Source organism: Bacillus sp. 220_BSPC (genome assembly GCF_001054655.1).
Classification (GTDB): Bacteria; Bacillota; Bacilli; order Bacillales; family DSM-1321; genus Peribacillus; species Peribacillus frigoritolerans.
Map to the genome: position 1 here is coordinate 1 of NZ_JVPL01000208.1, position 57,671 is coordinate 57,671.

The window sequence follows — 57,671 nt, forward strand, 5'->3', positions numbered from 1 at the left end:
CGCCAAGAGCGCCGAGGAGGCTCCCGGACCGCCCGCGGAAAGCGAGTGCCCTACGTTCCAATCAACGTTCATATTTTACACTCACTCAAAAAAATATAGGCAATCTTAATATCGAGTTTGTCTACAGTCTAAACAAAAGGTGCTTCCTATACGAAGCAGCTTTTGTTTAGCATGCTTTTCTAAGCGGGATCCAAAAAGATTTCCTTTCCAAGCCTATCTGGTATTTACTTCGTCGGCGATTATTACTGACAGATAGTGCTCTAATTCGCAATTTTACTGTGACACTTCACAGCGAGATAGAAATTGTATTGAAGTTCTCACGTATCCATGATACCTTCAGTTTATAGGGAATGGTTGGGAGGAATATGTTTTGAACACAAAGGCATTTTTATTGGCATCTATTACAGTTATTATTTGGGGATCTACATTCGCTGCTATTCGTGCAAGCTTACATGGCGGATATTCAGCCGGCCATTTGGTACTTGTTCGTTATCTTATAGCATCAGGGGTTTTTATCCTATATGCTCTCTGGCCTGGGGTGAAATTTCGACTCCCGAAAAAAGCGGATTTGTTGAGGATTTCGATCCTTGCATTTATTGGTATTAGTATTTACCATATCGGTGTGACATTCGGGGAACAAACAGTTTCGGCGGGAACGGCTGGAATGCTGATCGGTTCGGCACCTGTCTTCATCGCGATCATTGCTGCGTTCGTTTTAAAAGAACGCCTCGGACTATACGGATGGATTGGTTTAGCAATAGGATTCACAGGAATCACCTTAATAACATTAGGTACCGCAGGCCCTTCCCTGAATATTTCTGAAGGAGCTTTTTTAGTACTGATGTCAGCTATTGCTTCTGCGGTGTTTTTTGTATTCCAAAAGCCACTGTTTAGCCGTTATAATCCGATTGAATTGACAGCTTACTTTACATGGATCGGTACAATACCTTTTTTTATATTTTTTCCTGGGCTATTTCAAGAAATTCAACAAGCTACTTTGGAAGGTCATTTATCAGCGATTTTTGTTGGTATTTTCCCTGCGGCCATCGGTTATGTAACTTGGGCAATCGCTTTATCATTAGGAAAAGCCAGTTCCGTTTCCAGTTTGTTGTACATTGAACCTGTGATTGCCATTTTCGTCGCTTGGGTTTGGCTGCAGGAGGTACCTAGTACCCTTTCAGTCATTGGCGGCAGTATTGCGATATTGGGGGTCCTTGTCGTTAATGGTTTCGGAAAGTATAAATCAGTGGTGAAAAAAGCAGCATGAAAACCAGAAAAAATAGCAGCATCCCAGATCATCATGAATGTACGTCTATCCTTCTTGGACAGCTCAACACATAGGAGGGCAGCCCAATAAAGTGAATTCACCCAGGTTGATGAGGTTAATCAAATACACCTGGGGAATTGGATTTTTCCGCCCTGTACATTACCTGAAATTAAATCTATGCTTAAAGTCCCAATCCAATTTAAATGAATTATTTTCACCTGTTAAAAATTTATAATCAATATAGGACTTTTCTTTCCTAGTCATTCCATCGACATATGGGGAATAAGTCCGGAATAATAATACATTTTTCTTTTCATCAAATTCTACAAGTCTTAGCCAGCCATTTCCCCCTCGATAATTCGTTTGGTAATTGACCAGCATTTGAATGACATCATTTCCTGCTGAGTTTTGTTTTACCCGATGCGCTATCCCATAAAAATGTCCATTAACCGTCATGAACACTTGATTATGATCCTTGACAAGTTCATCCCATATCAGACGGCCATTGGACGAATCGACGGCAATGGTTTTATCTCTTTTAACTTTCGGAAAAATAATATCATGTGAGACGAGGATTGTTGGTTTATCTTTATGCCGTTCCAGAACTTTTTTTGACCATTCCAAGTCCTTATGCAGATTTTTCATATCCACGATTAAAACTAAGTATTCATAACTCCCTGCCTTAGCGATTGCATATGAGCTATATCCAGAGGGGGCCGACCCCTTATAGTATTTTTTATTCATAAAACGCTGTGGCCCATAATGTGTTAAAAAAGGATCTCCGGCAGCATAGTCATGATTCCCAGCCGCCATCATATATGGAATTTCCTTTTTTTCCAAAAGGGAAATGGCTCTGAGCGAATTCTGCCATTGTTTTTCTGAATCACTATCGACAATGTCCCCAACAAATGTATTCATGATAATATTGTTCTTCTTGGTGTTATTGGATATCCAGTTCATTTGGCTATTGAAAATCTCAGGATTTTGGCTTGAATATTTCTGGGTATCTGGAACAAAAAGGAAATTGTAATTCTTCTTATTCGTTAGAATGGGAAAGGACTTGTTTGATCCTTCAAAGGGTTCATCGTCACGAGCATCCTGTACTAGCCATTCTTTTTCAGTTAATGCCCTATTGGCAATTCGTATTTCCTGAATATTCCCTGCGAAAAGTGCATCTAACTTATTTCCTAACTCTGTTGCGCCGATATTCCAGCCTTTACCTTTTAATGCTGCAATACCTATGGCCCTTTCTGATTCTCCATAATCACTAACGCCATTTAAAGTTAGAGTCGTCGTGCTACCATCATTAACGACTGCCAAATGGTACCATTCACCAGCATTTAAAGAACGAGACCAATTGCTTACATTATAGTTTAAATTGGATGGATGGCTTGTCCAGTGCAATTTTTGATCACTGGATATAGATAAAGCAGAAAGGATTTTTTTCTCGCCTTCCATTTTATTAAGATATGCCGCCTGTCCTTGTCTTGAAAAAAGCCCCATGTCACTTTTGGGTTTCCTTGGCATCTTAAATACAAATTCAATGGTAAAACCCCTATCGAAATTCTCTGAATTGATAGGTGCATCCCGTTTGGTTTTAAAATATCTTCCGGCAGGGGCGTTTTCGTAATTGGCGAATTTCAAGCTATCAACTTTATCTTGAGCATAATAATCTTCTTCAGACCATTTCAACATATTTTTTAATTCGGGTGATGCAGGGTCACCGATCGTCACTAACTCTAAATCATTTCCTTGTTTGGTTGTATCTTCAATAATTAAATTACCTTTATCGATTGAACCGCTTTTAACATGTTGTTTTGTGAATTTCCAATTTGCAACGATACTGCTCCGATCATTTTCAGCAACGGAATTTAAAGAATCGGCTGACTTGGCAATACCAGGAACAATCATACATAAGAGTGAGAGACCTATAAATGCTTTTTTCATTCTCATAATATATTCACCCCTTTAAATTAGATTAAGCAATTTAAGAATAATGGTTAAACATGTATTCTTTACTTACTACCTGGGTAATTTTTGAGAAATAAGCCTAGGTAGGGGAGATTCCGTATAAGCTGCAATAAGGTATAGTTTGCTTATCTTCTCGATAACTTATTAAGGATGAGTAAAAAAGACTTATTACTAAAAAAGGCATTAGGAGATAAGGCCTAATGCCTACAATTTGAAATTAAGGATAACAACTAATTTGAAGTATTTTGTTCTTTATGTGGGAGGGTAGGAAAACAAGCAATGTGTTAGTGTTAGGACAGTGATCCATCAAGATAATGAGGTGAAAAAAATGGTGAGAAGGAGATAGGTAGCCTCCTGTAATAGATGTGGTATAAATCTTAGGAGGCTATCTTGAATTATGGGAGATGTATGAGTTATGAAACAAAACAAATATGATGATGCAAATTTCTTTTCTGCGTATGAGCAAATGCCACGATCAGTCAAAGGACTCGAAGCTGCCGGAGAATGGTATGTATTAAAAGAGCTAATGCCAAATCTGCGTAATAAAACGGTACTTGATTTGGGCTGCGGTTTCGGCTGGCATTGCCGATTTGCCCGAGAGCAACAGGCAAGTTCCGTCGTGGGTGTGGATATTTCCGGCAATATGCTTCAAAGAGCACGTGAAAAAACGGATGACCCTTGTATTTCATATATTAAAATGCCGATTGAAGATATCGATTTTTCCGGCTCTGAATTTGATGTGGTTATCAGTTCATTGGCTTTTCATTACATTGAGTCATATGAGGCAATCTGCAAAAAGGTCCATGATTGTTTAAAGCCCGGAGGCACTTTTGTTTTCTCGGTTGAACATCCAATCTTTACTTCTCGGAACGAACAAGCTTGGTATGACGATGATTACGGAAATCATCTGCATTGGCCAGTTGACAACTATCAGTACGAAGGTGTGAGAGAAACAACCTTCTTAACCGAAAACGTAGTAAAGTATCATCGAACGATTTCAACATATATGAATGACTTGATTGGTGCTGGTTTCAGCATAAAGGCAGTAAAGGAACCGATGCCTTCTGATGACATGTTAAAAAGTGTTCCTGAAATGAAAGATGAACATCGAAGGCCCATGTTTTTAATGATCTCAGCAGTAAAGGAACCGAAAATAATGAAGTAAACGAAAAAAAGGCGTTTCTACGAAAGTAGGGACGCCTTTTTATTTACTATCATAATTTTCTATGCAATTAAGCGTTGATTATCGACTTTAATTAGGTAATGATTAAATAGTTAAATATGGAAATGGGAGTTTGGAGGAGGGAAATTGAATGGAGAAGGTATATCCGGTTATTGAAACAAAACGATTGATATTAAGGGAAGTAACACTGGAAGATGCGGGTGACATGTTCAAATATCTATCTGATACAGATGTGGTGAAGCCAATGGGGTTAGATCCATTCGAGACAGTAAATGATGTATGGGATGAAATTAAGTGGTATGAATCTATATTCGAAAAAGGTTCGGGAATTAGATGGGGAATTACATTAAAAGATTCCGGTAAGGTTATAGGAAGTTGTGGTTTTCTGAATATGGTAACCAAACACCATCGTGCTGAAATTGGATATGAATTAAGTAAAGACCATTGGGGAAAAGGCATTGCGAGTGAAGCGTTGGAAGCCGTTGTTATGTATGGTTATCGCCACTTTCACCTGGAAAGGATTGAAGCTTTAATTGAACCTGATAATCACCCATCCCAAAAACTAGTGGAAAAACAAGGATTTAGAAGAGAAGGACTTCTTAGGCATTATGAATTTACCCGTGGCAAATTCGATGATTTATACATGTACTCACTCTTAAAAGAAGATCTTAACGGCATTTCCTTTTAATTAATTCATTGTGAAGATCCTTTAAGAAGCGGTCCCTGTTTGTCGACAAGAGTGGATTTCGGAATGCTCTCATCCCAAAGCCCTTTTACGATTTTACTGAGGGGATGATTACCAATTGGGATTTTAGCGGTCTCATTCCGAAGACAAACTCAATGGAAAGCTAGAACTGAAATTTATGAATTTCACCCATAAAAAAACCAATTTTACTTTTTAAGGGTTTGTAAATTTGAACGTTGATTTCCATTCCAGGCACTCGCTTTCCGCGGGCGGTCCGGGAGCCTCCTCGGCGCTCTTTGCGCCTGTGGGGTCTCCCTTGGCCTCGCTTTTCCCGCAGGAGTCTCGTACCTTCCATTCCAATCAACTAGAGTTATTTTACAATTTAGGCTGTTCATCCTAAACCATGTTTAAACTAGTTTCCATTATGGGTTTTTACTGTTTTATGAAACACTTATTAGATTAAAGATATTTACACTTACTCCTGGAGAGTAACTGGCAGATACCAAAGTCACTTGCGGTTAGAACGTTTTTTAAACTGAAGTCATTATTTGCTTGTATAATCTCTTTCAACCTTACAAATTCGGGTAGTGTATGACGAGTACCAATCTTTCATACCTTTTTCTTGTGCCTTTTTGTGAGCTGCATTTTCCTTCCAAAGCTTTATGGCATCCAAGGACTTCCAATAGGATACGGTAATTCCTAACCCGTTTTGATCTCTCGCGCTTTCGACTCCTAAATAGCCATCTTGTTGAGCGGCAAGTTCATCCATGAATTCAGCGGTTGAATTATAGCTTGCGGCATCCTTATCGCTTCTTTGGGAAGTGAAAATGCAAGCGTAATAAGGCGGTTCGGGGGTATTTGCAAAAAACATGAAATAATGCCTCCTTTTAACTTAATATTCAAAATAATGTCATATCGGCAAGTGCATGGATAGATGCCGGTAAAGCGGGTACTCAGCAAAGAAAACAAGGCGGTAAGAAGCAGTATATATCTTTGACACGGCAATACTGTTAAAGGGATTTTATTCTAATTCACGAATATATATTACTTTGACGGTTTTACAAAAAAAGGAGATGGTCATGTGTGCGGGATTCGTTAGCAAACATATAGAAAGAGATGCGTATTTACCGAAACAACGCGATATTCTTTTGGAAAAAGCATTAAAAGATTTAACGGCAGATCCTGATGTTTTGGCTATTTACATAGCTGGTTCATTAGCAAAAGGAAACGATGATCATTACTCCGATATAGATTTGCACACCATTGTAATTCCAAAACGTAAAGCAGAATTTTTAATGGGAAAAAGGGATAGAGCCAATAAATGGGGAGATGTTTCATTTCACGAAGACTGCAATCCTTATTCACCATATCTCGTCACTCATTATGATACATTTGTGAAAGTGGATAGCTGGTATCATGCACCTGAGGAAATTGTTCCCTCCTTTTGGTTAAAAGAGGTAGAAGTCATCTATGATCCTTTTAATATTATGAGTCCTGTTATTAAGGAATCGGCAAAGAAAGTGTATAAACCTACACCGGATGAAGTTGAGCATTGGAGAGGAAAGCTGCTTGCTTTTGTCCATGAAACCTACAGGGCCGTTATGAGAAGGGAAATGTTATATGCACTATCCAATCTTGATAGGATACGGTGGCTGATTGTGTCTGGTTGGTATATGGAAATGGAACAACATATGGATGTCCCCTATGGAGCATGGACAAAAATCGAGGGCAATAGAAGTAAATTAGCTGGAAAGCAATTATCCCTGTTGGAAAGTTGGGATTGTGGGCGCAATTCTAATGAAATTATTAAAACGCTAAGGCGTATGATCCCGGAATTCCTCAGACTAAATGAATACTTATGTACTCGATTGGGTGTCGAAACAAATGAAGACCATATCAAAAGAATAATCGATATGGCTATCTGATACCTTTTACAATCGGTTATGGCACACTCTTTGTTCGCGTAAAATGTGTAATCACTTTTGGAGGGATGCTAAGTGGCAGAATTGGTATATCATGTAGCAGTTTCACTGGATAATTTCATTGCCGACCAAGCAATGTTGGAAGGGGATATCAATCATTCTTTTTTCTTATTTGAAGGAGAGCATGTCCCGGACTTTTTATCCGATATCCAGCATTATGAAGCGGTGTTGATGGGTAGTAAAACATATGAATTTGGATTTCAATTCGGAGCCAAACCGGGTGAACCAGGTTATAAGGGTTTGAAACATTATATATTTTCGAGCTCCCTTCAGTTTGAATCGAATGAGGAGGTTGAACTTATCGAAGGTGACGCCGTTGCGTTTATTGAAAACCTCAAGCGGCAAGGTGACGGAAAGCTATGGCTTTGCGGGGGCGGAGAACTGGCTGGAACGTTATTGGAACATAAACTCATTGATCAATTGGTGCTGAAAGTGAATCCAGTCATAATCGGTGAAGGCATCCCTCTTTTCGGCAGTGTTAAGCCCAGTCTAAAATTGGATTTAGTTGAAATGAAACAATATCCAAACGGGGTGCTTAAACCTACATATAATATTATTTATACGTAGGAATATGGTAAAGGGTTGCTTTCCTTCAATAGTTAGGGCTGCTTTGGCGCAGCCTTTTTCTGATGAAATTCACTGGTCATTAAAAGTTAAACTTTTCTTAGTGAAAATATACAAAGAAAATTTATTAGAAATTTATTTTTAACATATATCCTTTCAGTATAACTTGAAAGGAGTTTTCTATATGAGAAAAATAGTAAAAGTATCAAAGAATATATTTTTTACCTTCTTTGCTATGATCTTATTTGTAGCGATTGCTGTTTTTATCTACCATAATTATCAAAAGGGAAAGGAATCATCATTAATTAGTGAAGGAACGCCCGTTGATTTTAATAACAAAGAAATTAATGTATATACGGAAGGCAGCGGTGAGGATGCATACGTTTTTATGTCCGGCTCCGGAATTGCTGCTCCTGTTTATGAATTGAAAGGATTATATAGCAAGTTTGCAAAAGAAAATAAGATTGCAGTCATTGAAAGAGCTGGATATGGATACAGTGATGTTTTTCATGATGATAGGGATATCGATACAATATTGGAACAAAGCAGGAAATCGTTAATGGAAAGTGGAAATAAACCTCCTTATATTTTGGTTCCACACTCGGTATCAGGTATTGAGGCTATTTACTGGGCACAAAAATACCCGAGTGAAGTAAAGGGAATTATTGCTTTGGATATTGGTTTACCGCACCAATATGTGACTCATAAAATGGGCATGGTTGATTCATTGACAGTAAGAGGAGTGAATCTTTTAACGAAAATGGGTTTGCACCGTCTTGTACCTTCTGATGTTTATAATCCCGAAGTGATCCGGCAATCATTTTTGACTGACCATGAAAAGGAAATGTATAAAACACTATCTTATAAACAGTTTTTTAATGATGATATGGAGCAAGAACTTTTACAGAGTTACAATAATGGTAAAAAATCAGTTAACTTGCCAATACCAAAAGATACCCCCATTTTATTCTTGGATGCGATAGCCGATGAAAATAAAAATTCAAAATATACAAAACAAAAAAACGACGATTATGAGGATTTTGCAGAGAAACTATTAAAAGCGGATGTAATAAAACTGAAAGGGACGCACAGCATTTATTTATACGCGCCTGATGAAATTTATGATCTTTCCATGGAATTTATCAAATAATGAAGAAAGGCTTTGTGATGAAAAGATATAATATTTTAATTGTTGAAGATGATTGGATGATTGGTGATTTACTGAAAAAAATTTTGCAACGCGAAGAGTACAATGTATGTTGGATAAAAGAAGGAAAAGATATTAATGATATCATCAATGAAATCGATTTAGTCATTATGGACGTTATGCTGCCAGGAGATGATGGCTATCAAATTACAAAGAAACTAAAAAGTCTAGGATTGAATATTCCAGTTATTTTTCTATCTGCCCGAAATGATATGGATAGCAAACTGCAAGGTTTGAAAATTGGTGAGGATTATATGACTAAGCCTTTTGATCCCAGGGAGCTATTACTAAGAATGGAGAAGTTGCTGGAAAATCAATATGGTACTTTCGCACAAATTAAACATTTATATATTGATGCCGAACATAAGAGGGTATTCAATAATGACTTGCATAATGAAGTGGTTTTTACTGCGATAGAGCGTAAAATTTTTTTCTATTTATATGAAAATAGGGATCGGATTTTAACGAAAGAACATTTCTTTGAATATTTATGGCAGCTCGAAGATAGGAATCAAAATATCATGAATGTACATATAAAAAAAGTTAGAACCAAAATCAATGATAACACAGGTGAAATCATCCAAAATATATATGGAGAAGGGTATAGATTGAATACCTATATAAAGAAATGTATTTAAAGGAAAAATACCAGCTATTGTTATTCAGTGCCGTTATTAGCGTGCCATGTATATTACTGATGATCAGTATCCTTATGTCACTAATTTATGATTGGGCCTTTAAAACTAAAAATGGTGACATTCCTTTTCATGAATCTTTTGCATATCCTACAATGCTGGGAGTATTCATTTTATCATTATTATTGTTAGCCTTCTTATTTTCCAAATCTATTAACTCACTATTAAATAAAATAAATATATTGAATGAAACTATCAGGAATTTAGCCAGTGATGAGGAGATTCCGAATAAATTAGAGGTTAATAACAATGATGAAATCGGGAAATTAACTAAATCGGTAAACTTACTCATTGAAAGAACGACCTATCGGGAATTGGAGTTAAAGCAACAAGAGGAAATGAAAAAGGAACTCTTAAATAAATTAAGGCATGACATCAATACACCTTTAACAGCAGTAAGGTTACAATTATTTTATTTAGAAGGCCAATATAAGGAACAAGCTCCACTATTACAATCACTATATCAACAAATAAATTATATTTCCGAATTAACAAATGAATATAATATTCAATCCACAGCTGAATTAGATAATTCTTATATCTTGAATGATAAAGTGAATATGCACGCTTTATTAGAAATGATGGTTAAAAAATGGGGCTATTTGTATAACATGCATGGTATTGAATTAATATATCATCCTTTAAATGGAGAGCTGGAATGGATGAGTAATGACTTGTGGCTGCAAAGGTTATTCGATAACGTCTTCCAAAATGTTTTAAACCATTCAAAGGCTGATAAACTCGTGATAACCATTGAAAATAATGTGGTCAGTATCAAGGATAATGGAATTGGTTTTGATATCGAAAGTAAAAGTAAGGGACTTGGCTTAAAAATAATTGAGGATATAGCTAAGACACTATATATAAAATATAATTTGGAATCTAATGAAAGCGGAACTTTATTTTGTTTTACAGTCGAAAATACATATGAATCTCAGTTGAACTAGGTTATTTTGCTGGGATGACATCCGGGGATTTCGTCAGGGATTCATCAATATCATTCTTTTCAGATAGTTTGCCTTATGCAACATAGTTATATATCACTTACTTATATAAAGCGATACAAAAAGGTTGCTATAGACCCACCCATTTTTAAGTTGATATGATATTCAGGTACTTAATTGTGGGGGGAAGTTGAATGGAAGAACAAAAATATAATGACCTCAAATTAGGCGAACGTGGTGCAATCATCAGTATTATTGCTTATATTTGTCTATCAATCATGAAGCTGGCTATCGGATACATAAGCGACTCAGCGGCTTTAAAAGCGGATGGGTTGAACAACACGACTGATATTATCGCGTCACTTGCCGTACTGATCGGTTTAAGGCTAGCTCAAAGACCCCCCGATAAAGATCATGGTTATGGCCATTGGAAGAGTGAAACGATTGCATCAATGGTAGCTTCGTTTATCATGTTTGCTGTTGGTGTACAAGTATTGATAGATGCTGCTGCTTCCATGCTTAAAGGTGGAAAGGAATCACCTGACATTATTGCCGGATATGTAGGTGTTTTATCAGCAATAGCCATGTATTTTGTATACCGATATAATAAAAAGCTTGCTATGAAAATTAACAGTAAAGCAGTTATGGCAGCTTCGAAAGATAATATTTCCGATGCTTGGGTAAGTATAGGAACAGCTATAGGGATTTTCGGCTCCCAATTAAACATGCCTTGGCTTGATCCCCTTACCGCCATCATTGTTGGATTATTAATATGCAAAACAGCCTGGGATATATTCAGTCAAGCCTCGCATGAACTTTCTGACGGTTTTGATGAAAATAAAATTCATCTATATAAGGATGTAATTACAAATGTGGATGGAGTCAAGGGGATAAAAGAAATTAAAGGAAGAAATTACGGGAACAATGAAGTGATTGATGTTGTGATCCTTGTCAATTCCACCTTGGATATTAAAGAGGCACATGATATAGCGACACATGTAGAAAAAGTGATGATGAAAGATCATGGAGTGTATGATGTTCATGTCCATGTAGAGCCCAATTAACTCTCTCTTTCATTATGAATGAACAAAAAAGGGTCTAAATCTGCTTTACAAACATATGAATAATATGCAATCATTAATTCATTACATTGGAAGGAAAAGGTACCTTATACAATGAAGCAGTAATCTTATCTAATAAACAGTAAATCTGAATCAATTTCAATGGGTGTAATCGGTTAGATATGTTCAATGCAAATACGCCTCACTTTGTTTGCTTTATCGGTAAGTAAAGTGAATTCATTTTTTCATTTGAACAAGAATCTTTTTAGATACCCATGTGAGATTTTTAATGATTATGTTTAGAGATGGGATTCGTCTGTTCGTTTATAGGTACTGATTCATATACAATTACTTTTTCTGATATCCAATCAGATGAGGTATATTTGGTTTATGTATATTAATTTAGTAACAGGCGATCTCTCTCTAGAAAAAATGGAGGGGGATTTTTTTATGTTATTTTTAAAAGCGAATGATTTAAAGAAAAGCTACGGAAGCCGTGAAGTTCTTTCCATCGATACACTTCATCTTTACAGTCATGACCGTGTTGGTTTGGTTGGCAGGAATGGAGAAGGTAAAACGACCCTGCTTTCTATACTAGCGGGAGTGAGGGAACCCGATTCCGGTCATATCGAGAGCTATGGAACAGTCAGCTATATCCCGCAGATGGAAGAAACTGAACAAGAAATAAGCGGGGTATTAACGAGCATATGGAAACTGCCCGATGAGGAACAAGAAATCATAAGCGGCGGTGAACGAACTCGAAGAAAAATAGCCGCAGCCCTTTCTTCCAATGCCGATGTATTGATCGCGGATGAACCTACCAGCCATTTAGATATATCTGGAATTGAACAATTGGAAAAGGATTTAAAAACTTTTAATGGCGCTATTTTGCTTACTTCACATGATAAAGCATTCTTGAATCATCTGTGTACAACCATATGGGAAGTTGAGCAAGGCAAGGTAACGGTATATGAAGGGAATTACGAAGCGTATATAGAACAAAAGCAAGCAAAAACAGAAAAGGAAAAAAAGCAATATGAAGAGTATACCCGTGAAAAGAACCGGTTGAAACAGGCAGCACAAAACCTTCAAGCCAAATCCGATTCAATTAGGAAAGCCCCTAAACGAATGGGTAATTCAGAAGCAAGGCTGCATAAACGGAGCTCCGGGAAACAGAAGGCAAAATTGAACCGTTCTGCTGAAGCGATCGAAACCCGAATCGAAAAACTGGCAAAAAAAGAAAAACCGAGGGAAGATCCCCCCATCATTTTTGATATTTCAGAATTTCCATCTTTGCATAGCAAAAGGGTCATTCGATTTAATGGCTGTTCCCTGAAAGTCGGGTCACGGGTGCTGAAACAACATATTTTCGGAGATGTCCCCTTAGCTTGCAGACTCGCCATCAATGGTCAAAATGGTTCAGGAAAAACGACATTATTGAAAAAGATAGTGGAAAGGCACCCAGATGTATATGTCGCGAAGCCGGCAAAGATTGGATTTTTTGCCCAACAACAAGAAAATTTGAATGAAAGTAAAACGGTTCTCGAAAATATATTGGAGGACAGTCCCTACAATCAAGCCTTTATTCGTACACTATTATCACGATTAGCTTTTAAAGGAAATGACGTTCACAAACAAGTATCACTTTTAAGCGGCGGGGAAAAAGTCAGGGCTTCCCTAGCCAAAGTTTTTTTGGGAAACTATAATGTACTGGTTTTGGATGAACCTACAAATTACCTGGATCTTCATACTAAAGAGGCCTTAACCGAAGTGTTAAAAGCATATCCAGGAACGATCGTTTTTGTGACTCATGATCGTTCATTGATCCAATCTCTTGCAACACATTCACTTTCATTTGAAAATGAACCTTCGAGAATAATTGCCATCAATCAGGAAGCAACTAAAACGGCTACAAACAAGGATGATCATCAAGATAAACAGGCTGAGCTTCTTATGATTGAAGTCCAAATCATCGAGACACTTGGGAAACTGTCCAGTGTTGTGAAGGAAGAGGAAAAAGCGGAATTGGATAGGGAATACCTCCAACTCTTGAACCAGAAAAAAGAGCTTGAAGGATGAATGAAATCCATTAATGGCCCTTCTCAATCGAGAGGGGCCTTTTCTTGGATTTAAGAGCGGTTAAAGTGGAGAGATATTTTACACTTTAAAATACCAATAAGTTGATTAATGAAAAAAAAGATGGATAATGTTAAAATTAACCAAGTTTATGTAGAAGGGACTCATTTAGATTGGGTTTCGATTAGAAGCGGTTATTTACACCAATCAAACAGGAATGCCAATTATAATAAGCATTCCTATAGATTCAGGTTTTGCTGCTATTGCTCTCGTTTTCCGGTTTCTTTATGATTGCGTATGCTAGGTATCCTATTAAGCCCATAAATAATCCGGTGCCGCCTACAATATAAATCATTGTAAACACTTTTCCTAATGTTGTCTGCGGTTCAAAGCTGGGATGCCCAACCGTGCTAAGAGTAACAACACAGAAGTAAAGGGAATCAATCACAGTTAGACCTTCCTGCTTAACATAGAAAATCGTGCCGGAAAATAACATAACGAGGACCAAGACGAAAAGAACCTGGAAGTTCTTCAATTTAAAAGCGGACCAGAGTGCTTTTAGAAAACGTTTCAAGGTGAGGATAAATGAAATCATTGGTAATCGCTTTTCCTTTCGGATTATTACATTTTAAGTAAAGTGAATGAGTAAATCCTGATATTCGAGCTTGATCAGTTAATCATTCTACTATACAGGGATTCAGTTTAGATTGACAAAAAAACCTGTTTATTTTGATCTGGTTTGAACTAAAAGCGTTGGTAAACAATAGAAGGAGAAAGTAAGTAAGTAAGTAAGTAAGTAAGTAAGTAAGTAAGTAAGAGGGGGGACAATCATGAAACCGCGTATTACTGTCATTACATTAGGTGTGGATGATTTGGAAAAATCGCTGCAATTCTATCGGGAGGGCCTGGGGTTTCAAACAGAAGGAATAGTGGGCAAAGAATTTGAGCATGGAGCCGTTGCCTTTTTCGACCTGCAAGAAGGCCTGAAGCTTGCCATATGGAGTCGAAGGGATATAGCTCATGAGGCCAAGGTTCCTTTTTCTCCGACAAGTCCTACTGAATTTACCCTTGGTCACAATGTAGGCAGTGAAGAGGAAGTGAATATGGTGCTGGAAAAAGCCAAAAAAGCTGGCGCTATCATAACCGACCCGGCACATGACACTTTCTGGGGAGGATACTCTGCACACTTTCAAGACCCTGATGGACACCTTTGGGAAGTCGTTTGGAATCCGCAGTGGGATGGTGAATAGAATCATGTTTAGGGTTCATTTCGATACTCTAGTTTTATTCATTCCATGAAGATCAGAGTCTAGGGGAGAGCGCGCAGGTTTAAAGGCGCCGAGGGCTGTCCGCCCGCGGAAAGCGAGTGCCTGGAGTGAAAATCAACGTTCAAATTATAAAAAACATAAAAAAATGTAGGCAAAATCGATTTTCATCAAGTTTGCCTACAGTATGAAACAAGTACTTTACCTAGGGGTTCTGTGCTTGTTTTTTATTTATGAACTCTCTGCTTTTTGCTATCAATTCATTATTCTTTTCAATCGCTTCGTTATTACTGTATTTCACCTGATTAACGGTATCATTATTTTCCATGTATTCAAGCAGCAAGTCTACCGCTTTATCCATCAGTCTTTCGATGGGGATACCTCTTTCTTCAGCCAAATTAGAGAGTCTATTATTCAAGTACGGATTGAGGGTAATGTTTATTGGTTTTCTCGTTTCAGAATTGATAGGCCGTTCCACCTTCAGTCTTTTAATCTATCATATACCTTTAATTGAGGGTTAACAAATATAGTGTAGGGAAATGTATGTAGGCTGTGGTTCATCTTCGCACTCAATTCTGGAAGTGAAAAGTGATTTCAAAAAAGAAAGCAGGAAATTGGCAGTGATCAATTTTCCAGTTTTCTTTTTTTGTGCACTTGGGGAGTCACAAGAAGGTTTGCGCCTCTTTTATCAACAGAGGATTTATTACTGCACTATGTATTCTTGGATTTCAAAGTCTATAACACAAACTATATTTTCAATAAAAATATTGACATAATCAATATAACGTTATAATGTTTATTTATTGTAATTTTGTGTTTTTTCAGACTTTTAATAAAAGGGGGAAAAGTTATTGAATAATTTTATGGGGATACTCGAAATGAAAGTGCTTCCAGTCGCAAACAAAATTGGTTCACAAAGACATCTGCTGGCAATCAGGCACGGTGTTCTGGCGACACTTCCACTGACGATCATTGGATCATTCTTTGTTATTTTGTTGAATTTTCCAATCAATGGGTATGACGAATGGATTGCACCTTATCGTGCCGCTTTGGATGTTCCGTTTCGGTTTACGGTCGGAGCAATGGCTTTATATGCAGCTTTTGGGGTGGGGTCAGCGCTTGCAGGACATTATAAATTAGATCAGCTCAGTGCAGGCCTTCTATCAGTCTTAGCTTTTCTGATTACATGTGTTGTGCCTACCCAAGTCATGGAATCCGTTCCAGGAGTAATAGAAGCCGGTCGCTGGTTACCTATCAGCTCTTTAAGCGCAGCCTCTTTATTCGGTGCAATAGTAACATCACTGATTTCCGTTGAGATATTTCATTTTTTGATTAAACGCGATATAAAAATCAAATTACCGGAAAGCGTTCCGCCAATGGTTTCGAATTCCTTTGCAGCCCTGATTCCAACATTGATCGTGGTCCTTCTTTTCTGGGGCATTCGTTATGGTTTGGGCTTTGACATTAACTCGATCATCACTACTCTGGTGTCACCTCTCAAAAATTTATTGGTTGGTAATAGTTTAATAGGAGGTTTGCTTACAGTCTTTCTCATCGTTTTCTTTTGGTCGCTTGGTATTCATGGACCGGCAATATTGGGTCCGATTATACGGCCGATGTGGGATTCGGCGATTCTCGAGAATATGGATGCATTTGCAAGAACGGGTAATGCGGCGAATTTGCCCAATCTATTTACCGAACAATTCATTCAATGGTTCGTCTGGATTGGCGGGGCGGGATCGACATTATCACTTGTTGTACTATTCCTATTTTCAAAATCGAAGTATTTGAAAGAGCTGGGTAAACTGTCCTTTGTTCCAGGGATTTTTAATATTAACGAACCTATCATTTTTGGAGCGCCGATTGTCATGAACCCCATTTTAATGGTTCCATTCATCGTTGCCCCTTTGGTAAATGTGATCGTTTCTTATACATATTTTCAATTAGGGTTAATACCGATGATAATGGCTAAGCTGCCGTTTACGGTCTTTAGTCCAATTGCCGCTGTCATCAGTACAAATTGGACAATCATGGCAGGGGTTCTCGTTTTATTGAATTTTGTCATCTCATTAATGATCTATTTTCCATTTTTCAAGATGTTCGAGAAGCAGCATCTACGTGATGAAAATAAAATAGAAGCTGGACCGGAAGAAAAGAAAGCGGGCATTAAATATGCTTGAAATAATATCCGCAATTCTATCATTTGTAGGGGCGCAAATCATTTTTTCTCGTACTCGGCTTGGTGAAAAATTAACACCCTGGAAATCGGTTGGCCTGTCCATTTTAATCATTAGCTTTTCTATCTTTCTGTTTACCGCAATGGGATCGACTTATTATTTGATTGTCATTGTACCAACGATTATTTGTTCTGTAATGGTATCCTCCCGCTACCATGACTATTTAATGGGATTACAAACTAAGCGGGCTCAATGGAAAGAAAGTAGAAAAGGAGTGAATGATAGCTTATGAGAAGATTAGGTATTTCAATTTATCCGGAACACTCTACACCGGATAAAGACAAGCAATATATTAAACTTGCCCATAGTTATGGTTTTGAACGAATATTCACGTGTTTATTATCGGTTTCAAAACCATATGAAATTGTCATGGAAGAATATAAAAATATTATTTCTTATGCGAAAGAGCTACATATGGAAGTCATACTTGATGTTGCTCCTGCTGTTTTCGATAAGTTTGATATTAGCTATGATGATTTAAGTTTTTTCGCAGAAATGGGAGCTGATGGCGTTCGTCTTGATCTTGGGTTCGATGGCTTGAAAGAAGCTAAAATGACATATAATCCTTTTGGATTGAAAATCGAATTGAATATGAGTAATGATGTCGATTATTTATCGAACATTCTGACGCATCAGGGCAATAAAAATCAAATCATTGGCTGTCATAATTTCTATCCCCAAAAATTCACAGGTCTTCCTTACGACTTCTTCATCTCATGCAGTAAACGGTTTAAAGAACATGGCATTCGTACAGCTGCATTCGTTACTTCACAAACCGGTGATATAGGTCCTTGGAGTATAAATGATGGATTATGCACATTAGAGCAGCACCGTGAACTTTCAATTGATGTACAAGCCAAGCATCTATGGGCAACGGGTTTAATTGATGATGTCATCATTGGGAATGCTTACGCGAGTGAAGAGGAACTAAGAATGCTGGGGGCCCTACAGCGTGACATGATCGAGTTGAAAGTGGAACTCCATTCGGATGCGTCACCAATTGAGCAAAAGGTTGTGCTGGATGAATTACACCTTCGCCGTGGTGATATCAGCGAGTATATGGTCCGTTCAGTGGAGGTCCGAAAAAAATATGCGAATGAAGATTTTGCAGTCCGGGAAAGTATCCCACAACGCAAAGGGGCCGTTTTCATCGGCAATGATTCTTTTGGAAAATACAAAGGCGAACTTCAAGTCATCTTAAGGGATATGCCATTGGATGAACGTAAAAATGCAGTCGCCCATGTTGTAAAAGAGGAACTTTTTTTACTGGATTATATTAAACCATGGGGCACATTTAGATTGATTAAATAACCTGACCCTAATTTTTAAGGAGGAATAATGATGAATATTTTATTATGCTGTTCTGCAGGTATGTCCACTAGTCTTTTGGTTAATAAGATGGAGAAAGCGGCGGTGGAAGAAGGCTTGAGCGTGAAAATCCAGGCTGTTGCCACTATGGAAGTAAGAAACCATATAAATGAGGTGGATGTTATTCTTTTAGGCCCTCAAGTTCGGTATCAACTTAATGATATAAAGAAAATAGGGGATGAAAAAGGAATACCTGTAGATACGATAAATCCAATGCATTATGGAACATGTAATGGCAAGGAAGTATTGCGTACGGCCCTCCAATTAATTTCAAAATAACATACTATCAAAAGGAGTGGTAAAATGACGAAAACAAAAGAGGATCTATCAGAATTATCATTTCAATTAATTCTCCATAGCGGGAATGCCCGCAGTTGTGCAATGGAGGCCATCGACTTGCAAAAACAAGGTAAATCAAGCGATGCCCAGGATAAATTAAAGGAAGCGGAACATGAGTTTGTTGCTGCACATAAAATCCAAACCGCATTGATTCAACAAGAAGTGAATGGTGAGAAATTCGATATTCCAATGCTCTTGATCCATGCTCAAGATCACTTGATGACTTCCATGACAACAAAAGATTTAGCGATAGAAATCGTGGAATTACACAAGAAAACACAAAAGAACTAACAATATTCAGGAGGTTGCTGCGGCAGCCTTTTTCTTATGTTCATAACGAGTGAACTTCAACGAGAAGGCGGAGATATCCTCCTTCATGAACCTAAGTTAAATGAATATCGCAGATAAGGGTCACTCAAGATTAGGATTCTCCGAAAATTTAAATTATACTAGGTTCATGACAGTAGCAATAGATACTGTCACTGATTAACGAAGGGTAGTCATGATAGAAAAACAAACAACTAATTAGCAAGCGCAATCATTTTATAAAAGGGGAGCAAAACATGCAAAGAGTCAATCTAACTGAAGATCTTAGTCTTTCACGCATTGTACACGGTATGTGGAGATTGGCAGATTGGAGATTTTCTGCCCAGGATATCCTATCTCTTATTGAACACGGAATGGATCGGGGCGTCACTACATATGATCACGCCGATATATATGGAAGCTATACGTGTGAGGAGATTTTTGGGAACGCACTTTCATTAAAGCCTTCATTACGCGATAAAATGGAGATTGTTACGAAATGTGGCATCGTTCTTCAATCAGAAAACCGTCCTTCCCATAAAAGTCACCATTACGATACTAGTAAAACCCATATCATAAAGTCTGTTGAACAATCCCTTATGAATCTTAAAACGGATTATATTGATTTATTACTTATCCATCGTCCGGATCCCCTGATGGACCCAGCGGAAACGGCTGGGGCGTTTAATCAATTAAAGGAATCAGGAAAGGTCCGGAACTTTGGAGTATCGAACTTTAAAAAACCGCAATGGGATATGCTCCAATCATATCTAGACTATCCGCTTGTGACGAATCAGCTGGAGCTTTCGGCATACAATCTTGAAAACTTCGAAGACGGAACCTTGAACTTATGTCAGGAAAAGGGCGTTGCGCCTATGGCATGGTCACCGCTTGCAGGAGGCAGCATCTTTGAGGAATCGAACGAAAAGGCTGTCCGCTTAAGAGAAACATTAGAAACCGTAAAAGAAGAAATTGGTGCCAATGGAATCGATGAAGTGATGTATGCCTGGCTGTTAAGGCATCCCGCAAAAATCATTCCGATCGTTGGATCCGGTAAGAAAGAACGGTTGGACAGCGCCATTGATTCACTAAACCTAACCATGGAAAAAGAGCAATGGTTTAACATATTAACTAGCTCGATGGGACATGATATTCCGTAATGAATTGTACCTTTGAACAAGAAACCTTGTTTCATTATTGGGGACCTCCTTAAAGAGGTCCCCATTCCAGTATGTCTACAAACTGAAGTCTTTGCTCATTAGAGCAAAGGCTTCTTTATATTCTAAAAAAAACACCGTTATTTGATAATTCAATAATTTTAGCTTCTTCGATTAAACCTTGGTCAATACTTTACACTCATTCTCTTAAAATAAGGACTATGTATTATCTCTTTATATCTTTTGATAATTTAAAAATAGTATCAAGTTGGTTAATAAGTAATATTATGAGGCTTTTACGCATATAAAGAAAAAACACTATGTTCTCTTAATAGTCCATACAGCAAATCCTTCCTCAGCTTGTGATTTTATTACGAGATTTAAGAAAAATGATAGGTAGAAGGTGACAAATATGGAAGCAATCGTCCTAGCTGCTGGATATTCCAGCCGAGCGAATGCATTTAAAATGACTTTGCCGATGGGGCAAATGAGCGTGTTGGAGCAAACGATCTCTAAATTTGAAGGTTTATGCAGCAGGGTCATCGTCGTAGCTGGATTTCAAGCGGAAATCATCCAAGAGGAAATTGTCAAAATCATCAGTGAAAACGCCTATTCATTTCAGATCAAGTTTGTTTATAATGAAAACTTTAACCAGGGAATGTTTCATTCCATTCAAAAGGGCTGCAACGAAGTGAATGCCCCAACCTTCTTTATAACACCCGGCGATTGTCCGCTTGTAAAAAAAGAGACTGTTCAGCTACTAGCAAAACACAAAGGAAACGTGGTTATTCCCAGCTTTGACTATAAAGGCGGCCATCCCATTAAATTATCAAGCGTAGTGAAACAGAAAATTCTTGAAACCAATCCAGAAGGTAATTTGCGTGTGGTCCTGGGCGGTTACGAAAAGCAATACATGAATGTAGATGATGCGGGAGTATTAATGGATGTTGATACACCGGAGGATTACCAAAAAGCCATTGATTATGATAATGCTTTAAATTTCTCGAAGTAAAAATAAAAATAAAAACTACGAAAATCTTGAATAGAAATGAATCATAAAAGATCATTCTCATTGATAAAATCATTGGAAGAGGTTTCTATTCAGAATATGTCCAATTAAAAAAATGAGTCGAAGGGTGTTGTTGCAATGAATCTCAAAGACATAAGCACCTCAGTGCCCAAAAAGGACCATAAAGGTAAAGTATCGGGCCAGCTGCCCTATATTAGTGACGTAAAAGTGGAAAATATGGTTTATGGTGTTTTGTATCGATCGCCAATTGCTTATGGGAAAATAATATCCATTCAATTACCTAATCTTCCGGAAGGGTATGAAGCTGTTGGAGCAGAGCATATCCCCGGACCGAATTATGTCAAAATTATCAAAGAAGATCAGCCCATTTTTGCCAATGAGTGGGTCAATTATATTGGTGAGCCAATTCTCATGCTCACGGGTAAAGACCTGGATATCCTGTACAGTTTGTTAAATGAAGTGAAGGTTGAATTTGAAGAACATCAGGCTATCTATACATTGGACGAAGCGATCAAGCAAAAATCAGTATCCTCAGTTTTGGCAAGCTATGAATTTGGGGAAAGCTTAGAAAACATTTCAGCTATCGAGCAGGGAGCCCATCAAATCCTCGAAGAAGAATATGATACGGGTTATCAGGAGCATGTCTATCTTGAGCCGCAAGGAATGCTCGCCGTTTATAAGGATGATGAAATTGTCGTCCAGGGATCGATGCAATGTCTTTATTATATAAAAAATGCATTGCTAAGCGCATTAGCCTGTGGTGACGATGAAGTCAGGGTCGTTCAAAGTCCTACCGGCGGAGGTTTTGGCGGCAAAGAAGATTATCCTTCTATGATGGCTTGTCACGTAGCCGTTGCCGCAAGAGCAGTAAAAAAATCGGTAATGCTCGTGTTCGACCGTTCTGAGGATATGCTGGTAACGACGAAAAGGCATCCGGCCAAACTCAAATATCGGACGGCCCTTGATAAGGAAGGAAATATTTTGAGCATGTGTGTTGACATCTTTCTCGATGGAGGGGCAAATGTTGGGTTGAGCTCTGTCGTGCTGCAGCGCGCATTATTAAACAGTGCTGGTGTTTATAAAATTCCGCATTTTCATGCAAAAGGCTATGTCTTAAAAACCAATACCGTTCCGAACGGCGCCTTTAGAGGCTTTGGTGCTCCTCAAAGCTTTGCCGGAATCGAAAGTCATATTGGACATCTTAGTAAACTGGCAAAAATCGACCCGCTTGAATATAAACGAAAATACCTCGTCAAACAAGGAGACCCCACCATCACCAATGGTAAATTCCGCGACCCGATATTAGTGGAAGATATGATTGAGGACGTACTCAACGTGTCAGAATACAACAAGAAAAAAGAAGACTTTCAGCGCTTAAATCAACAAAATCAGCGCTATAAAAAAGGCATAGGAACTTCGCTGTTCCTCCACGGCTGTGGATTTACTGGCAGTGGCGAAAGAGATCATATTAAAGCAACGGTGAAACTGGTTAAATCAAAGGACGATCAGGTATCACTAAAAATCTCAAACTCTGATATGGGACAAGGTATTTTGACGACGTTGTGTAAAATTGTCGCCAAAGAACTTAACCTCCCGTTCGAAGATATTTTGTACCCTTATCCCGACACAAAAGAGGTTCCCGACTCGGGTCCGACCGTAGCTTCCAGGACGACGATGATTGTCGGAAAATTGCTTGAACGGGCCGCAAAAAAACTTAAGAATCAGTGGCAAACAGGGGTGGAACAGGAAGTGGTTGAGCACTATGTTCACCGTGAAATGATTCCTTGGGACGAGAAAACCTTCACTGGAGATGCGTACCCGGCCTATTCATGGGGCGTTAATATCGTTGAAGTAGAAGTTGATACGTTAACAGGTAATTTAAAGTTAGAAAAAGTATACGGCAATTATGAAGTTGGGAAGGTCATCGATGAACGGATTATGAAAGGCCAAATTGACGGTGGTTTGGCTCAAGGGCTAGCATACGGTTATCTAGAAAAGATGACGTCAAAACAAGGTAGAATCCAACAAAAAAGCATATCGGATTATGGACCGCCGACTTCCTTGGATATTGTTTCAATTGAAAGCAAGGTCTTTGATAACCCCTATGCTGATGGTCCATACGGGGCGAAGGGCGCAGGTGAATTGACTTTAATCGGAGGCGCTCCAGCAGTCCAAGCTGCGATTGAGGATGCCCTGCACACTTCTTTTCAGCAAATTCCGATTACACCGGAAGTCATTATTGAAAGTCTTTGGATGAAAGAAGGTGAAGAGGGTTGATTAAATTCACACTAAATGGAAGAACGGTAGAAACTGACGCCCCTGCTACAGCAAGATTACTAGATTTATTAAGAGATGAGTTTGAGTTAATCGGAACAAAGGAAGGCTGTGGCGAAGGGGAGTGCGGAGCCTGCAGTGTTTTTGTGAATAACCTCCTGCAAAACAGCTGCCTTATTCCAATTGGCTCGATTGCTGGTGCCGATATTCAAACGATCGAAGGCATCATTGAAACGGAACAATTTAAAATTTTAGATGAAAGCTATTCCATAGCCGGGGGAGTGCAATGCGGCTATTGCATACCGGGAATGATTATGGCAAGTGCAGCTTTGTTAACTGAAAATCCTCATCCTTCAGAGGCTGAAATTCGTGAGGGCATCTCCGGAAATCTGTGCCGATGTACGGGCTACAATATGATTGTTGAGGCGATTAACCTAGCAGCTAAAAAAGGTGATGGCTTATGATAGAGAAAATAACAGCGTATCGCTTCGAGCGTTTAGACGAAACTTTGAGCCAATTGAATAGAGAAGATTGTGCAATCATAGCCGGAGGCACCGATGTTATGGTCCTTCACAAAAGTAGAAGGGGAGTACCTCCAAAAATCCCTAAACCGATTGTTTTTATTAATCATCTTTCCGAATTAAAGAAGGTGTATCAACATCAAAAGGATATCCACATCGGGGCCTGCTGTACCTATAGTGAATTACTTGAAAATCCGTTGATTCCTTTTGCTTTAAAGAATGCAATTAAAACAATTGCTGCCCCGGCAATTAGAAACCGGGGAACATTAGGCGGTAATATATGCAACGCCTCTCCAGCCGGTGACATGCTTCCTTTATTATATGTATACAATGCAAAGCTTCTGTTGCGCTCCGTAAATGGTGATCGCATGGTTGCGATTAGCGATTTCATTCAAGGGCCACGACAGGTTCAACGCTTTCACAATGAAATGGTAACGGAGATTATCCTTCCGTTCGTATTAGGAGATTCCCATGTCGTTTTCGAGAAAGTCGGCAACCGCAACGCAGATGCCATTGCCAAAGTATCGTTTGCGGGTTTCGCCCGGATAAGCAAAGATCGAATCGATGACATTCGGTTTGCCTTCGGGGCGGTCGGACCTACGATGGTTCGTTCCATTGATATTGAGAAGAAGCTGGTTGGAAAAACGATACCATTAGCCGATGAAGACATCGCTGAAATTGTGGCAGCCTTCGATAAGATCATTAGACCAATCGACGATCAACGCTCCACTGCGGCTTACAGAAAAACCGTTGCGTTACATCTTTTACGTTATTTTCTTAGCATGAAGCAATATCAACCGAATTAATGTTTAAAGATAGGGGGGAGCTTTTCATGCAGCTGATGGAAAAAGTGGCCATGCTGACGCGTCAAAACGAAACCTTTGCTTTAGCCATGATTATTGAATCAAAGGGCTCGACTCCCAGGCATGTTGGAAAAATGATTGTCTACCGGGATGGTACCATTGAAGGGACTGTCGGAGGGGGCTTGGCTGAACACTATGTGATCGAAGATAGTGTAAAGGCGATCCAAGATGGCCAATCGAAAATCGTTGAATATAAATTGAATAAACATGCAAAAGACGGAATTCAGATGAATTGTGGCGGCACGTTAAGGGTCTTTATTGAAGTCTATACAAGCAGGCCTGAACTCATTCTGGCTGGGGCCGGTCATTTAGGCCATGCGTTGGCAAAGCTCGCTGATTTCCTCGAATATCCTTATTGCATTGTCGATGATCGCGTTGGTTATTGTACAAAGGAACGCTTTCCTAATGCGACAAACCTTTTTGTGAACGAGGATATTGGAAAGGCTTTGCTCGCAGCCAACCTAAATGAAAAATCATATGTGGTAATTGTTACAAAAGATTGTGATGATATCGTATTAAAGACGGCACTGCAATTTCCGATTGCGTATGTTGGGATGGTAGCCAGTAAACGCAAGGTCATAAGCATATTTGAAAAGTTAAAAAGTGAAGGGGTCACGCAAGAACAGTTGGAGCAGGTCCATTCTCCAATCGGATTGGAAATTGACTCGGAAACATCAGAAGAAATTGCCATCAGTATTATTGGTCAAATCATCAAATTAAGCAAGGAAAAAAAGCCTGTAAAAGTGAAACAATTAAATTGATAAGTAGAAAGGTCAGATAAAGCTAAATCAAAATGTCTAATAGACAATTAGGTCAGTCCCCACTTTGTTAAAGTATTAACTCAGTGGGACTGTCCCTTTTTCTTTGATAAAAGCTAGAAGCAGGCCCTTGCTCTTCAGAGTGGGCTTTTTGTCGTTTTGATTAATTCATTAATATGGTAGGAATATTTTACTTTATATGCTACTACTATCATACTATACACAAAGGAAAACTCTTGGAGGGATTTTGTATGGGGATATAAGATGGACTTATGGGAAACGGGTTCTGCTGCAAAGATTACATCCATTGGAAAGAGTATATAGATTCCTATAGAATCAGCTATTATGCAGCCATTCCAAATAGTGATGAATGAACTTCACTTGATTTTGGACAGACTTGTTCTGTAAAGTAAGCTGTCCTTTTTAATGATTGTATCGTGCATAACATAGTTTGAAATGATTGCTGATAGGTAGTGCAAGTATCCAAAAGCAAATTTAACTTGAAGAAAAGAAGTGAAAAAAATGGCTGAGCCTTTAAAGGATTTATATAATGAAACGTTCATTCGTGAATTCGGTGAAAAAGTAAAGGGTGTCCATCCGTCCTTCTCTACTGAATCGTTTATAGGGGAAGTAATAGATGAGCATTGGGACGAGAGGAAGTTAAAAGAACGGATAAGGCACATTTCCATTACTCTTGGAAAGCATCTTCCAAGTGATTATCAAGATTCTTTGGATATTTTGTATCGGCTTGATAAGGATTGTGAAGGTTTTAGATATTTATTTTTCCCGGATTTTGTAGAGGTACATGGATTGATTAAGAAAGATTGGCCGTTATCGCTAGACGCGTTGGAGCGTTTTACAGCAAGGTCATCCTCCGAGTTTGCAATCCGTGCTTTTATCTTGCTTGATCCCGTTTTAATGATCGAGAAGATGAAGGAATGGACCAATCATGATGATGAGCATGTCCGCAGGCTGGCTAGTGAGGGATGCAGGCCCAGGTTACCTTGGGGGCAAGCTTTACCGATGTTCAAATCCGATCCGGCACCCGTCTTGGAATTACTTGAGAACCTGAAAAACGATCCATCCCTATATGTTCGCAAAAGTGTGGCCAATAACTTGAATGATATTGCCAAAGACCATCCGAAAACTGTAATAGAAACAGCCAAGCGCTGGCATGAAAGCGGAGAACCCAACACGATTTGGATTATTCGACGGGGATGCAGGACCTTAGTTCGCCAAGCAGATCCAGAAGTCCTTTCTTTATTTGGATACACGGATATATTGAATAATCCGAATATCATTACAAACGCATTTATTAGAAATGAACCAGACTCGATTTGTATTGGGGAAACGAGTGAACTTCATTTCGGTTTTCAAGTTCAAGAAAAGAACTCTGTGAAACTTCGCATCGAGTATGCCATCGATTTTGTGAAAGCAAATCAGAAAACTTCCCGTAAAATTTTCCTATTGGCAGATAGGGATTTCTCAGATGGTGAAGGAGTTGAAAGAGTGAGGATTCACAATTGGAAAGACCTGACGACACGTCGACATTATATGGGGATCCATCGAATATCACTCCTTGTGAACGGAGTGGAAGTTGCAGAAACGCAAGTCAAACTAAATGATGGATGATAAAGGTTATTGAAAAGTTAACAGGAATACCAGCAATTATGGCTGACAAAAACGAGGAGCCTGAGCGTTCCAGTTTATTATTTCATGATAGTGAAACATTGCAAATAACACATTAAAAAGCAATCAAATCCAAAAGGTTGGATAGCTCCGATTGCTGCGCAAATTATTAATTAACAATGCCAGTAAAACGATTATCACAGCACCAGTTAAAACAGGAGTAAATAAATAACTCCAGCCATACTGGCCAAGCATGACTACAAGCGGGTCTGCTCCAGCTGGCGGGTGCGTCGTTTTTGTCAGCATCATCACCGCAATTGCTAATCCGACAGCCAAGCCGATTGCCCAAGGTTCATCGCCAAAAAAATGATAGGAAGCTAAACCTACGAATGTTGAAACAAAATGACCGCCTATAATATTCCGCGGTTGTGATAATGGTGCGTTCCACAGACCGAACGCCAGCACACAGCTGGCACCAAATGGAGCCATTAACCACACTGCTGATGTTATTTTTGTTAAGAGAATTAAGGCGAATATAGTTAAAAATCCCCCAATCAACCCCGTTATTGCGTCCTTTACATTTATTTGTAAAGGGCTTCTTCCTTTTCCCTTCATCTTCGATAAATAATGAATATGAAAATAGCGTTTTTCTTTATGCCTCGCGGCTGAAATACGGTCCAAAGTGAACCCTCCTTTTTTATATAATTAGACTTTACATGAAATAAAACTAACCTGTCAAAGTTATTTTTAGTGGTTAGTTTAAAAATCCATAAAAAAAGCCAACTCAGTGTGTCGACAAGAGGAGGTTCAGATCTCGAATCATTTTACTTTTTTATGAAATCCTAAATGGATGTGAAGAAATTTACGAAACTCCTGCCGAATGACTGGCTAGCCAAGACTCCACAGTCGCTCGCTTTGAGGAGGCTAGGCAGAAGTCGGCGGAAAGGGAGCGGATTTCTTAAATCAACTGGAACCATTTTATAATGAATAAACTGGCAGGCAACCAGCTTACTTCAAATTTGTTTACATTCTGACAAACTTATTTAATAAGGTAGATCTTCATTCATCATCAGATTTCCGGTGTTGAAATCGGGCTACCTTTTTCCTATTCCCGCATATTTTCATTGAACACCATTTGCGTCTTCCGCTTTCATCGATAAATAACAGGACGCAATCGTCATTCGAGCATCGCTTTAATGATGACAGCTTATTTTTTTCAATTAAAGTTAATGAGTCAAAGGCAATATAAGATTGCAGGATATCTTCCGCTTCTCCAACAGGTATGGGAACCAGTTTTTGATCACTTAATTTATATGTGAAAGGCGATTTTTCGATTTTTTTTTCTAAATAGGCGATAAACTCATCAGGAATCGGATTCCCATCTGCTATTAATTCAAATTGTTTTCTTAAAATAGTACGCATTTCTAGAATGCCTGCAAATACTCGTTGAATTCTCTCTTTAATTTTTGATGATAATTGATTATCCAAATATGAGTTATTCCCTTTTATTACAGTAAGCCAGTCCAGCACATCACGTTCTGATAGTAATAAGTCTTGCCGCTGGCCACGACTGACCAGTTCCGTATTCACTAAATCCAGAGAAAGATTACCTGATATAAGTGGAAATTTATTAGTTTCAGACATAAGTTCATCTCCCATTCCCTGCTAAATTCTAACCATTAAAATATTAATTGAGAGGTTATATCTTCATTATACCTTATTTCTGAATTTTTCAGCTACTCGTCTTAAATTACGGGATAATATGAATGCTATCAAAATCCAAATGAGCAAGAACAGAATCGTAAATGAAAGTCCATGATAATCAATTCTTTTAAAGTCAGGGAAAAAGTTCTTGACATAACCTGTACGTACAGGATAATATGAAAGCGTATACAGAACCTATACGTACAGGTTATAAAAACAATTATATTTTGCTTTCTAGGGAAAGGAAGTATTGGAATGGGTAAATACACAGAACCAGCAACGGATTTGCTCCAACATGTCGGAGGGAAAGAAAATATTGCGACGGTTACGCATTGTGCAACAAGGATGCGTTTTGCGTTGAAAGATCCCGCCAAGGCGGATGTAACGAATATCGAATCGATTAAGCTTGTGAAAGGAACATTTACACAAGCTGGTCAGTTCCAGGTCATAATCGGGAACGAAGTATCATCGTTTTATAATGAATTCGTTTCCATAGCTGGACTTCAGGAAGCGTCAAAAGAAGATGTGAAAAATGCAGCAAAACAGAATATGAGCTGGCTGCAGCGTATGATTGCACATCTTGCGGATATTTTCACCCCGCTGATTCCTGCCATAGTCGTTGGCGGACTCATTCTTGGATTCCGCAATATCATTGGCGATATTAAAATGTTCGATGACAGCACAAAGACCCTTGTGGATATTTCACAATTTTGGGGAGGGGTCCACGCTTTCCTTTGGCTGATAGGTGAAGCAATTTTTCATTTTCTTCCTGTTGGGATTACATGGTCGATCTCGAAGAAAATGGGCACGACTCAGATTCTCGGCATCGTCCTTGGTTTGACCTTGGTTTCCCCACAGCTTCTTAATGCATATGCAGTGGCAAATACAAAGGCAAGTGATATTCCTTTTTGGGATTTCGGCTTTGCCCAGGTCGATATGATCGGCTACCAGGCCCAAGTCATCCCAGCGATACTTGCAGGGTTTGTCTTGGCGTATTTAGAACGGTTCTTGAGAGATAAAGTGCATAATTCCATTTCCATGATCGTCGTTCCATTTTTCGCTTTACTTCCAACTGTAATCATTGCCCATACCATACTGGGGCCTATAGGCTGGAAAATCGGTTCTGTCATTTCTACGATTGTATATTCCGGATTGACTTCATCAGTTGGCTGGCTATTTGCTGCCGTTTTCGGCTTTGCCTATGCACCGCTTGTCATTACAGGCCTACATCACATGACAAACGCAATCGATCTTCAGCTTATGAGTGAACTTGGCGGTACGAACCTATGGCCGATGATCGCGTTATCCAATATTGCACAAGGTACAGCAGTGCTTGCGATGATTTACATTAACAGAAAGGACCAGGAGGAAAGGCAAGTTTCCATACCTGCCACGATTTCTTGTTATCTCGGTGTTACCGAGCCAGCCATGTTCGGCATTAACTTGAAATACGGCTTTCCTTTCTTAGCCGGTATGATCGGTTCACTTTTTGCAGGCATCGTTTCAGTCGGGTCTGGAGTAATGGCAAACTCAATCGGTGTTGGAGGGATCCCAGGTATCCTATCCATCCAGCCGCAGCATATGGGGATGTTTGCACTCGCGATGTTGGTTGCTTTCGTTGTGCCGTTCATTTTGACTATAGCATTCTCCAAACGTCCTAAAATGAACTTGAAAACTAGAACGAAAACAACGAAATTAAATGCTTGATAACGTGGAGGGAGAAGCATTCTCCCTCTTTTTTACGATACTTACGAAAGAAACATCGGGGATCGAAGAGGAGGAATTACAATGAAGGATTTTAAAAAAAGTACCATCTATCAAATTTATCCTAAATCATTTAAGGATTCGAACGGTGACGGCATCGGGGACATAAATGGTGTTATTGAAAAACTTGATTATCTGAATAAACTGGGAGTGGATTATATTTGGCTCACCCCTTTTTATCGTTCACCGCAAAATGATAATGGATATGATGTAGCCGATTATACATCCATTGATCCTGTTTTTGGGACGATGGATGATTTCGAAAGACTGGTGAAAGAAGCGAATTCGCGGGATATCCAAATCATGCTTGATATGGTATTCAACCATACATCAACAGAGCATGAATGGTTCCAAAAAGCATTGGCTGGAGATAAAGAATATAAGGACTATTATATTTTCAAGAAATCGAAAGATGGAGAGCCCCCTACCAATTGGATTTCGAAATTCGGGGGCCCTGCATGGGAATATGTAGCGGAACATGATGAATACTTCCTTCACTTGTTCGATCGGACACAAGCTGATCTAAACTGGGAAAATCCCAGAGTAAGGCAGGCGATTTTCAATGTAGTAAACTTCTGGATGGATAAAGGTGTCAAAGGATTCCGTTTGGATGTCATCAATCTTATTTCGAAACCTGACATCTATGAAAATGACAAAGATGGAGATGGACGATGTTTTTATACAGACGGTCCCAAGATTCACCAATTCCTCAAAGAGATGAATGAAGAAACTTTCGGGAAGGATGATGAGGTGCTGACAGTAGGGGAAATGTCATCGACGACCATTGACCATTGCATCAAATATTCATCTCCTGTTGAAAAGGAGCTGTCCATGGTATTCAGTTTCCATCATTTAAAGGTGGATTATAAGGACGGGGAAAAGTGGTCACTTGCAGATTTTGACTTCAGGCAGTTAAAGGAAATCTTAAGCAGCTGGCAACATGGGATGCAAGAAGGAAATGGGTGGAATGCCCTGTTCTGGTGCAATCATGACCAGCCGAGGATTGTATCCAGGTTCGGGAATGATCAAGAGTATCATAACGAATCTGCCAAGATGCTGGCAACAGTCATTCATATGCTTAGGGGAACCCCTTATATTTATCAAGGGGAGGAAATAGGGATGACCAACCCGAAGTTCAATGATATTGGACAATACCGGGATGTGGAATCGATTAATTATTATAATATTTTAAAAGAGGCAGGCAAGGATGAAAAGGAAATTATTGAAATCCTTCAAGCTAAATCCCGTGATAACTCGCGAACTCCCATGCAGTGGGAAAATACGGAGCATGCAGGCTTTACAAAAGGGACGCCATGGATTGCGGTGCCTGATCATGCTAAGAACATCAACGCTGAACACGCACTGATGGATCAGGATTCCATTTTTCATCATTACCAAAAACTTATATTCTTACGCAAGAAACATGATATCATTGCATATGGGGACTATCAGGAAATTCTTGGCGACCATGACGCTTTGTTCGCTTATATACGCAGTTATGAAAACGAGAAACTTTTGGTCATCAATAACTTTTATGCAAAAGAAGCGTCCTTCGAAATTCCAAAGAATATTGACCTATCCGGGTACAACTCAGAGCTCCTGCTCTCAAACTATATCGATTCGAAAGAACTTGCAGGTGATTTTATCCTCCGTCCCTATGAATCGGTTGTCTATTTGTTGAAAAAGGACGAGTAGCAGACTAAGAAAAATATATTGTGGTGATGAAATGAACAGCAAATATCTATCGCTATATGGTGATATCGTTTCAAAAATTGAAGAAGGAACCTTTCCGACAAATTCAAAGCTTCCTTCCGAAAGCAGCTTCATGGAAGAGTATGACATATCCAGGGATACTGTGAGAAAGTCCTTACAGTTGCTTGAACAAAATGGATATATCCATAAAATCAAAGGCAAGGGTTCATTTGTCTTGGACTTCAGCAAATTTAATTTTCCTGTAGCAGGGTTGATTTCCTATAAAGAAATGGTGGAAAAGTTGAATTTGCATTCCAAAACGATCATTCATAAGTTGGAGCTTGAGACCCCCGACTCAAATATGGCCAAGCTTCTAGACTTAACTGATGGGGGTAAAGTATGGAAGGTTTTCCGGATACGGCAAATCAATGGGAAGAAAATCATACTGGACAAAGACTATTTCAAAAGCGAGTTCGTAAACAGCCTGACAAAGGAAATTTGTGAGGATTCGATTTATGGATATATCGAAAAGGAACTTGGGCTCCAGATTGGTTTTTCAAATAAGGAAATTACCGTGGAGCCATGCAGTGAAGAAGATAAACAATTATTGGACATTGAAGACTTCGATATGGTGGCAGTTGTGAAAAGTACAGTCCATTTAATCGATGGAAGCTTGTTTCAGTATAGCGAATCCAGGCATAGACCCGATAAATTCAAGTTCACGGACTTTGCACGGAGAACGTGGTGAAGTCTACTAATATTTTTGAATGAGCGGGGAGAGGAGGAGAGTCAAACTTAGTTTGATTCTCCTTCCGCTTGTTTGGAGGTATGGGAAGCATTTAGTAAAACCACTCCGCCAATTATTAATACTAAGCCGCCTAATGTAGTGATACTAAATGGCTCATTCCATAAAAGCACACCAATCAATGCTGTTAAAGCTGTGCCTATTCCTGACCAAATGGCGTATGCTAAGCTTAACGGAATTGTTTTAAGACATACAGATAAACTATAAAATGCTATACCAAATCCTATCATAACCCCAAATGTAGCGAATAAATGTGTGAAGCCTTCAGACAGCTTAAGCATGGTCGTACCAAATACTTCGCTTATGATTGAAATTCCTAAAGCTATGTATCCTTTCATATTGTTACCTCCGATTACTAATTTATTAAGAAGTGCCTTCACTAGAGAGTTTCAATACAATCACTCCGCCAATGATCAGCACTAAACCTAAAAATTTTGTTAGGTTAAAGCTTTCTTTATAAACGATAACCCCCACTAAAGCAGTTAAAGCTGTGCCTATTCCCGACCAAATGGCATAAGCCGTTCCAAGAGGGATGGTTATTAGAGATAACGATAGGCAATAAAAAGCCAAACCCATCCCAATAACCACACCAATGGAAGGGAATAACCTTTTAAACCCGTTTGATACTTTTAACATCGAACTGCCAAACACTTCACTTAGGATGGCAATTGCCAAAAATGCATAAGGATTCAAGATGAACTCCTCCTAAATATTGATTACTATTTTTCAATCTCTTCCCCCAAGAATCTTAACATCTAAAGGTCTCATATTAAAACCCATACCACCTTTATTCAGTTACATATTTTCTGTAATGGCAGAAAACATCCAGTTACGCTCAATATTAGACTGAAAGTGATAAAATAAGCCGCTTCCTCCAACCTGATAGCAACATAAAAAGAGGGTTGAACAGGGATTTTGTCGAAAGACTCCTTTAACGATTATATAGGAGTGACGTATTTCATGGAATTTATTATAAACAAAGAATGTTTCAATAAGGCGATTTCAGATGTCAGCCATGCCGTTTCCATAAAAACGGCAATACCCATTTTATCAGGAATAAAGATAGTGGCTAATGACGATTGCTTAACCCTTCTTGGTAGTAATTCCGATATTGTCATTGAAAAAACCATTCCTTTAACGATTGATGGTGTATCAGGATTGGAGGTTTTTGAAAAGGGTACGGTTGTTTTATCAGCCAAATATTTAAGTGAAATCGTCAAAAAATTACCTGATGTCATCCATGTAAAGCTGAACGGAAATCAATCAGTTACTATTAAATCAAATGAAATAGTCATGAACCTAAATGGACTACATTCCGGGGAATACCCAAATATTCCTCAAATAGATGGAGCTGGTTATTTTAATATCCCAAGTGTTGAATTATTGGAAATCATAAAACAGACTGCGTTTGCCGTGTCTAAAAACGAGACCAGACCTCTACTTACAGGAGTCAATTTGTCTATCAAGGAAAACAAGCTTACTTGTGTTGCAACGAATTCCCATCGTTTAGCGTTAAGAGAACTTCCGTTGGAATCGAAGGTGACGGGGTCTTTCATCATTCCAAGTAAAAGCCTTAATGAGTTAACCAAGTTATTTAATAATGAAGCGGATATCCTACATATTTTCATCACAGAAAGCTATATCGTCTTTCAAACAAATCATATCTCACTTTTTTCAAGGCTGATTGAAGGTAATTATCCGAATGTATCAGAATTGCTGCCAAAAGATTTGAAAACGATCATCACCGTGGATACCAAAACACTATTAAAGGGTATTGATAGGGCCTGCCTTTTTGCAAGTGAATGGAGAAATAACAATGTACTTATAGAAATCCTAGATAAAAGTAAGTTAAGGATATCTTCTAATTCATCGGAATTAGGGAAAATAGAAGAAACGCAAAGCATCATGTCAATCAGAGGTGAGGCGGGGTTAAGTGTATCACTGGATGGAAGCTTTTTATTGGATGCCTTAAAAGCGATAAAAGAAAACGAGGTAAAGCTAAGTTTTGGCGGTCCAATGAGACCTGTCTTAATCGAGCCAAGCGATAATTCCTCCTATCGTCATCTTATATCACCAGTGAGAACATACTGAGGAACAAAGCCTAAGAAACGAATAACGGGGGAACGGCAACAGCCTATTACTTCAGGTCGAAGATATGGTAACGGTCAATCACCAAGAAAAAGAGATCCTGTAAAATCTGGACCCATTATATTCATAGTGATAGGAAAAAGGGTCTTCATTCTTGGTGTAAGGCCGGCAACTTGATTTCGAAGGTAAAGGTAGAACCTTTCATCTAGCCAAATACATCCGTCCATCAATTGAATGGAAAAACCTGTCGGCAGTTTGAAGAACCTTTGTAAAGACATAGTTTATTTTAAGATATACCTCGATAGAATATATAATATGCATGTGATCCAACAATAGCAAAATACTCACTATTGGTTTGTTAGTAGGATGTATTTCTCCTATGTCCAGTTAGGAACACTCCAAGAAGGAAACCTTGACCGCCAATTGTTTTCGCATGGATTGAAATTAAAAACTATCCTGAAAGTGCTTTTAAAAATGAGTATAAATCAGTATATGTGCATCAGCTTAGTATCGTTGAAGGTCAAACCCATAAAGGTTACGGTAAAAAACTAATGAATGAGGTCTATGATATTGCTAAAAAGAATGATATAGATTTAATTGAACTGGATTATTGGTTTGAAAACATGGCAGCAAAAGAGTTTTATAAGAAACAAAATTTTAAAAAGTATAGGGAGTTTGCATTCAGACAGTTGTAAATCCTTTGTAACTCAATTCAAGAGGTTGAAGGAATTAATAAAAACCCCGATTCGGGGTTTTTTTAATTAATATCTTAACATTCTCCTCGAATAACTGGGGGGTTGAGGTACTCCACAAACAAAACTTTGTGAATAACACTCTTTTACGATACTTCGGGTATGCGGTATATAGGTGTTGAAGTGTTTATTCACGGTTGTTGTATGTGTCGGGTGAAAAACCGGAATAACAGTGTTAATGACATTGGTTTTAACATATTGCTTGGTCGGGGAGGTTTGAGATGGATTATATTGATTGGGCATTCTGTGAGGTGGGCAATATTGTAGTGGACATTGACCGCCTTTCGGATGCCCCCAGGGCTTATTATACATGTAAACACCTCCTGGGATTTTTTTGAAAGTCATTATTAGTTTATGAAAATAAATGATAAAGGGACTGGTATAAATGCCTTTATCAAAAATTACGGGCATATCAAATCCTTCAATCATTTTCAAAAAAAATGAATAAACATTAATTTACCGAATTCGGTTAATCGCTTCAAGAACAAATGACTTGTGTCTTTTCCGCCAGTTATTTTCCTTGCTTTTTTCCAAGCCCCATTCGGGAAATGTAGATAACCGTAATGCGGCAAATAATTGCCAGAAGGGTAGATTAGTAAAATTCACCTCCGGCATCATGAATTTATATTGATTGGTGAAGTCATTCATCGCTTGCATTCCAAAATGATATAAAATTTCGAGTTGACTATTGGCAAGGTCAGTCAAAGGGTCCCCTAAACCTGAGTCTTCCCAATCAATTATGGAAACTAGTTTATCCTCTTTCCATAATATATTTCCTGGCCAATAATCACCATGAAGGATCACTTCCTTATTCATGGAGGGTAGGGGCATGGAGGATTTCAGCAGATCTCTAATCAAGCTCAAATTTAATGTTTCGTCCAGGATTACCCTATCTTTATTATTTAACATCTCGACATATGTATTTTCCAGTTTAGGCATGAATGATAAAGATAAATCTGCACAATTAACACGATGGATTTTTGCTAGATTGATTGCCAATTGCAAGATATGATCATTAAGATTTGAGGGGGTGAATTCTGACTTACCCTCAATAAACTCGATAAGTATGCATGGCTTGGAAAATATCTCGCAGGATTGCTCAAAGTAATATGGCATTGGTACAGGCAAACCGGCAACTTTCAATATCCCTAAGAGCTTGTGTTCATATGAAGCAATATTTGGATTCCGTTTCAAGTCATTATCACCATGCTGACGAACGATCATTTTTACGATACGCCCTGACGATTGTAATATTTCCAGTCCTGTCACATTTGCAGAAATTCCGCCCATTAATTCCCATGCGCGAATTAGCTTGTTTCCTTGAGCCAACTTTTTAACTAATTGTTCAAACTTATCATATTCATTTATCATACGATCTCTCCTTTTAAAATCCTGTACAATGTTTAGGAATGAAAGTTCACATTATCATTTTCTATAGCTTTCGTAAAAAATTCAAAGAATCCATTTAGCAATTTTTATAAATGAAACCAATAGCTTGTTACACACGTGAATTAATCTAAACAAAGTGAGGTGTGGTGCTGACATTGAAAATAGAAAAATATAAGGTGGAAACTGTGAAAGGGACGCTACAATATAATATTAGTGGATACGGCAAACCCAATATAGTTTTGATTAATGGCATTACTTTCATTGACAAGAAACAGCAAACACATTGTCGCTGAAAAGAGTGGACATTTTCCGCAATTATCAGAACCGACTTTAGTGATTGACTCAATTAAAGAGTGCGCAGAAGCGATAAATAAAACAAACCAAAAACCGATAAATTTGTGTTAATGTTGACTTTTCTTAATATCTCTCAATCTTCTTGTTCCTTTGATTATAGATTGCTTATTCTCCAAAAATTCCTGATGCGAAAGTAAAAAAATAGAAAAAGTCTTTTTCAAAGAATTCCCGTCCATTGGGCGAATATCATCAAATAATGCCACTACACCTTTAAGGGTGTATTTTTTTTGAGAACGGCAGAATTTCTTTAATCCGATAGTTATGTGTACAAGCATTTGTTAATACGTAACATAAGATTAATAGAGGTGATAGAAATGGTGAAAGTATTTATTGATCCCGGCCATGGCGGTACGGATCCAGGCTCGGTCGGGAATGGATTGAGAGAGAAGGATTTAACTTTATCCATTGCAACTCGAATCAAAGACATCTTATTGATAGAATATAATAACGTTTCTGTGAAAATGAGCAGGACCCAAGATACCTACCCCTCCTTAAACGATCGTACGAATGCAGCGAACACGTGGGGAGCTGACTTTTTTCTCTCCATCCACATTAATGCCGGCGGCGGAACTGGGTACGAGGATTACATTTATACGTCCACTAACCAGATAACGAAAACGTATCAAGATCATATTCATTCAGAGGTCATGAAGCTTATCAACATCCAGGACAGAGGACAAAAAACAGGAGATTTATATGTACTCCGTGAAACGGACATGCCTGCACTCCTGACTGAAAATGGATTTATCGATAATGTAAATGACGCAGCAAAGTTGAAAACGTCATCCTTTATCGAATCACTGGCTCGCGGACATGTAAACGGTTTAGTTAAATGCTTCACTCTAACTAAGAAAAGTACAGCTGTATACCACACTGTCGTTAGTGGGGATACAGTATATTCCTTAAGCAATTCTTATGGCAGTACGGTTCAGCAAATTAAAGATTGGAACGGTCTTGACAGTCAGTACACCATTACGGTTAACCAGAAATTGCGGGTGAAATGAATAATTAATAATTATTTATAATTTCCAGAAGCACACCACGCAGTAAGCCCTTCTCAAAAAGAGAGGGGCCTTTTTGATTCAGGAATATGCATGTAATGAAAAACTGTACATTCTGCCGTCCTGATTCGGTCCTTCGATAAAAGCGGGAGGAATGCAAGGGGAAAATAATTTACACAGAAGGCCAAAGTGGACTTGTGCAATTGGGAGTCACTTTCTGTGAGTATATATAATCGCATTATTCAGGAAGTAAGCCTCTGACGGGATTCGAACCCGCACTCCTTTCGTAAGCATAGGCTAGAGGAGAACACGCTTCCCTACGGATTTTCACCGGCAGGAATTCCACCTGCCTCAGCGTAATTGCTTTTCGGTGCTTCTGAAACCCTTACCTTGCGACCCGGTGGCTACAATGTTTTCCGGCGCTCTTCCCTTCTAGAGCTACAGAGGCAAATGCTTATCATCAATTATAAGATTCTTATAGGGGGTTGTGAACCGCATTATAAAAATATGATGATTTTATTACCTGATATAAACAATTTTATTCTTTTGCATGAAAGGAAAATATACTGAAAATGGCCCCTACTAAAGTTTCCAAATACATTCACTCAATGAAATAAGTAATCTGGGGATAACGGATATGATATTTTAAATCGCCGATTGATAATTGCAGGTGATCAATAGTGACGCAGGTAAGTTTGCCCTTTAATGATTCCTTCATTGTTACGATAGTGATCGTTTTACCTAAATTCATCATTAGATGGTCAAAGAGAACTGGTTCTGTGGGAATTGTATAAGTCGGTGATAAAGTTTTCATCGTTTGCGGAAAGTTGCTCGTATACGCATAATGACCTGGAGGTAATACGTTATCTTGGCTTCCATATGGATAATTTTGCATGAATTATTCCACTCCTTTACTAATGTAAGGTATGCCTTTTTTTTTTATGGGCTGACACAAATTAAAAGGATTTTATGTAAAGACAAATAAAAGAACAATACTAAAAAGCACAAACCATGATGGCTTGTACCTAAAATGCAACAGCATTAAGTTGATAAAAACTGTAAGAATTGAATCTATGTATGGCTGCTCATTATTCATTTATTTTACTTTCTTTCCGTATGAAACCCTCGAGTTGGATATTAATCGTATATTTTAATGGCTTGAACCACTTTTCCTAAAATACGGACTCTATCATTTTTTATGTTGTAGGTTTTTTCTTCATAAAAAGGATCCGTGCTGCAGGGAGTGAGTATGATGTTTTCTTCATTGATTCTCACTTTTTTGACCGTAGCATCGTGTCCATTTACCAAGACCACTCCAATTTTCCCGTTATCAAGGTAGGTTGTTTTTTCAACGAGAATCAATGATCCGTCTCTGAATTCTTTATTCATGCTATTGCCATTCACTCTAAGGAAAAAATATTCTTTATCCGATTTAAGCATCGAATTTAATGTCGGCATATAGGCTTCTATATATTCGTTGGTGAAATTAGGCTCTCCAGCAGGGATATTTCCGTAGACACCAATTAATCTTACATTCTTTTCATTTAGGAATTCCATTCCAGGATTATTTCTAACGATTGGCGCTCCTTCAATGAGGTGGGATAGCGGTATTTCAAAACAAGTGGACATCATGCTCAATTTATCCATTAAAGGTTTATTCCGTCCGGATTCCCAAGCTGATACTGCCGTAGGAGCTACTTTTAATACATTTGCCAAATCTTCTTGTGTCATTTTTCTTTCTTTTCTTAACATTTTAATCCGTTCACCAATGTGCATATTTCTTCACCTCTTACTTGAATATACACTATGAGTGAAAGTGAGTAAACGTAAAGTGCGTGAATTTTGCGAAAAATTGTTGGTAACTATACTTCAAGTGTGATATTATTTTTTTAGATAGGTGGTGACAAGATATGACAAGCATTAAGTTCACACTTAAACAAGCCAGGAAGTATAAAGGATTAACTCAAGATGAAATGGCTAAAGTGCTGAAGATGGCCAAGAGGACTTACATTGACTATGAGCAATATAAGATTCCTTTGCGAATCGATAAGGCTTATTTATTTGCTGAATGTGTAGGGTTCTCGATTGACGATATCATTTTTTTTGACCCTGACCTACACTTCAAATGTAGTTGAAAGTTCAATTGTACCAAGCATTTCCTCAACAGATTGGCCATTTGAATCCATAAAATCCTGACTTCCATAGGACAAGATTCAAGTAACGATGGAAAGAAGGGGAACAAAGAGGAAAGGGAAATTAATTCTTTTGAAGTTGCATAGGAGCTGCTGACATTAGAACATTTGTAAAATACCTGTATGTAGTAAAAGGTGTACAAATTCAAACTTCTTGTGCAAATATACGATTGATACAGAGATTCCAAAAATGTCAGCCAATTGCTGTGAAAGAAAACTATTTACTTAATGTATAGGGCGGACTTCTAAACACCATGAATAGGAGCAAATGGACAATGGCAAATTCGAAGGAAAAGTTAATCTGGATGAACAAGCCCTTATCCTTTGCAGGATAAGGGCTTGTACTCTATTTTCGTGAATTGGCAGCATGTTTTCCTCCCAAAGCACGTCTTCATAAAATGAAAAAGACCCCATACCTAAATGAATGGAAGGCAAATCTTCATACTTTTTCTCCATTATCAATAAAACTTCTTCTAGTTTTTTTCTCCCATCTTTATGAAGATAGCAGGTAATGGTATGCAAAAGTACAATTATATATTAATGAAGGAAGGCTATGGAAGGAGGGCATTGATAATTGGATGAGTTCAAAAAAATTCCAGATGATATTGGAGGAGATAACCCTTGAAAAGGAATGTAATCAATTATGTCGTTTTTCTTGTCCTCATTCTAACCATATTAATTATGGCAAAGCCAGACATTTCCTCAGCAGGAAAATTGAAACCGCCCTCCGAAACTTTCAGTCCAGGGGATTGGTTTCTTGGAAGTATTCCTCCCAATCTTGATACAAACAAACCACCAATCGTGTTTGTACAAGGGAAAAACGGCAGTTCAACCAGCTGGTATGGTGAAACGGAATATCATGGCGTCAATGATATGTATACCAAAGCGTATGAAGCAGGCTACCAAACGGTTTTTGTTCAGCTTCATGATTCAGCTGGAAATGGATCAGTGAGCCAATATGCCAATGGAAGGCTATTAGCTCAAATGCTTTCAGAAATCAGTAACCATTTCGGGGGCGAAAAAGTAAATATTATAGCTCACAGCAAAGGGGGCCCAGACACCCAAGCGGCTCTAGTCCACTATGGAGCACACCAATATGTTGGAAGGGTGATCACTTTAGCTTCCCCACATCATGGTTCTCACCTAGCTGATTTGGCTTATAGCTGGTATGCGGGCTGGCTTGGTTCCTTATTAGGTCAAAAAGATGAGGGAACTTATTCTTTACAAGTTGGTAAAATGGCTGAATTTCGTTCTGTCACGGATAACCATGTTAACTCTCGTAAAAACTTGTATTTCACTGTGGCAGGTATGAACAGAGGCCCGGTACTATCAGCCTTATCAATGGGGGGACAATATTTATCATCATATGGGGAAAATGATGGACTGGTGAATGTATGGAGTACAAAAATACCCTATGCAACACATTTATTTACGGATCCCAACTTTGATCACGACAATATTCGAGTTGGCTCAGCTGTATTTTCAAGAATTGAACCCTATTTAAAAAGCACATCCACCACTGGGATTCCTGCATATCATGTCAATTATAAAGAACGAGTTGAAGATGATGTCATTACAACCGCACTCGCTCAAACCATTCTGGGTGATGTCCTGAAACAAAATGTCTGGGTCGAACAAAGCTTCCATGTAAATGAAGCGGCCCCAGGTAATATAAGCATATATACAGCCTCAAATGATGTCGAGGTTGAATTGATTTCTCCATCCAATAAAAAGTATTCACCTTCCTTAAAGGCCCATTCAGCCAAAAATGAAACTTCCTTTTTTAATGGTGCAACCATCCAATCATTCTACAGAAATAACCTTGAAATTGGTGACTGGAAAGTACGAATGAAGACTGAATCGCCAAAAGACGCCTACCTGTTCACAGCACAATTTAACGAAAAGAACCCCATTACATTAAGTATGGCCGGAAAAGTAAAGCAAAAAGATGCAAAATTTTTAATAAAGAATCCAATGAATGATAAAAAAAGACCAATCAGCACAACATTTTTGGTTCATCTGCTAGATGAAACCGGTAAAGAAATTAGTGGAAAAAACTCCATTAAGGCAATGGATACTGAAAATTTTACTGGCACCCTTCCAGAAGTACCTAAGTCAGGTGTTTATAATGTAACAATAGATGTTAAGGAAAAAAATGTGGATGGTACCGAAAGAACCCGGACGCTGATTCGTTCGGTCTATATTGAGAAATAGCGAAATGCCTTCTCTTAGTTGAGGAGGCATTTTTTTGATGAAATATGAGGTAGGTACGGGTAACTAGGGAGATGGTAATTCCGCCAATGTAAACAGCCGTACTCCTATATAAAAGTATTAATTCAACGGGTGTTAGGTGGATATATTTAGGAGTGAGTTCCCTGGAAATAAAGATTTATGCTTGGTAATGAGAGATCTAATGAGCAAGGAAACATTCATTAAGCAAATTGCTCCTTATGGCCAGAAAATTAAACAGGACATATTGGTGGAATGACTTGGTCGATCTAACCTTATTAAAGTGAACCAAAGGTTAAGAGTGAAATTAATTGTAAAGGGGGGATTTTAAACCCTTTTTTTTATTTCAATGAGCTTTCTTCCAAAGTACATATTACCAGAAAGGCGATGGTATAACTTTCATCCGTTATAAAGGATGTTTAATTTCCCATGAAACTAGATTCTATTAAAAAATATTTCAATATCTACTCTTCCAAATGCATATTGAGAGAATTCTGGACATAAATTAAACAAACAAAAAAAGCGCGGGAAGCGCTTTTAGTGTATTTGTCTATATAAGCCTATTACTTTTCCAAGTATCGAAACATCTCGTAAAATAATTGGTTCCATATTTGAGTTCTCAGGCTGAAGCCTTATGTAATCCGGTTCCTTAAAGAATCGTTTTACAGTGGCTTCATCATCTTCCGTCATCGCCACGACGATATCTCCATTATTGGCACTGCTTTGTTGTTTCACGATGACATAATCTCCATCATGAATTCCTGCTTCAATCATACTTTCACCCATGATTTCCAGCATGAATACATGGTCATCATGTGGAACCATGCTTTCGGGAAGCGGAAAGTATTCTTCAATGTTCTCAATGGCCGTTATCGGCATGCCCGCTGTTACTTTTCCAAGTAACGGCACGTTCACGACATTGGCTTTGGGAATATTGTTCGCTTCCTCCAAATTCATTATTTCAATGGCCCTTGGCTTGGTTGGGTCACGTCTAATAAGGCCTTTACTTTCCAGGCGGGATAAATGTCCGTGTACTGTTGAACTTGATGCAAGTCCCACTGCTTCGCCAATCTCCCGTACGGAAGGCGGATACCCTTTTTGGCGGACCTCTTCTTTAATGAAATCAAGAATATCTTGCTGCCGTTTTGATAGTTTTGTCATTTGTGCACCTCTTCCCCAATGTTCTTTGCTACATTATAGCATGGCCCCCATCTCTATACAAACATAAGTTCGAATTTTGTTGTTGACTGAAACATACGTTCGTATTATAATTTGATCATAACATACGAACGAACATTCGCTTTGGAGGGATTATTATGAAAAAATTATACAAAAATTATATTTATACGATTCTATTAGCGGGATCAGTATTCATCTTTTCAATTTTATTCTCTTGTACATTGAACAATGATCAAAAAAAGGATTTCCTTTCTATAGAAGTAAGCGAAGGTGACACCCTATGGGGAATTGCCGAAGAATATGAAGAAACAAATTTGACAAAAAAAGAATTCATTGGTTGGATAGAAGAGAATAATGGAGTCAGTGCGGATTCGATAAAACCTGGACAAGTCATTGTCATACCGGTTAAAGGGGAAGAACTTGTCCAGAATTTGGCCAGTGAGCAGTAAGTAGTAAAGGTAGGGTATTATGAAGGCGGTAATCTATTGTAGGGTCAGCACCGAAAAAGAGTCACAGGAAACATCATTGGCAAGGCAGGAAGATGAATTAGTCAAATTGGCTGAAAAGATGGATGTGGAAGTTGTCTCCATTATAAAAGAACAGGCAAGTGGTTATGAGTTGAATCGGGATGGCATTTTTGACATGCTCGAACTATTTAAAACCAAAGAAGCTGAAGTCCTATTAATCCAGGACGAAACAAGACTGGGAAGAGGGAATGCCAAAATAGCCCTTTTCCATGTCATCCTTAAAGAAGATGTGAAAATTTATACGCTCTCACACGATGGGGAGCTGGAGTTATCGGATTCGGATGCCATGGTCATCCAGATAGTGGGCATTGTAGAAGAATATCAAAGGAAACTACATAATCTTAAAATAAAGCGCGGAATGATGAGAGCCGTTGAAAAAGGGTACCGTCCTCAAAAAAATCTTCACAACCAAAGGAATTCCACTGGAAGGGACCGTATGGAGATTCCTATTGAAGAAATTATTAAACTGCGTGCCAATGGGTTGACATTCTCAGAAATCGCAGCCACATTAAGGGGCTTTGGATACAATGTATCTAAGGCTACTGTGAACAGGCGTTTTCTCGAACATCAAATGAATACAAAGGAAAGTAAATCATAGAACTTGTAATTTCGCTTTTTTTTTAATACCATGACAATATCCGCAGATTATGAAGGAGCGAAATTATGTTATCAAAAGACAAAATAGCCCGTATAAATGTACTTTCTAAAAAGGCAAAGGCTGAAGGCTTGACGGAAGTTGAAGCGAAAGAGCAAACCCAATTGAGAAGTGAATATTTGGAAACATTCAGAAAATCCATGTCCGACACGTTGGAGCATGTGAAGGTCGTGGATCCAGAGGGTAATGACGTCACTCCTCAAAAGATAAAAAATATAAAAGAAAAACGAAATTTACATTAATGCTTGGATTCCTCTGATGGAACATTCCATTTGAGGATTCTTTGGCATTTTGGAGTAAAAAGAGAGTGCATTCATGTATGTATTCTCCTATTTAGTTTAATCTAAATAGAGGCTTCTCTTATTTCTAGAAAATTTTAATATTGAGGCAGTAAATAGTGATTTTAGTTGTGATATTATGCTTGTCACTATAATATAAAGAGGTACATTACAGGAAGGGATGTTTTTACAATATGTTAGATAAATTAGATGCACTTTCTATCAATACGATTCGTACATTATCAATTGATGCAATTGAAAAGGCTAATTCCGGCCATCCAGGTATGCCAATGGGGGCAGCGCCAATGGCGTATAAACTATGGACCGAATATATGAACCATAACCCGAAAAATCCAGATTGGTTTAATAGAGATCGCTTTGTTCTTTCAGCTGGACATGGTTCTATGCTGTTATACAGCCTTCTTCATTTATCGGGCTATGGCTTATCTATCGATGATTTGAAAAGCTTCCGTCAATGGGGCAGTAAAACTCCAGGACATCCTGAATTCGGACATACGGCTGGTGTAGATGCAACTACCGGGCCGCTTGGACAAGGTATCGCAATGGCAGTCGGAATGGCAATGGCTGAACGTCACTTGGCAGAAAGCTATAACCGCGATTCTTATAATGTGGTCGATCATTATACATATAGCATTTGTGGAGATGGAGATTTAATGGAAGGTGTTTCTGCAGAAGCCGCTTCATTAGCTGGACATCTACAACTGGGAAGACTTGTTGTTTTATATGATTCTAATGATATTTCCCTTGACGGCGACTTAAGTCAATCATTTAGTGAAAGCGTAGCAGACCGGTTCAAATCTTATGGATGGCAATATATCCGCGTTGAGGATGGCAATGATCTTCAGGAAATTGCTAAAGCGATTGAAGAAGCGAAAACCGACGATGCACGCCCAACATTAATCGAAGTGAAAACGGTTATTGGTTACGGTTCACCAAACCGTTCAGGTAAATCTGCCGTTCACGGCGCTCCGCTTGGTGCAGATGAGCTTAAATTGACAAAAGAAGCATATAAATGGACATTCGAAGAGGACTTCCATGTACCTGAAGAAGTGTATTCACACTTCAATGAAGCTGTTGTTGATGCAGGTGCTCAAAAAGAAGAAGCTTGGAATGAATTGTTCAAAAATTACAAAGAAGCACATCCTGAGTTAGCACAGCAATTGGAGCTTGCCATCAAAGGTGAACTGCCTGCTGATTGGGATCAGGAAATTCCAGTCTATGAAGAAGGTAAAACATTAGCTTCCCGTGCTTCAAGTGGGGAAGTACTGAATGCGATCGCCAAAAAGGTCCCTAGCTTCATTGGGGGTTCTGCGGATTTAGCCGGATCTAATAATACTGCCATCAAAGGTGAGACAGATCTATTACCTGGTAATTACAGCGGCCGTAATATATGGTTCGGTGTACGTGAATTCGCTATGGGTGCGGCTTTAAATGGAATGGCACTTCATGGTGGCTTAAAAGTATACGGAGGAACATTCTTCGTATTCTCTGATTATCTACGTCCTGCCATAAGAATGGCAGCACTGATGGGACTGCCTGTAAACTATGTATTCACCCATGACAGCATTGCTGTAGGGGAAGACGGACCGACTCATGAGCCAATCGAACAATTGGCATCATTACGTGCAATGCCTAACCTAGGGGTAATCCGCCCAGCTGATGGCAATGAAACGGCAGCAGCCTGGAAAGTGGCTATGGAGTCTACAAATAAACCAACTGCTCTTGTACTGACTCGTCAAGGATTGCCAACAATTAAAGACACTTCCGAAACTGCGTATGAAGGTGTTTCAAAAGGTGCTTACATCATCTCTGCTTCTAAGAAAGAAGTAGCCGATGCATTACTACTTGCGACTGGTTCCGAAGTGAACTTGGCTGTGGAAGCACAGAATGCTTTAGCGAACGAAGGAATTGATGTTGCGGTAATCAGCATGCCATCATGGGACCGATTTGAAACTCAATCAAAAGAATATAAACAAAGCGTAATCAATCCGGCAGTGAAAAAACGTTTAGCTATCGAAGTGGCTTCACCGTTTGGCTGGGATCGTTATGCAGGTGATGAGGGTGAAATATTGGCCATCAATCATTTTGGAGCTTCTGCACCAGGCGGTAAAATCATGGAGGAATTCGGTTTCACTGTAGAAAATGTAGTTGCCCGTGTGAAAGAAATGCTTAAATAACAGTAATGCGGAACTGACACCAACTAGATTGGTGTCAGTTTTTTTATCAAAAAATCCTATTAAATATATTGAATGTGCTTCTATACTAAAGGAAATCTTCCATTCGACAAAAAAAGAAGAAAATTTCTCCAGCAAACAACATATCTTTTTAGTTTGTCAATATATAATGAGAATAAATAAATTTCGTTTAAATGTGTCAGTTAAAGGGGAAAGTCATCAAAAGTGGAAAATAGTGGACAGGGTGCTGGTGGTTAGATGTTTTCGTGACTAAAATAGGAAAGCTAGGAGGCATTGGCTGATGAGAACCTATCAAATTTATTTAATCGAAGATGAATTTGCCCATCATTATTATGGAAGAGAAAAGCTATTTTTCAATTTGTTTTTGGAATATATTCAAGCAAGGGGCAGACTGAAGAGTATTTTGCAAAAACAAATCGAATATGTCACCAAAAAAGTCCCGATTATCCAGTTGCAGTTAGCCATTGAACAACGTTTGCAAAAAAAGATGAATTATTGGACTCAAAATGGAAAATACTATTTAGAAAAAACAAACGGATCAAGTAAAGCCGTTTTAATCATTCAGAATGATTCCATTACTCTTGAAGCTGAAGGAGACTATGAAGCGGAGACGGCTTTCTTTGAAAGTATTCGAAAATATGAAGCGAGTTTTCTGGCCATTGATTTTGAACATGAAAAATACGGTTGGTTAAAACCGATAAAAGAAAGAAAATTTGTCTAAATGGGGGACTTTTCGGTAGCGGGTATTGTATAATAACCTTTGGTCTAGTACACTGATGTTAGACAACATGAAGGAGGAAATAGTATGTGGGTTTACATTCTAGTTGGCGTACTGGCATTGATTGCTGGAGTAGTGCTGGGATTTTTCATCGCTCGTAAATACATGATGGATTACTTAAAGAAAAATCCGCCAATTAACGAACAAATGTTGAAAATGATGATGATGCAAATGGGTATGAAACCATCCCAAAAGAAAATTAATCAAATGATGAGCGCCATGAATAAACAACAAACAAAATAAGATAGCATGAAACCTTGATATATCAATGTTCTTGGAAGATTGGATGCAAAATTTTATATAATATCGAAATGGATTTAGTCTGAATCCTTCCACCGATTTTATATAAAATTTTGGTTTATCTTTCATTTTTGTTTCTTAAGCCACTTTTTTCTGAATGAATGTTTCAGAAAAGGTGGTTTTTGTTTTGGAAGGGTAAGGTAAGTCCTCAATCTATGTGAGGGCTTTTTTATTTGGAAAGTTAAAACGCCAAAAAATTATACTTGTCCACACTTTCTATCAAAAGATGCATATACAGTATTAAGGAGGGTGGTTAGAATTGATAAAAGATCTTGTGAAAAAATGTAAGGTGTGTTTTCCCATATGTGAACTTAAATTTGAACACAAATGTAAATTTAAAGACAACAAATGGGAATCAAAATTCAAATTGAAATCTAAATGTAAAAAATAATAAATCTTTTCTATTAATCTTTTTATTTAAGCACTATACAATAATGAGTTAGTGAATATAAAATTGATTAAAGTAATCATCCGAGTAATCGGGTGTTTTTTATTTGAATGTTTGTAAATAGAAAAACCATTCATGAAGAAAGAATGGATTCGTTGTCAATTTAGTGTATCTATAATAAAGGTTTAAATATTATCACCGAGTCTTACATTAAGGCTCATTAACTTGGGCAATATTAAAAGCGTAAAGTGGGGATTTCACTGCATTAATAAATCGATCAAATATAGTGGAGGAAGCTGTTGAGGTTTTTGAGTTGACTTTTCTAACTGTAAATATTAATATTACAGTAATCCCCTTAAGGAGGATACGCAAAGTGAATAGTGAATTTACAATAGCTGTGCATAGTTTGGTCTATTTAGCTTATCTACCAGATCATATGGCAAGCAGTGAGTCCATCGCAGAAAACGTTTGTACAAACTCGGCTAGGATTCGGAAAATGATGAGCAGCTTAAGAAAAAAGGGATTTGTTAAGACTAAAGAAGGTGTGGGCGGAGGCTATATTCTAGACTGTAACCCTGAAGAGGTAAGTTTGGCGGATATTTATATAGCGGTCTCACATGGAACCCTGAAACCAAAGTGGTGTACAGGTGATCCGGAGAAAAAATGTGTCATATCTTCAAATACCCAGGTAGTCATGGATCAAATATTTGATGAAGCTGAATTATATTTCGAAAAATATTTAGAAGATATAACTCTCAGCACATTTTTGGAAAAAATTAAACAATGTCCGTGATATTGATTTAGTTTTTTCTTTGCACAAAATGTATATTTTATTAATACAGTTAATAACTATAGTTTTAATTTAAATGAACATAAAAGGGGTGCTAAGGAAATGGTTGAAAATAATCTGTTCAAAAATGGGGATTGGGTACAGGGAAAATCAAGAGATGGGGAACTAATCCATGGTTTCGTTGAAACCGTAAGCGATAATCGAGAAATCGTTAAAGTGAATGTAGTTGAAAGCGACAATGAAAAAGCGGTTGGGAAATCGATTTGGATTCCGAGTAAATGGACTGAAAAACTGCCGGATCTAGAAATCAGTAACGAAGCTCATCTTTTGGCCTTAATTGATTTGGCTTTACTTTCTAAAGATGAAACATGGTTTATGGAGTTATCCGGTAAATTGGAATCCATCAAAATCCACCCGAAAATAACTGCCCGGAAATCAGAGGTTCAAATCCCGGGAAATAGAATCGCAAAACTTGATTTTAAATAGATGGTGAGTAAAGATCACAAATATTTCGGATAATACAAGGAGGATATGATCATGACAATAGAACATGTTACAGATGATAATTTTGCTAGTGAAATCAAGGAAGGTTTAGTATTGGTTGACTTTTGGGCCCCATGGTGCGGTCCGTGTAAAATGATTGCCCCAGTTCTTAATGAAATCGATGAGGAAATGGGTAATCAGGTTAAGATCGTTAAACTTAATGTGGATGAAAATTCAAATACGACGAGCGAATATGGAGTGATGGGAATTCCAGCCCTTATTCTATTCAAAGATGGAGAAAAGGTAGATCAAGCTATTGGTTTCCAGCCAAAAGAAGCCATATCGGCATTAATCGCAAAATATGCATGATTATAATCATAATACGCGTTTGATATTTAATTAAGGGTTATACCAACCAACAGGGTGGGTAACTAAATGGAGGATTACTAAATGAATTCTAAATATACACCATTATTTGAATCGTTTAATTTAGGAAAGAAATTAGAAGTGAAAAATCGATTGGTGATGGCACCTATGACAAATTTCTCTTCTAATCCTGACGGGACTGTAACCGACGCCGAAGTTAATTATTATGAACGTCGGTCAAAAGGGGTCGGCATGGTTATAACGGCATGTACTTACGTGACGGCTAATGGCAAAGGTTTTCACGGGGAATTTGGCGGAGATCAGGATGAATTGCTACCTAGTCTAAATCGTTTGGCATCAGCGATTAAAACGGAAGGGGCAAAGGCAATTCTTCAGATTTTTCATGGCGGCCGAGAGGTTCCACCCGAATTGGTAAATGGTGATGTTGTCAGTGCAAGCAACATCCCATCGGAAGGTGAAGGGAAAGCAGTTCCACGTCCACTTTCTGAAAAGGAAATAGAATCGATCATTTTCGACTTTGGTGAAACCACCAGACGTGCCATTGAAGCGGGATTTGACGGTGTCGAGATTCACGGTGCAAATGGTTACTTGCTACAGCAATTCTTTTCGCCGCATTCGAACCGTCGTGAAGACAAGTGGGGCGGTTCTCTTGAAAAGCGCCTGACTTTTCCATTAGCGGTTGTGGATGAAGTGAAAAAGGCGGTTGCCAAACATGCCAAGGATCCGTTCATCGTAGGTTACCGTTTTTCACCGGAAGAACCGGAAACACCAGGAATCACCATGGATGATACACTTGCATTAATTGATGGGCTTGTAACAAAGGATCTGGATTATCTTCATGTTTCATTAATGGATTTCTGGTCGAAAGCAAGACGGGGAACCGACGTTGACCGACCTCGGATAGAGATCATTAAAGAACGTATCGGAGATCAAGTTCCATTAATTGGGGTTGGTTCCATCTATACAGCAGATGATGCGATCAAAGCATTGCAATCGGGGGTTCCGTTAATAGCATTAGGGCGTGAAATCATAATTGATCCTGAATGGGTACAAAAAGTGGAACAAGGCAGGGAAGCTGAAATCGTGACCAAAATAAACAAAGAAAATCAGCAGCAACTTGATATTCCAGACCCATTATGGCAAGCGATCATCCACTCTCCAGGATGGTTTCCGGGGATTGAATAAATAAAAGTTTGTAAAAGTACTGATTTGGTTTTTATATAACCCGGTTAAGAAACACATATAAAAGTGTTCTTATCCGGTTTTTTATGTATAGAAAAGTCATTTATATGAATGAGAATCTAATAAGTGATTTTAAATTGAGACCGAATGAGTAACTGAGCATTCTATTTCTAAGCTGATTCAGAAATAAAACAGGGGAAAGTTTAGAATTTTTATTGACTAGCACTTAAGCCTCAACCGCAGATACATTCGGAAATTTTGGGCTTTCTTTACAGAACGCGTGGAAAAGGTAGGAAGGACGCTAGTTAACACCAGAAGAGCAACCATTAATTAATGGTTGCTCTTCTGGTGTTACCTTCTTTTTAACAGAATAGCTAATATTAAAGATATTTGCAGAGAAATGATAAGTAAAAGAGACAATATAAAATGTTCATCTAAAGATGCATCATAGCTAAAGATAAAAAATAAAATCACTGATATTATTAAAATGAAAATGAAATTAATAATGACTTGCATCATGGGCCCCCATTCTAACAACAGATCAATAAGACAGCGTCAATGCATATGCAACGTCCATTTCCTTGTTGATCTTGAGAATATCTGTGCTGGTGTTGTTTTACTTTCCCTCCACTTGTTGGCAGATATAGTCCTGAACCTGAAGGGAAACCAATTGACATTTTATCCACTAAAGTAAATGAAGGTGTTTTTAGCCATTGAAAGTTACCATATATATAATTTATCTTCTTTTGAACGATCACTTTTTACTTTATATACAGTTCCTCCTATTTTTAAAGTTGTTGCAGCAATTGATGCTGCAAAAGTGCTGATTTGCCCTGGTTTAGTAACTTCTGGATCATATATGAACATAAATTCCAATCCAGAATCAATAACATTAGCCTGCTCTTCAATTAATCGTCTTGAAACTTCAACAGGTAAATCCTCGGCTTCTTCTTGAGTATTGCCGACTTTATTTACAAGATAATTCAACTCTTCTGGTGTCAGTCTTTCTTCGCTAACGCTTGTACCATTTTCTTCGGCAAAACCCACTGCAGCAAGACTAAAGGAAAATAAAAATACTGCCACATAGGATAAAAACCTCATTTATTCCTTAACTTACAGCCGTTCTTTTGATTCAATGAGGACTCTCCGAAGATAAAAAAAACATGAGGATATGATCATTCTCACTATTACTGTAGTCTATTTTTCACGATTTTAGGTTTTAGACATGATATTTCAAATTTGGTACTTTTGTTTTCAATCCAAAATTTTATTTAGGCACTAGTCCTGTGGGAAATTCAAATCATACGGGAAGAGGAGAAACAGAATGAATAGGATTCGATAGTCCTTTAAAATTTAGCGGCATTAATCCAACTCCTTTGTGAAAATTACTGTACAAGAGTGATGCTTAGGTAGTTTGCATTTCAATATTGAAACCATCTAATTTAAATATGGGACAACCTATGTTCCTATTTCCTCAACACTATAATCGAAGTATCTGTTATTCGAGTTATTGGCTTTAATAACGACTAGAAAAATCTCTGTACTATGGGGAAAAAGTAAAAACACGGAGTGGTTTCATCCAACTCCGTGTTTTTCATAATATAGGGATTATAAAACCCAAGCTTCCTTAAAATAGAAAGGAATCAAGAGAGTATGGTCCAGCTCCGGTTAGCGCAACGCCAATCGCCACTGCAAGAATGGCAAGATTATATTCATAACCGTTTTGAGTTGCCCAGTAGCCATTTGCTCCATGGACTTTAAAGATTGCAACGAGCATTGTAAGGGCAATTAATATACCTGCAAAGGGTGTAAGGAGACCTAAAGCAAAGAAAGCTCCGCCTATAAGTTCAGATAGACCGGCAAATAGGGCCATGGTAATTCCTGGCTTCATGCCAATAGAATCAAACCAGCCTCCTGTACCTTTCAAGCCATGACCGCCAAACCACCCAAATAATTTTTGAGCTCCATGTCCAACAAACGATAACCCTATTACTATGCGTATAACTAATAAACCAATACCAATCATTTATGATTCCTCCTAGAGTTTATTTTGAATTTAGATATCTTTAATTCGAGATTTATGTTTAAAAAAACACAGTGATATTATCTCGAGTTAATTTATCTTTAATTAAAGATAATATGTTATGATCGATTTGTCAAACACAATTTTTATCATTTAAATTTATAATGATTGCTTAGAAAAAGGAACGAGGATAGGTGAGGTTTCCAGGTTGAATTTGAAAATAAATATATTTAGGTAGAAAAAACCATTCCTTTTATTTGTAAGGGATATCTCTTAAACGAATGCCTCCTGCTACATACATCTTACACATGAATTTCACACTGTTACTCGTGAGTTTTGTCACAGTACTAATAAATTTAGCTGATTCCTCGTAAATTTAGCTGTTTCCCTCGTAAATATTGCGTTTACTCGTGAATTTACACGATTTACTCGTGAATTTACACGATTTACTCGTGAATTCGCTCTATTTACTCGTCAGTTTAGCTGATTTACTCGTGAATTCCGCATTTACTCGTGATCAATATATATGGAAATCAATTGTGGCCGCCGACTTGGAAGTACAGTTAAGGAATTGTTTAAGATCCGGCCGCCATTTTTAGATAATCGAGAATACTTCATATATGGTGTGTAGGGTGCTGCAACGAGGATTAAATAACGTACACAACCGGGTGTCACATTGGGGTAGTAAGTGGTCCGGACGGTTCTTCCGTCTTTGCTGGATCTCCTGCTGTTCTAGTTGTGACAAACTATGCTCCGACATCCCGATGTTGATATTGCAAAATGATTCATATGCATTATTTTAAATGGAAAAACAGACAGTGCCTATGGCGGTTGCCTGTTTTCTTATATTGCAAAGGTCATGCCTAAGTAACCTAATTGAGAAAGAAGGTAAAAAGGGGAGATTGACAGCAAAATAATTCATATAATAACTTATGTGGTTATCAATGGGAGATGTACCGGATTAAAAATTTGTACCGGTTTTATAAAAAAGTTCATTATATTTATTTAGTAACTGATCAAGTTGCTGGCTATATTCAACGGCAACATGCGAGTTTAAACCATCTTTAGCGACAATTTTGATAAGTTCATTTCTCTTTATTTCAATCTGTTCGAGAAATTCATTCTTTTTAGCCATTATATTTCCTTTCTGGCCCCAACATTTATTTCAAGGTACCCTTAATTTATGTATTCGTTGTAAAATCTGTATGAATATAACAATTATATCGGCTTGGACTAATGAATTCAAATAAGTTAACTTAGCCCGTCGCCCATCCAGTTATAAGCTATTGGTTGTCATGAAATATTCACAGTTCCATAAATGTATTTTTTTATCTTATTTGTTACAATGTTTATAGGTTGACATACATAGGAGTGAGCTTATTTGAATGATATTAATATGTTTTTAGCTTTTGGGGCGGGATTCCTGAGTTTTATTTCGCCTTGCTGCTTACCGCTATATCCGGCCTTTTTATCTTATATCACTGGTATGAGTGTAGGTGAAATCAAATCCGAGAACGCCATGCTCCAAAGAAGAAGCATGCTGCATACTTTATTCTTCCTTCTTGGGTTTTCCCTGGTTTTTATTGCAATTGGTTTTAGCACTTCATACTTAGGTTCTTTTTTCTCGGATTACAAAGAGTTAATTCGTCAGATTGGTGCTATCCTGATTATCATTTTTGGTTTATTCATTGTAGGAATCTTTCAGCCGAAATCATTGATGAAAGACAGTCGTTTTGAATTCAAGAATCGACCTAGCGGATATATAGGTTCCATTCTTATCGGACTGGCCTTCGCCGCTGGATGGACTCCTTGTGCAGGTCCGCTGTTAGGTGCTGTCATATCATTGGGTGCAACGAATCCAAGTGCTGCCATGAGCTATATGACTGCCTATATTTTAGGATTTGCCATCCCGTTCTTCATATTATCCTTCTTTGTCGGAAAGTTGAAATGGATCAAAAAGTACAGCCAATACATCATGAAGATTGGCGGATATTTGATGATTATAATGGGTGTGGTTTTATTTTTTGATTGGATGACCAAAATAATTGCAGTCCTGTCTAGACTATTCGGTGGCTTTACAGGTTTTTAGTCCATAATAAGTTAATTTTTCAATATTATTCTAATTGTGGCCTGCTATTAGGTCTTATGGTGTCCATTTCGTTGATTTTCGGTATAAGGTCAGTCACTAAGTGGTTGATGAAGGCGGGATTAAGCGGTAAGCATTAAATATTATATAGAAATTAAATCCTGATCTAAGAAATTAAGAGGGAATTCAGGCAGCGAAGGTCATAATGCAAAAATGGTTGACGAAGGCTACAGAAGCCGGGGCCAAGGTTTTATCGTCAAGCCTTTTGTCGAGGGCGGGAATTGGAAGCATCATCAAAAGCGAGCTTAATTAATAAACACCTCCTTGTTTATCTTAAATAGGTACTATATACTTTGTTTATAAATTGAAGTCATATATAATTTTTAATGGTACTTACCTATTATTAGTTAAAAGGGATGGTTAAGAGATGATATATATATCAACAGGTATAGCGATTGTGATGGCTATAGGTGTTTTCATATTACGGATGAAGGAAACGAAAAAACCAGTGAATGAAAGGAAAATCATTTTACCGCCGCTGTTTATGAGTACCGGTGCCTTGATGTTTATTTTCCCGATGTTCAGGGTCACTCGATACGAATTGTTGGAGGCTCTTGTTGCAGGGATGTTATTTTCCATCTTATTGATCAAAACATCTAAATTTGAAGTTAGAGATGAAAAAATTTATATTCTGCGCTCTAAAGCGTTCATATTCATATTGATTGGTCTCATGGTGATTCGACTGGTGGCAAAGCTGATGCTGGGAAGCACGATTGAAATCGGTGTATTGAGCGGAATGTTTTTCTTACTTGCTTTTGCGATGATCGTTCCGTGGAGAATTGCCATGCTTTATCAATATAAGAAAGTTAAAGCAGCCAGTTTCGGCGGAGGCAGTATGGTTTGATAATCAAAGGAATAAACTACAAAACCCGAGTCGTTATTCATGATGACTCGGGTTTTTCATTTCCATGGGTACTTCATTAGAAAAAAATCATGCCAAAAACCTAGTAATTTCATCCGGATTATATTATATTAGTATTATTATTA

At 38.2% G+C, this 57,671-nt stretch carries 59 protein-coding genes and 1 pseudogene; 43 read left to right on the forward strand and 17 right to left on the reverse strand.

What is annotated here, in order from left to right; translation table 11 throughout:
* Positions 1-370 precede the first annotated feature (370 nt).
* Positions 371-1,267, forward strand: coding sequence for a DMT family transporter (locus ADA55_RS16510; RefSeq protein ID WP_048685885.1), 897 nt, complete (start codon positions 371-373; stop codon positions 1,265-1,267).
* A gap of 159 nt (positions 1,268-1,426) precedes the next feature.
* Here ADA55_RS16510 and ADA55_RS16515 read toward each other — a convergent pair whose 3' ends face one another.
* The gene (locus ADA55_RS16515; RefSeq protein WP_048685887.1) at positions 1,427-3,220 is read right to left on the reverse strand and encodes a LamG-like jellyroll fold domain-containing protein; all 1,794 of its coding nucleotides are present in this window, start codon (positions 3,218-3,220) and stop codon (positions 1,427-1,429) included.
* A gap of 433 nt (positions 3,221-3,653) precedes the next feature.
* Between ADA55_RS16515 and ADA55_RS16520 the strand changes: the two genes are divergently transcribed.
* Both ADA55_RS16520 and ADA55_RS16525 read left to right on the forward strand, forming a co-directional pair.
* Positions 3,654-4,403: a class I SAM-dependent methyltransferase gene (locus ADA55_RS16520; protein ID WP_048685889.1), complete on the forward strand. Its 750-nt coding sequence runs from the start codon at positions 3,654-3,656 to the stop codon at positions 4,401-4,403.
* A gap of 148 nt (positions 4,404-4,551) precedes the next feature.
* Complete coding sequence (locus tag ADA55_RS16525) at positions 4,552-5,109, forward strand: GNAT family N-acetyltransferase (RefSeq protein WP_048685892.1); 558 nt, start codon at positions 4,552-4,554, stop codon at positions 5,107-5,109.
* A gap of 541 nt (positions 5,110-5,650) precedes the next feature.
* On the opposite strand, the gene ADA55_RS16530 is transcribed toward ADA55_RS16525, so the two are convergent.
* Positions 5,651-5,977: an antibiotic biosynthesis monooxygenase family protein gene (locus ADA55_RS16530; protein ID WP_048685894.1), complete on the reverse strand. Its 327-nt coding sequence runs from the start codon at positions 5,975-5,977 to the stop codon at positions 5,651-5,653.
* A 208-nt stretch (positions 5,978-6,185) separates the two neighbouring features.
* On the opposite strand from ADA55_RS16530, the gene ADA55_RS16535 reads away from it, so the two are divergent.
* The 7 genes from ADA55_RS16535 to abc-f all read left to right on the forward strand — a co-directional run bounded on the left by ADA55_RS16535 (position 6,186) and on the right by abc-f (position 13,638).
* Complete coding sequence (locus tag ADA55_RS16535; protein WP_048685895.1) at positions 6,186-7,031, forward strand: aminoglycoside 6-adenylyltransferase; 846 nt, start codon at positions 6,186-6,188, stop codon at positions 7,029-7,031.
* A gap of 72 nt (positions 7,032-7,103) precedes the next feature.
* Positions 7,104-7,655, forward strand: coding sequence for a dihydrofolate reductase family protein (locus ADA55_RS16540; protein ID WP_048685897.1), 552 nt, complete (start codon positions 7,104-7,106; stop codon positions 7,653-7,655).
* Between the two features lie 181 nt (positions 7,656-7,836).
* Positions 7,837-8,802 carry an alpha/beta fold hydrolase gene (locus tag ADA55_RS16545; protein WP_048685899.1) on the forward strand — a complete coding sequence of 322 codons (966 nt, stop codon included), beginning with the start codon at positions 7,837-7,839 and terminating at the stop codon, positions 8,800-8,802.
* A 17-nt stretch (positions 8,803-8,819) separates the two neighbouring features.
* Positions 8,820-9,497, forward strand: a complete 678-nt coding sequence (locus ADA55_RS16550) for a response regulator transcription factor (protein WP_048686023.1) — start codon at positions 8,820-8,822, stop codon at positions 9,495-9,497.
* Complete coding sequence (locus ADA55_RS16555) at positions 9,488-10,501, forward strand: sensor histidine kinase (protein WP_048685900.1); 1,014 nt, start codon at positions 9,488-9,490, stop codon at positions 10,499-10,501. Before ADA55_RS16550 ends, ADA55_RS16555 begins: the two co-directional genes overlap by 10 nt.
* Before the next feature lie 191 nt (positions 10,502-10,692).
* Complete coding sequence (locus tag ADA55_RS16560) at positions 10,693-11,562, forward strand: cation diffusion facilitator family transporter (RefSeq protein WP_048685902.1); 870 nt, start codon at positions 10,693-10,695, stop codon at positions 11,560-11,562.
* 447 nt (positions 11,563-12,009) lie between these two features.
* Positions 12,010-13,638, forward strand: a complete 1,629-nt coding sequence (abc-f, locus tag ADA55_RS16565) for a ribosomal protection-like ABC-F family protein (RefSeq protein WP_048685904.1) — start codon at positions 12,010-12,012, stop codon at positions 13,636-13,638.
* Between the two features lie 244 nt (positions 13,639-13,882).
* Here the strand turns inward: abc-f and ADA55_RS16570 are convergent, their stop codons facing one another.
* Positions 13,883-14,230, reverse strand: coding sequence for a potassium channel family protein (locus ADA55_RS16570; protein WP_048685906.1), 348 nt, complete (start codon positions 14,228-14,230; stop codon positions 13,883-13,885).
* 235 nt (positions 14,231-14,465) lie between these two features.
* Here ADA55_RS16570 and ADA55_RS16575 point away from each other — a divergent pair, with 235 nt between their 5' ends.
* Entirely contained in the window at positions 14,466-14,885 is a 420-nt protein-coding gene (locus ADA55_RS16575) for a VOC family protein (RefSeq protein ID WP_048685907.1), read from the forward strand.
* A 220-nt stretch (positions 14,886-15,105) separates the two neighbouring features.
* Here the strand turns inward: ADA55_RS16575 and ADA55_RS28605 are convergent, their stop codons facing one another.
* Positions 15,106-15,378 carry a ribbon-helix-helix domain-containing protein gene (locus ADA55_RS28605; RefSeq protein WP_202186587.1) on the reverse strand — a complete coding sequence of 91 codons (273 nt, stop codon included), beginning with the start codon at positions 15,376-15,378 and terminating at the stop codon, positions 15,106-15,108.
* A gap of 373 nt (positions 15,379-15,751) precedes the next feature.
* Here ADA55_RS28605 and ADA55_RS16580 point away from each other — a divergent pair, with 373 nt between their 5' ends.
* From ADA55_RS16580 to ADA55_RS16630, 11 genes are all read left to right on the forward strand, one after another.
* Complete coding sequence (locus tag ADA55_RS16580) at positions 15,752-17,080, forward strand: PTS sugar transporter subunit IIC (RefSeq protein WP_048685908.1); 1,329 nt, start codon at positions 15,752-15,754, stop codon at positions 17,078-17,080.
* Complete coding sequence (locus ADA55_RS16585; RefSeq protein WP_048685911.1) at positions 17,073-17,369, forward strand: hypothetical protein; 297 nt, start codon at positions 17,073-17,075, stop codon at positions 17,367-17,369. Before ADA55_RS16580 ends, ADA55_RS16585 begins: the two co-directional genes overlap by 8 nt.
* A complete protein-coding gene (locus ADA55_RS16590) occupies positions 17,366-18,448 on the forward strand; it encodes a DUF871 domain-containing protein (RefSeq protein ID WP_048685913.1) in 1,083 nt (360 codons plus the stop codon). Before ADA55_RS16585 ends, ADA55_RS16590 begins: the two co-directional genes overlap by 4 nt.
* Before the next feature lie 30 nt (positions 18,449-18,478).
* A complete protein-coding gene (locus ADA55_RS16595) occupies positions 18,479-18,784 on the forward strand; it encodes a PTS sugar transporter subunit IIB (RefSeq protein ID WP_048685915.1) in 306 nt (101 codons plus the stop codon).
* Positions 18,785-18,808: 24 nt separating this feature from the next.
* The gene (locus ADA55_RS16600; RefSeq protein WP_048685917.1) at positions 18,809-19,135 is read left to right on the forward strand and encodes a PTS lactose/cellobiose transporter subunit IIA; all 327 of its coding nucleotides are present in this window, start codon (positions 18,809-18,811) and stop codon (positions 19,133-19,135) included.
* A 272-nt stretch (positions 19,136-19,407) separates the two neighbouring features.
* Complete coding sequence (locus ADA55_RS16605) at positions 19,408-20,310, forward strand: aldo/keto reductase (protein ID WP_048685919.1); 903 nt, start codon at positions 19,408-19,410, stop codon at positions 20,308-20,310.
* Between the two features lie 409 nt (positions 20,311-20,719).
* Positions 20,720-21,319 (forward strand): nucleotidyltransferase family protein, encoded by a 600-nt coding sequence (locus tag ADA55_RS16610; protein WP_048685921.1) that lies wholly within the window; start codon positions 20,720-20,722, stop codon positions 21,317-21,319.
* Positions 21,320-21,454: 135 nt separating this feature from the next.
* Complete coding sequence (locus ADA55_RS16615) at positions 21,455-23,614, forward strand: xanthine dehydrogenase family protein molybdopterin-binding subunit (RefSeq protein WP_048685923.1); 2,160 nt, start codon at positions 21,455-21,457, stop codon at positions 23,612-23,614.
* Complete coding sequence (locus tag ADA55_RS16620; protein WP_048685925.1) at positions 23,611-24,075, forward strand: (2Fe-2S)-binding protein; 465 nt, start codon at positions 23,611-23,613, stop codon at positions 24,073-24,075. Before ADA55_RS16615 ends, ADA55_RS16620 begins: the two co-directional genes overlap by 4 nt.
* Complete coding sequence (locus tag ADA55_RS16625; protein WP_048685927.1) at positions 24,072-24,938, forward strand: FAD binding domain-containing protein; 867 nt, start codon at positions 24,072-24,074, stop codon at positions 24,936-24,938. Before ADA55_RS16620 ends, ADA55_RS16625 begins: the two co-directional genes overlap by 4 nt.
* A gap of 26 nt (positions 24,939-24,964) precedes the next feature.
* Entirely contained in the window at positions 24,965-25,756 is a 792-nt protein-coding gene (locus ADA55_RS16630) for an XdhC family protein (RefSeq protein ID WP_048685929.1), read from the forward strand.
* A gap of 340 nt (positions 25,757-26,096) precedes the next feature.
* Here the strand turns inward: ADA55_RS16630 and ADA55_RS31400 are convergent.
* Positions 26,097-26,176: pseudogene (locus ADA55_RS31400) on the reverse strand (IS6 family transposase); the annotation flags it as partial.
* A 99-nt stretch (positions 26,177-26,275) separates the two neighbouring features.
* On the opposite strand from ADA55_RS31400, the gene ADA55_RS16635 reads away from it, so the two are divergent.
* The gene (locus ADA55_RS16635; protein ID WP_048685931.1) at positions 26,276-27,385 is read left to right on the forward strand and encodes a DNA alkylation repair protein; all 1,110 of its coding nucleotides are present in this window, start codon (positions 26,276-26,278) and stop codon (positions 27,383-27,385) included.
* Positions 27,386-27,508: 123 nt separating this feature from the next.
* On the opposite strand, the gene ADA55_RS16640 is transcribed toward ADA55_RS16635, so the two are convergent.
* Positions 27,509-28,063, reverse strand: coding sequence for an HPP family protein (locus tag ADA55_RS16640; RefSeq protein WP_048685934.1), 555 nt, complete (start codon positions 28,061-28,063; stop codon positions 27,509-27,511).
* Positions 28,064-28,441: 378 nt separating this feature from the next.
* Complete coding sequence (locus ADA55_RS16645) at positions 28,442-29,026, reverse strand: CGNR zinc finger domain-containing protein (protein WP_048685936.1); 585 nt, start codon at positions 29,024-29,026, stop codon at positions 28,442-28,444.
* A 315-nt stretch (positions 29,027-29,341) separates the two neighbouring features.
* On the opposite strand from ADA55_RS16645, the gene treP reads away from it, so the two are divergent.
* From treP to treR, 3 genes are all read left to right on the forward strand, one after another.
* Positions 29,342-30,793 (forward strand): PTS system trehalose-specific EIIBC component, encoded by a 1,452-nt coding sequence (gene treP / locus ADA55_RS16650; RefSeq protein WP_048685938.1) that lies wholly within the window; start codon positions 29,342-29,344, stop codon positions 30,791-30,793.
* A gap of 81 nt (positions 30,794-30,874) precedes the next feature.
* Entirely contained in the window at positions 30,875-32,545 is a 1,671-nt protein-coding gene (gene treC / locus ADA55_RS16655) for an alpha,alpha-phosphotrehalase (protein ID WP_048685939.1), read from the forward strand.
* A gap of 31 nt (positions 32,546-32,576) precedes the next feature.
* Positions 32,577-33,290 (forward strand): trehalose operon repressor, encoded by a 714-nt coding sequence (gene treR / locus ADA55_RS16660; protein ID WP_048685941.1) that lies wholly within the window; start codon positions 32,577-32,579, stop codon positions 33,288-33,290.
* 47 nt (positions 33,291-33,337) lie between these two features.
* Here treR and ADA55_RS16665 read toward each other — a convergent pair whose 3' ends face one another.
* Both ADA55_RS16665 and ADA55_RS16670 read right to left on the reverse strand, forming a co-directional pair.
* The gene (locus tag ADA55_RS16665) at positions 33,338-33,685 is read right to left on the reverse strand and encodes a DMT family transporter (RefSeq protein ID WP_048685943.1); all 348 of its coding nucleotides are present in this window, start codon (positions 33,683-33,685) and stop codon (positions 33,338-33,340) included.
* A gap of 25 nt (positions 33,686-33,710) precedes the next feature.
* Positions 33,711-34,040 carry a DMT family transporter gene (locus tag ADA55_RS16670; RefSeq protein WP_048685945.1) on the reverse strand — a complete coding sequence of 110 codons (330 nt, stop codon included), beginning with the start codon at positions 34,038-34,040 and terminating at the stop codon, positions 33,711-33,713.
* Between the two features lie 267 nt (positions 34,041-34,307).
* Between ADA55_RS16670 and dnaN the strand changes: the two genes are divergently transcribed.
* Complete coding sequence (dnaN, locus tag ADA55_RS16675; protein WP_048685947.1) at positions 34,308-35,438, forward strand: DNA polymerase III subunit beta; 1,131 nt, start codon at positions 34,308-34,310, stop codon at positions 35,436-35,438.
* Positions 35,439-35,878: 440 nt separating this feature from the next.
* Positions 35,879-36,130, forward strand: coding sequence for a GNAT family N-acetyltransferase (locus tag ADA55_RS16680; protein ID WP_226990488.1), 252 nt, complete (start codon positions 35,879-35,881; stop codon positions 36,128-36,130).
* Positions 36,131-36,196: 66 nt separating this feature from the next.
* Here ADA55_RS16680 and ADA55_RS31230 read toward each other — a convergent pair whose 3' ends face one another.
* Both ADA55_RS31230 and ADA55_RS16685 read right to left on the reverse strand, forming a co-directional pair.
* Positions 36,197-36,616: a CotD family spore coat protein gene (locus ADA55_RS31230; RefSeq protein WP_311765538.1), complete on the reverse strand. Its 420-nt coding sequence runs from the start codon at positions 36,614-36,616 to the stop codon at positions 36,197-36,199.
* Positions 36,617-36,643: 27 nt separating this feature from the next.
* Positions 36,644-37,558, reverse strand: a complete 915-nt coding sequence (locus ADA55_RS16685) for an aminoglycoside phosphotransferase family protein (RefSeq protein WP_048685949.1) — start codon at positions 37,556-37,558, stop codon at positions 36,644-36,646.
* A gap of 686 nt (positions 37,559-38,244) precedes the next feature.
* On the opposite strand from ADA55_RS16685, the gene ADA55_RS16690 reads away from it, so the two are divergent.
* Positions 38,245-38,934 (forward strand): N-acetylmuramoyl-L-alanine amidase, encoded by a 690-nt coding sequence (locus ADA55_RS16690; protein ID WP_048685950.1) that lies wholly within the window; start codon positions 38,245-38,247, stop codon positions 38,932-38,934.
* A 598-nt stretch (positions 38,935-39,532) separates the two neighbouring features.
* Here ADA55_RS16690 and ADA55_RS16695 read toward each other — a convergent pair.
* Positions 39,533-39,826, reverse strand: coding sequence for a DUF2642 domain-containing protein (locus ADA55_RS16695; protein WP_048685952.1), 294 nt, complete (start codon positions 39,824-39,826; stop codon positions 39,533-39,535).
* A gap of 242 nt (positions 39,827-40,068) precedes the next feature.
* Positions 40,069-40,707, reverse strand: coding sequence for a LexA family protein (locus ADA55_RS16700; RefSeq protein WP_048685953.1), 639 nt, complete (start codon positions 40,705-40,707; stop codon positions 40,069-40,071).
* 134 nt (positions 40,708-40,841) lie between these two features.
* On the opposite strand from ADA55_RS16700, the gene ADA55_RS16705 reads away from it, so the two are divergent.
* Entirely contained in the window at positions 40,842-41,066 is a 225-nt protein-coding gene (locus tag ADA55_RS16705; RefSeq protein WP_048685958.1) for a helix-turn-helix transcriptional regulator, read from the forward strand.
* A 738-nt stretch (positions 41,067-41,804) separates the two neighbouring features.
* Positions 41,805-43,337: an esterase/lipase family protein gene (locus ADA55_RS16710; RefSeq protein WP_048686028.1), complete on the forward strand. Its 1,533-nt coding sequence runs from the start codon at positions 41,805-41,807 to the stop codon at positions 43,335-43,337.
* 552 nt (positions 43,338-43,889) lie between these two features.
* Here ADA55_RS16710 and lexA read toward each other — a convergent pair.
* Positions 43,890-44,513 carry a transcriptional repressor LexA gene (gene lexA / locus ADA55_RS16715; protein WP_048685959.1) on the reverse strand — a complete coding sequence of 208 codons (624 nt, stop codon included), beginning with the start codon at positions 44,511-44,513 and terminating at the stop codon, positions 43,890-43,892.
* Between the two features lie 155 nt (positions 44,514-44,668).
* Here lexA and yneA point away from each other — a divergent pair, with 155 nt between their 5' ends.
* The 10 genes from yneA to ADA55_RS16765 all read left to right on the forward strand — a co-directional run bounded on the left by yneA (position 44,669) and on the right by ADA55_RS16765 (position 52,518).
* Positions 44,669-44,980, forward strand: coding sequence for a cell division suppressor protein YneA (yneA, locus tag ADA55_RS16720; protein ID WP_048685961.1), 312 nt, complete (start codon positions 44,669-44,671; stop codon positions 44,978-44,980).
* Between the two features lie 19 nt (positions 44,981-44,999).
* Entirely contained in the window at positions 45,000-45,656 is a 657-nt protein-coding gene (locus tag ADA55_RS16725) for a YneB family resolvase-like protein (RefSeq protein ID WP_048685962.1), read from the forward strand.
* A 65-nt stretch (positions 45,657-45,721) separates the two neighbouring features.
* Positions 45,722-45,955 (forward strand): DUF896 domain-containing protein, encoded by a 234-nt coding sequence (locus ADA55_RS16730; protein WP_048685964.1) that lies wholly within the window; start codon positions 45,722-45,724, stop codon positions 45,953-45,955.
* Positions 45,956-46,185: 230 nt separating this feature from the next.
* Positions 46,186-48,189: a transketolase gene (gene tkt, locus ADA55_RS16735; protein WP_048685965.1), complete on the forward strand. Its 2,004-nt coding sequence runs from the start codon at positions 46,186-46,188 to the stop codon at positions 48,187-48,189.
* 298 nt (positions 48,190-48,487) lie between these two features.
* Complete coding sequence (gene sirA / locus ADA55_RS16740; protein ID WP_034312935.1) at positions 48,488-48,928, forward strand: sporulation inhibitor of replication protein SirA; 441 nt, start codon at positions 48,488-48,490, stop codon at positions 48,926-48,928.
* 84 nt (positions 48,929-49,012) lie between these two features.
* Positions 49,013-49,228 (forward strand): YneF family protein, encoded by a 216-nt coding sequence (locus ADA55_RS16745; RefSeq protein WP_034312934.1) that lies wholly within the window; start codon positions 49,013-49,015, stop codon positions 49,226-49,228.
* Positions 49,229-50,046: 818 nt separating this feature from the next.
* Entirely contained in the window at positions 50,047-50,466 is a 420-nt protein-coding gene (locus ADA55_RS16750; protein ID WP_048685970.1) for an RrF2 family transcriptional regulator, read from the forward strand.
* 99 nt (positions 50,467-50,565) lie between these two features.
* Positions 50,566-50,949 carry an IDEAL domain-containing protein gene (locus ADA55_RS16755; protein ID WP_048685971.1) on the forward strand — a complete coding sequence of 128 codons (384 nt, stop codon included), beginning with the start codon at positions 50,566-50,568 and terminating at the stop codon, positions 50,947-50,949.
* Positions 50,950-51,000: 51 nt separating this feature from the next.
* The gene (trxA, locus tag ADA55_RS16760; RefSeq protein WP_048685973.1) at positions 51,001-51,315 is read left to right on the forward strand and encodes a thioredoxin; all 315 of its coding nucleotides are present in this window, start codon (positions 51,001-51,003) and stop codon (positions 51,313-51,315) included.
* Positions 51,316-51,396: 81 nt separating this feature from the next.
* Positions 51,397-52,518 (forward strand): NADH-dependent flavin oxidoreductase, encoded by a 1,122-nt coding sequence (locus ADA55_RS16765; protein ID WP_048685975.1) that lies wholly within the window; start codon positions 51,397-51,399, stop codon positions 52,516-52,518.
* Between the two features lie 717 nt (positions 52,519-53,235).
* Here the strand turns inward: ADA55_RS16765 and ADA55_RS16770 are convergent.
* The 3 genes from ADA55_RS16770 to ADA55_RS28615 all read right to left on the reverse strand — a co-directional run bounded on the left by ADA55_RS16770 (position 53,236) and on the right by ADA55_RS28615 (position 55,673).
* Entirely contained in the window at positions 53,236-53,598 is a 363-nt protein-coding gene (locus tag ADA55_RS16770; RefSeq protein WP_053087420.1) for a hypothetical protein, read from the reverse strand.
* A 544-nt stretch (positions 53,599-54,142) separates the two neighbouring features.
* A complete protein-coding gene (locus tag ADA55_RS16775) occupies positions 54,143-54,541 on the reverse strand; it encodes a DoxX family protein (RefSeq protein ID WP_048685977.1) in 399 nt (132 codons plus the stop codon).
* Between the two features lie 958 nt (positions 54,542-55,499).
* Positions 55,500-55,673, reverse strand: coding sequence for an aspartyl-phosphate phosphatase Spo0E family protein (locus tag ADA55_RS28615; protein ID WP_072272814.1), 174 nt, complete (start codon positions 55,671-55,673; stop codon positions 55,500-55,502).
* Between the two features lie 246 nt (positions 55,674-55,919).
* Here ADA55_RS28615 and ADA55_RS16780 point away from each other — a divergent pair, with 246 nt between their 5' ends.
* On the forward strand, positions 55,920-56,627 hold the full coding sequence (locus tag ADA55_RS16780) for a cytochrome c biogenesis protein CcdA (protein WP_034312916.1): 708 nt from the start codon (positions 55,920-55,922) through the stop codon (positions 56,625-56,627).
* Positions 56,628-57,051: 424 nt separating this feature from the next.
* Complete coding sequence (locus ADA55_RS16785; RefSeq protein WP_048685979.1) at positions 57,052-57,528, forward strand: CcdC family protein; 477 nt, start codon at positions 57,052-57,054, stop codon at positions 57,526-57,528.
* The last annotated feature ends 143 nt before the right edge of the window (positions 57,529-57,671 follow it).

Coding starts and splice junctions, on each gene's coding strand:
- ADA55_RS16515 (WP_048685887.1), bottom strand. CDS start 3,220: ATGAGAATGAAAAAAGCATTTATAGGTCTCTCACTCTTATGTATGATT.
- ADA55_RS16520 (WP_048685889.1), top strand. CDS start 3,654: ATGAAACAAAACAAATATGATGATGCAAATTTCTTTTCTGCGTATGAG.
- ADA55_RS16525 (WP_048685892.1), top strand. CDS start 4,552: ATGGAGAAGGTATATCCGGTTATTGAAACAAAACGATTGATATTAAGG.
- ADA55_RS16530 (WP_048685894.1), bottom strand. CDS start 5,977: ATGTTTTTTGCAAATACCCCCGAACCGCCTTATTACGCTTGCATTTTC.
- ADA55_RS16535 (WP_048685895.1), top strand. CDS start 6,186: ATGTGTGCGGGATTCGTTAGCAAACATATAGAAAGAGATGCGTATTTA.
- ADA55_RS16545 (WP_048685899.1), top strand. CDS start 7,837: ATGAGAAAAATAGTAAAAGTATCAAAGAATATATTTTTTACCTTCTTT.
- ADA55_RS16550 (WP_048686023.1), top strand. CDS start 8,820: ATGAAAAGATATAATATTTTAATTGTTGAAGATGATTGGATGATTGGT.
- ADA55_RS16555 (WP_048685900.1), top strand. CDS start 9,488: ATGTATTTAAAGGAAAAATACCAGCTATTGTTATTCAGTGCCGTTATT.
- ADA55_RS16560 (WP_048685902.1), top strand. CDS start 10,693: ATGGAAGAACAAAAATATAATGACCTCAAATTAGGCGAACGTGGTGCA.
- abc-f (WP_048685904.1), top strand. CDS start 12,010: ATGTTATTTTTAAAAGCGAATGATTTAAAGAAAAGCTACGGAAGCCGT.
- ADA55_RS16570 (WP_048685906.1), bottom strand. CDS start 14,230: ATGATTTCATTTATCCTCACCTTGAAACGTTTTCTAAAAGCACTCTGG.
- ADA55_RS16575 (WP_048685907.1), top strand. CDS start 14,466: ATGAAACCGCGTATTACTGTCATTACATTAGGTGTGGATGATTTGGAA.
- ADA55_RS16585 (WP_048685911.1), top strand. CDS start 17,073: ATGCTTGAAATAATATCCGCAATTCTATCATTTGTAGGGGCGCAAATC.
- ADA55_RS16590 (WP_048685913.1), top strand. CDS start 17,366: ATGAGAAGATTAGGTATTTCAATTTATCCGGAACACTCTACACCGGAT.
- ADA55_RS16595 (WP_048685915.1), top strand. CDS start 18,479: ATGAATATTTTATTATGCTGTTCTGCAGGTATGTCCACTAGTCTTTTG.
- ADA55_RS16600 (WP_048685917.1), top strand. CDS start 18,809: ATGACGAAAACAAAAGAGGATCTATCAGAATTATCATTTCAATTAATT.
- ADA55_RS16605 (WP_048685919.1), top strand. CDS start 19,408: ATGCAAAGAGTCAATCTAACTGAAGATCTTAGTCTTTCACGCATTGTA.
- ADA55_RS16610 (WP_048685921.1), top strand. CDS start 20,720: ATGGAAGCAATCGTCCTAGCTGCTGGATATTCCAGCCGAGCGAATGCA.
- ADA55_RS16615 (WP_048685923.1), top strand. CDS start 21,455: ATGAATCTCAAAGACATAAGCACCTCAGTGCCCAAAAAGGACCATAAA.
- ADA55_RS16625 (WP_048685927.1), top strand. CDS start 24,072: ATGATAGAGAAAATAACAGCGTATCGCTTCGAGCGTTTAGACGAAACT.
- ADA55_RS16630 (WP_048685929.1), top strand. CDS start 24,965: ATGCAGCTGATGGAAAAAGTGGCCATGCTGACGCGTCAAAACGAAACC.
- ADA55_RS16635 (WP_048685931.1), top strand. CDS start 26,276: ATGGCTGAGCCTTTAAAGGATTTATATAATGAAACGTTCATTCGTGAA.
- ADA55_RS16645 (WP_048685936.1), bottom strand. CDS start 29,026: ATGTCTGAAACTAATAAATTTCCACTTATATCAGGTAATCTTTCTCTG.
- treP (WP_048685938.1), top strand. CDS start 29,342: ATGGGTAAATACACAGAACCAGCAACGGATTTGCTCCAACATGTCGGA.
- treC (WP_048685939.1), top strand. CDS start 30,875: ATGAAGGATTTTAAAAAAAGTACCATCTATCAAATTTATCCTAAATCA.
- treR (WP_048685941.1), top strand. CDS start 32,577: ATGAACAGCAAATATCTATCGCTATATGGTGATATCGTTTCAAAAATT.
- ADA55_RS16665 (WP_048685943.1), bottom strand. CDS start 33,685: ATGAAAGGATACATAGCTTTAGGAATTTCAATCATAAGCGAAGTATTT.
- dnaN (WP_048685947.1), top strand. CDS start 34,308: ATGGAATTTATTATAAACAAAGAATGTTTCAATAAGGCGATTTCAGAT.
- ADA55_RS31230 (WP_311765538.1), bottom strand. CDS start 36,616: ATGATTGAAGGATTTGATATGCCCGTAATTTTTGATAAAGGCATTTAT.
- ADA55_RS16685 (WP_048685949.1), bottom strand. CDS start 37,558: ATGATAAATGAATATGATAAGTTTGAACAATTAGTTAAAAAGTTGGCT.
- ADA55_RS16690 (WP_048685950.1), top strand. CDS start 38,245: ATGGTGAAAGTATTTATTGATCCCGGCCATGGCGGTACGGATCCAGGC.
- ADA55_RS16695 (WP_048685952.1), bottom strand. CDS start 39,826: ATGCAAAATTATCCATATGGAAGCCAAGATAACGTATTACCTCCAGGT.
- ADA55_RS16700 (WP_048685953.1), bottom strand. CDS start 40,707: ATGCACATTGGTGAACGGATTAAAATGTTAAGAAAAGAAAGAAAAATG.
- ADA55_RS16705 (WP_048685958.1), top strand. CDS start 40,842: ATGACAAGCATTAAGTTCACACTTAAACAAGCCAGGAAGTATAAAGGA.
- ADA55_RS16710 (WP_048686028.1), top strand. CDS start 41,805: ATGGCAAAGCCAGACATTTCCTCAGCAGGAAAATTGAAACCGCCCTCC.
- lexA (WP_048685959.1), bottom strand. CDS start 44,513: ATGACAAAACTATCAAAACGGCAGCAAGATATTCTTGATTTCATTAAA.
- yneA (WP_048685961.1), top strand. CDS start 44,669: ATGAAAAAATTATACAAAAATTATATTTATACGATTCTATTAGCGGGA.
- ADA55_RS16725 (WP_048685962.1), top strand. CDS start 45,000: ATGAAGGCGGTAATCTATTGTAGGGTCAGCACCGAAAAAGAGTCACAG.
- ADA55_RS16730 (WP_048685964.1), top strand. CDS start 45,722: ATGTTATCAAAAGACAAAATAGCCCGTATAAATGTACTTTCTAAAAAG.
- tkt (WP_048685965.1), top strand. CDS start 46,186: ATGTTAGATAAATTAGATGCACTTTCTATCAATACGATTCGTACATTA.
- sirA (WP_034312935.1), top strand. CDS start 48,488: ATGAGAACCTATCAAATTTATTTAATCGAAGATGAATTTGCCCATCAT.
- ADA55_RS16745 (WP_034312934.1), top strand. CDS start 49,013: ATGTGGGTTTACATTCTAGTTGGCGTACTGGCATTGATTGCTGGAGTA.
- ADA55_RS16755 (WP_048685971.1), top strand. CDS start 50,566: ATGGTTGAAAATAATCTGTTCAAAAATGGGGATTGGGTACAGGGAAAA.
- trxA (WP_048685973.1), top strand. CDS start 51,001: ATGACAATAGAACATGTTACAGATGATAATTTTGCTAGTGAAATCAAG.
- ADA55_RS16765 (WP_048685975.1), top strand. CDS start 51,397: ATGAATTCTAAATATACACCATTATTTGAATCGTTTAATTTAGGAAAG.
- ADA55_RS16775 (WP_048685977.1), bottom strand. CDS start 54,541: ATGATTGGTATTGGTTTATTAGTTATACGCATAGTAATAGGGTTATCG.
- ADA55_RS28615 (WP_072272814.1), bottom strand. CDS start 55,673: ATGGCTAAAAAGAATGAATTTCTCGAACAGATTGAAATAAAGAGAAAT.
- ADA55_RS16785 (WP_048685979.1), top strand. CDS start 57,052: ATGATATATATATCAACAGGTATAGCGATTGTGATGGCTATAGGTGTT.